Here is a 56401-nt window from a genome sequence, read left to right as displayed (position 1 = left end):
GGGAGCGAGCCTGCTCGCGAAAGCGGTATTTCAGTCAACATTGAAAGTGACTGATGCACCGCTTTCGCGAGCAGGCTCGCTCCCACAGGGGTCTAGTTCTAGGGTTCGAGGCCAATGCGGAAGAACTCGCCTCCGCTCCACACGCCCAGCCAGCGCTGGCCATCGATTTCGCGGCTGACGGCCAGCTCCACCAACTCGTAGAACACGTTGCGGTGGATCAGCGCTTCAAGATTAGTGCGCACATGCACGTAGGGCGCCGGCTCCTGCGTCGTCGGATCGATCTCCACACGCAGCGGATGCTCCTGCCCGGCCTCGGTGGTTTCATCGACGTTGGTGGTGAAGCGCAGCACTTGCGCTTCGCCCTTGCCTTCCACCTCAACGGCGATCGCCACGAACGGCGCGTCGTCGACCTTGATGCCGACCTTCTCGACCGGGGTGATCAGGAAATAATCATCGCCGTCGCGGCGGATGATCGTCGAGAACAGCTTGACCATCGGCTTGCGCCCGATCGGCGTGCCCAGGTAATACCAGGTGCCGTCGCGGGCGATGCGCATGTCGATGTCGCCGCAGAAGTCCGGGTTCCACAAGTGCACCGGCGGCAGGCCTTTGGTTTTGGGGATCTGTCCCAACAGGTCATTGGCTTTTTGCGGGCCACTCATGGCGTCCTCCTTCGGTTATTGGTTGCCGATCCCCAGCAAGCTGCGCGCGTATTGCGCCAGTGGCGGGCCGATCAGGTCTTCAGGCTTGTTGTCGTGGAACGTCAGTAAACCGCCACGACTTTTGATCCGTGCAGTATCAATCAAATACTGGGTGCTGGTCTCGATCAACATGATCTGAATCACCCCGCCGTCGATACCGAGGCGGTCGACCGCTTCCTGATCGAGCCACTCATCGGAGTTGCCGATGCGGTCATCAGCCTTGGCGAAACGCGTGTACAGCAAGTAATGCGCACCGGCATCGCGAGCCTCGCCCATGGCCTGGTCGAGGCCTTCGGGAGCCCGGGCGCGGCGGACCATCGGGAAGTATTCGACAAAACCCTTGAAGGCTTCTTCGGCGACTACGTTCGGTCGCGGGTAGGACCCGCCCGGCGGCGCAAAAGCGCCCTGAGCGATGTAGATGAACGAGTCCGGCTGAATGCGGAAATTGTTCACCCGACGGCTGTCGCTGTGGTCCAGCAAACCGGCATCACTCATCTGGTAGCGAGTGCCTTCGGCCATATCGCTGACAGTCATACAGCCGCCAAGCGCCAAAACGGCCAGCAGCAAAACCAGGCTACGCATCCTATTCCTCCAGAAGCCGGTGACGGAAAACCGGCGAATGGCCGTTGAATGCAGCTTTTGCGCCAGCTCTGGAAATTCAGCGCCAGAGGCCTTCGCGAGCAGGCTCGCTCCCACCCTGGAATGCATTCCACGGTGGGAGCGAGCCTGCTCGCGAAGGCGGTTCTTTAGCCGCCGATAATCTTCATGACTGTCGCACCACCGGAAAACGCCACCTCCTGCTTGTCTCCCAGCGCCTTGATCAGCAAACGCTGCAACGCCGGCAGTGCCTCATGGCGCGGCTTGTCGAGAAGATCACCGACATAGTGGCGGTTGCTCGACGACAGGCAGCCATGCAGCCAACCGGTCGAAGACAGGCGCAGGCGCGAGCAGGTCCGGCAGAACGGTACGCTTTCATTGGCAATCACGCCGAAGTTACCCAGGCCGGGAATCGCATAACGAACCGCCGTGGCATCGATCGGCGCGTCGGTCTGCGCATATTCGTAGCGCTCGCCGATCAGGCTGAGCAGTTGCTCGAGACTGACGAACTGCTGCAGGAACGCATTGGAATCCTTGGCCAGATGGCCCATGCGCATCAGCTCGATGAAGCGCAGTTCGAACCCACGTTCGAGGCAGTAATCGAGCAGTGGCATCACCTGATCGAGGTTCTGTCCGCGCAACGGCACCATGTTGACCTTGATCTTCATGCCCGCCGCGGCGGCCTGCTGCATGCCGTCGAGTACGCTGGCCAGATCACCGCCACGGGCGATGGTGCGGAACGCCGCCGGATCAAGGGTATCGAGGGAGACGTTGATGCGGCGCAGGCCGGCATCGACGAGCAAGGGGAGTTTTTTCGTCAGGAGCTGGCCGTTGGTGGTCAGACTGATATCGTCCAGGCCCATCTTGCCGACGGCGCTCATGAACGATTCGAGTTTGGGGCTGACCAGCGGCTCGCCGCCGGTGATGCGCAAGCGCTCGATGCCGGCCGCTTCGATCAGATACGCCACGCCGCGGGCCATGGCTTCGGCCGACAGCTCATCCTGCGCCGCCACCAGCCGCTTGCCGTTGGGCACGCAGTAGGTACAGGCGTAATTGCAGGCGGAAGTCAGGCTGATGCGCAAATTGCGAAAACGCCTGCCTTGACGGTCAACGATCATGATCACTCCGGCGATGGAAAATCGAGCGGCTAAAACTTGACTCAGAATTCAAGTTTTAGCAAGCCCTATGCCTGAGTATATTCCTGCGGTATTGCGACCTGTAGCGAAATCACGGCGCGATAAGCCGGCTGAATGGCTCAGCTGCTTGGCGTTTCCGGGTCACGCTTGCGCTTGTTGCCCATGCGCACGCCAATGTCCATCAGGAACTGGAAGAAGCCTTCCTGATCTTCCAGCACATTGCTCCAGAACGGCGAGTGGTACAGCGCGACTGCGCCGTGCACCAGCGCCCAGGCGGCGCAGTAATGGAAGTACGGCGGCACGTCTTCAAGCTTGCCTTCGCTGATGCGGCCCTTGATCAGCAGGGTCAGGCGTTCGAAGTTCGAGGCACGGATCTTGTGCAGCTCCTCGACCATTTCCGGGACCTGATTGCCTTTGACGACCTTCTCCTCGAGGCGGTCGAACAGGCGATAGCGCTGCGGGTCACGCATGCGGAATTCGAAGTAGGCGCGCGACAGCGCTTCCTTGTCCTTGTCGACGTCAGCCGAATGCAGCAGCTCGTTCAAATCGCGCTCGTAATCGAGCATCAGGCGCAGATAGATCTCGGCCTTGGATTTGAAGTGCTTGTAGATCGTGCCTTTGCCGATACCCACGGCATCCGCAATCATCTCGACGGTGACACTGTCTTCACCCTGGTCGAGGAACAGCTTGAGCGCGGTATCGAGAATTTCCTGCTCGCGGCGACGAAACTCACGGACCTTACGAGGTTCTTTGTGCATAAGAAAAGGTCTGAAGGGTCAAAATACGAAGCCGCGTATTATGCCTAACTTGCGCAAGAATGCACGGATCATCGACCATATCTGTGTTTGCCGTTCATTTTGAGAACGTTTCAGGGGCAATGAGAACTCAACTGAAGCAAACGTATTCCAAATTTGTTTAAAAACCCTGACCGGCTCACTGGACTGCGCGCCAGACTGATCAATACTTGAACTGTCGGGCGACATCTCCCCCAAGTGTCGCGCCGGTAAAGGTACCAAGGGACCGCGTGCCTTTGTTTTACTCCTAATGGTCTTAACCCGGATTCACCCCCCAGAACCCGGGTTTTTTTTGCCTGCGATTTGGCCAGCCGCTAAAGGGCAGATCTGACACTCGCCAAGGGGAACAGGCGCTTGAAGTTCTCGGTGGTCTGCTCGGCAAAGCGCTCGTAGTTCTCGCCGCGCAGCATTGCCAGAAACTCCGCCACCTCGCGCACATACTGCGGCAGGTTGGGCTTGCCGCGATAAGGGATCGGCGCCAGATACGGCGAATCGGTTTCCACCAATAGCCGATCAGCCGGCACTTTGCTGGCGACATCGCGCAACGCATCGGCATTGCGAAAGGTGACGATGCCGGAGAGGGAAATGTAATAGCCCATGTCCAGCGCGGCTTTGGCCATTTCCCAGTCTTCGGTGAAACAGTGCAGCACACCGGCCTGGGGCAATGCGGCTTCACGCAGCAGCTCGAGCGTGTCGGCACGGGCGCCGCGGGTGTGGATGATCACCGGTTTGCCGGTCTGTTGCGCGGCCTGCAAGTGCAGGCGGAAGGACGCCTGCTGCAGCTCGGCGGCTTCCGGTTCGTAGTGGTAGTCGAGACCGGTTTCGCCGATTGCCACCACTTTCGGGTGATCGAGCTCGTGCAGCAGCCAGTCGAGCGCTGGCGCCGCGCCGGGCTGGACGTCGAGCGGGTGCACGCCGACCGAGCAATCGACATCGCTGTAGCGCTCGGCGAGGGCTTTGACGTCGGCGGCGTTGTCGGCGCTGACGCCAATGCACAGAAAATGCCCGACGCCGCGCCCGCGAGCCGCATTCAACGCAGCATCCAGCGAGCCATCATGGGCGGCGAGGTCAAGGCGATCGAGGTGACAATGGGAATCTACGAGCATAAAAACGGCAACTTACATCGTGTGGGTGGGACGGTCGGACTTCAACGCTCCGGCCAGATGGGTTTCGATGCGACTGCGCGCAGTGTTGTCGCCATCGTTGAACTGCACGCCGACACCGGCGGCACGATTGCCCTGCGCCCCTTTGGGAGTGATCCAGGCGACCTTGCCGGCAACCGGGATCTTCTCCGCCTCGTCCATCAGATTGAGCAGCATGAACACCTCATCGCCCAACCGGTAGCTCTTGTTGGTCGGGATGAACAAGCCACCGTTCTTGATGAATGGCATATAGGCGGCATACAGCACGGATTTGTCCTTGATCGTCAGGGACAGGATGCCGTTGCGCGGGCCGGGGCTGATCGGTTCAAGCATGTTCACCTCCACTGCTGATGTTCAGAGTCTAGGTACACATTTCTATCTTTGACCAGGCAATCCCGCCCATTGCACCAATAAAGCTTCGAGCAGCAACGCAGGATTGAGGTTGGCCTTGCTCAACACCTTCTGCCGCTGGGCGAGAATCCAGTCCTGAATATCGAGAACTTTGCCTTGTGCACTTTTCTGCGCCAGGTACTGCACGACCTTGCGCATGTCAGGCAGACCGAGGCCAGCCTCGTCCTGAGTCAGCTGATAGCGCAGGATCAGGCTCGACCAGTCGCAGAACCAGTCGAACAGGCGCAGCATCGGAATGTTTTTCCATTCTTCAGCCAATTGCGTCGGCGATTGCTGGCCCTTGAGCAGCTTTTTCACGCCTTCAACTACCTGCGCACGCTGCTCGCGTACGCCTTGAGCTTGCAGGCTGACCGCCATCAACGGCGAACCGGCCGCCAACGTCAGCAGTTCGACACGCTCGTCTTCGGAACACTCCGGCAAAGCTTGCGCCAGCCATTGCAGACTCATCGCCTCTCCCGGCAGCGGACAGGCCTGCTGCACGCAACGGCTCTTGATCGTCGGCAGCAAACGGCTGGTCTGGTGGCTGACCAGCAGCAACACGGTATCGCCGGACGGCTCTTCAAGGCTTTTCAGCAAGGCGTTGGCGGCGTTGATGTTCATCGACTCGACCGGCTCAATCAGCACCACTTTGCGCCCGCCTAGTTGCGCGGTCTGGACGACGAAACTGACCAGATCGCGCACCTGATCGACCTTGATGGCCTTGTCGGCTTCTTCCGGTTCGAGAATGTAATTGTCCGGGTGGCTGCCGGCCTTGAGCAGCAGGCAGGATTTGCACTCGCCGCAGGCATCCGGGGTCGGACGCTGACACAGCAGGCTGGCCATCAGGCGCTCGGCCAAGGCGCGCTTGCCGATACCGGCCGGGCCGTGCAGCAGATACGCGTGGGCGTGCTGGCTTCGCCCGGCCAGTTGCTGCCAGAGGCTGTCTTGCCACGGATAGGCCTCAGCCACGGCTCAGCTCCACCAGATTAGGTATCAGGGTATCCAGCGATTGTTGCACCTTGGCCAACGGCTGACCGGCGTCGATCCGCACATAGCGCGCAGGATCGGCTTCGGCACGCTTGAGGAATGCACTGCGCACCGCTTCGAAAAAGGCCCGCCCTTCGAGCTCGAAACGATCCAGCCGGCCGCGCGCGCTGGCGCGCGCCAGACCGATTTCCACCGGCAGATCGAAAATCAGCGTCAGGTCCGGACGCAAATCGCCCTGCACGAAGCTTTCCAGCGTGGCGATGCGTTCCAGCGACAGACCGCGACCACCGCCCTGATAGGCGTAGGTGGAGTCGGTGAAACGGTCGCACAGGACCACGGCGCCACGGGCCAACGCCGGACGGATCACCTCGGCCAGATGCTGAGCACGCGCAGCAAAAACCAGCAACAGCTCGGTATCGGGGTTCATGACTTCGTCGGCCGGGGCCAGCAGCACATCGCGAATCCGCTCGGCCAGTGGCGTGCCACCCGGCTCACGGGTCAGCACAACTTCGATACCGGCGGCGCGCAAGCGCTCGGCGAGGTATTCGCGGTTGGTGCTTTTGCCGGCGCCTTCCGGGCCTTCGAGGGTAATAAACAAGCCAGTCACAGGCAGTCCTTAATCAAAGTCATTGCGCGTTTTCGGGGGCAGCGGCGTCTGGTGCCGGCGCAGGCTCCTGCGGCGCAACCTGTGGCAGTGTTTCCGGCGCGGGATTGGGCGAGGCTGGCGGTATCGCGTCCTCGGCTGCCGGGGTTTCCGGCGCTGTCGCCGGTGCGGGGCTGGAGCGGTAATCGGCACGGCGCTTGAGCTGATACTCGCGCACCGCATTGTTGTGCGCATCCAGATCATCGGAGAACACGTGGCTGCCGTCACCACGGGCGACGAAATACAGGCTGGTGCCCTCCACCGGATTCAGCGCAGCGTGAATCGCTTCACGCCCGACCATCGCGATCGGCGTTGGCGGCAGGCCAGGAATCACATAGGTGTTGTACGGCGTCGGTTCTTTCAGGTGCGCGCGGGTCAGCTTACCGGTGTAACGATCGCCCAGGCCGTAAATCACCGTCGGGTCGGTCTGCAGTTGCATGCCCAGCGCCAGGCGTCGCACGAAGACCCCGGCAATCTGCCCGCGCTCCTGCGGTACGCCGGTTTCCTTTTCGACCAGCGAAGCCATGATCAGCGCCTGATACGGCTCTTTGTAAGGCACATCGGCCGAGCGCTTTTCCCACTCCTTCGCCAGCACTTCGTCGAGGCGATCAAAGGCCTTTTTCAGCAGCTCGGCATCGGACATGCCGCGCACAAAGCGGTAAGTGTCGGGGAAGAAGCGCCCTTCCGGGAACAAGCCTTTATGACCGATCTTCGCCATGACGTCGCTGTCGCTCAAACCGTTCAGGGTCTGCTCGAGCTTTTCATCCTTGGCCAGCGCAGCGCGCACTTGATGGAAGTTCCAGCCCTCGACCAGCGTCAGGCTGTATTGCACCACATCGCCGCGCTTCCACGAGTCGATCAGACCGTTGACGGTCATGCCCGGCTGCATGCGGTATTCGCCGCTGTGGATGGGTGTGCCGGCGAGGTTGAAGCGCCAATACACGCGAAGCCAGAACGCGTCCTTGATGACGCCATCGGTTTCGAGGGAAAGGAAAGTCCGGGTCGGCGTCGAGCCTTTCGGCACATCCAGCAGTTCTTCCTGGGTGATGTTCAGAGGCTGTTCCAGCGCGCTGTGAATCTTCCAGGCGCTGGCGCCCAACAGCAGCCCTGCCAGAACCAGTCCGGTTTCCAGCAGCAGCAAAAGTTTACGTCTCACAAATCAGGCATCCAATAGGGCGCGGGCAAGGGTTTGCAGTTTACGGGTGAGCGGGCCAACCGGCCAGCTCAGTGCAGCGTAGGCGCGTACCGGCCACACGCCATACACGCTGTTGCAGACAAACACTTCATCGGCCCATTGCAGCTGCTCCAGGCGGATATCAGTGATTTGGCTGGGGATGGCCAAAGACTCGGCCTGAAACAAAATTTCTGCACGCATCACACCGGCGACGCCGCAGCGTTGCAAATCCGGAGTCATCAACACGCCGTCGCGCACGATGAACAGATTGCTGAACACACCTTCAATGACGCGTCCGGTCCGGTCGAGCATCAAGCCTTCGGCGTGCTCGCCGTCCTGCCATTCGGCGCGAGCGAGTACCTGTTCGAGTCGATTGAGGTGTTTGAGCCCGGCCAGCAACGGCTGCCTGGACAAACGCGTGGTGCACGGAAACAGCCGTATGCCTTGCTCGGCGTGGGCAGCGGGATAAGCGGCAGGAGGATTGCCTTGCAGAATGCGTCGGCCTGGTGCCGTCGGATCCGGCGCATAACCACGCTGACCGTCGCCACGCGTGAGGATGAGTTTGAGCACGCCCTCACCCATTGCTGCCGCATAGCGCAGCAGCTCGTCGCCGATCAGTTCGATATCAGCGACGATGGCAAGACGCGTACAGCCCTCGGCCAGACGCGCCAGGTGCCGATCCAGCAGGATCGGCTGGCCACCACGCACGGCGATGGTTTCGAACAGACCATCGCCGTAAGCCAGGCCGCGATCTTTCAGCGACAGACTGTCAGCCGGTTGACCGTCGACCCAGCAGTCCATCAGCCTGCGAACCGGCGGAACGCCAGAGTGCCGTTGGTGCCGCCAAAACCGAAGGAGTTCGACAGCACCACATCGATGTCCATGTTGCGCGCCGTGTGCGGCACGAAATCAAGGTCGCAGCCTTCGTCCGGCTCATCGAGGTTGATGGTCGGCGGTGCCACCTGGCTGTTGATTGCCAGTACGCTGAAGATCGCCTCGACCGCGCCCGCTGCGCCCAACAGGTGACCGGTCATCGACTTGGTAGAGCTGACCGCCAGCTTGTAGGCGTGATCACCGAACACCGACTTGATCGCATTGGCTTCGGCAAGGTCGCCGGCCGGGGTCGAGGTGCCGTGGGCGTTGATGTATTGCACCTGATCGACATTGATCTTCGCGTCGCGCAGCGCATTGGTGATGCAGCGCGCAGCACCCGCGCCATCGGCCGGTGGCGACGTCATGTGGAAGGCATCGCCGCTGGTGCCGAAACCGATCAGCTCGGCGTAGATGGTCGCGCCACGCGCCTTGGCGTGCTCCAGCTCTTCGAGCACCAGCGCACCGGCACCGTCGGACAGCACGAAACCATCACGGCCCTTGTCCCACGGACGGCTGGCACGGGTCGGTTCGTCGTTGCGGGTCGACAGCGCACGGGACGCGCCGAAGCCGCCCATGCCCAGACCACATGCGGCCATTTCGGCACCGCCGGCAATCATCACGTCGGCTTCGTCGTACATGATGTTGCGCGCCGCCATGCCGATGCAGTGCGTACCGGTGGTGCATGCAGTGGCGATGGCGTAATTAGGTCCCTGTGCGCCCAGATGGATGGACAGGAAACCGGAAATCATATTGATGATCGAGCCTGGCACGAAGAACGGCGAAATCCGTCGTGGGCCGGTCTCATGCAGGGTACGGCTGGTTTCTTCGATGTTGGTCAGACCGCCGATCCCCGAACCCATGGCAACGCCGATGCGCTCACGGTTGGCGTCAGTGACTTCAAGCCCGGCGTTGCGCACGGCTTGAAAGCCTGCGGCGAGGCCGTACTGAATGAACAGGTCGAGCTTGCGCGCTTCCTTGACCGACAGGTATTCCTCGACATTGAAGCCTTTGACCGAGCCGCCGAAACGGGTGGAATAGGCAGAAAGGTCGGTGTGTTCGATCAGACCAATGCCACTGCGGCCAGCCAGAATGCCCTGCCAACTGCTCGGCACATCCGTGCCCAGTGGCGACAACATACCCATACCGGTGACTACGACGCGTCTACGCGACACAGCACTCTCCTTTTTCGAATGACGACTTTGCATCAGGCCTAAAGAAAAAACCGCACGCCGTAATGGCAGTGCGGTTTTTCCATGACAGCTAGCGACGACTAAAAACGATTACGCCTGGTGGGCGGTAACGTAGTCGATTGCAGCTTGTACAGTAGTGATCTTTTCAGCTTCTTCGTCAGGGATTTCGGTCTCGAATTCCTCTTCCAGAGCCATCACCAGCTCAACGGTGTCAAGGGAGTCGGCACCCAGGTCTTCAACGAAGGAAGCGGTGTTTACTACTTCTTCCGATTTGACACCCAGTTGCTCGGCAACGATTTTCTTGACGCGCTCTTCGATGGTGCTCATACCTTGTTTTCACTCCTAATGGACAAATTCAGGCAGCTGGCCAGTGGGTAAGTGTATAGAAAGACTTTTCAGTTTTTCAACTGAAAGCTTCACTCCTCAAACCCTGCGACCCTCTGCCTATAAATAGATTGCAGCTTTATAACGGATTTTAGACAGCTCGTATGACATTTTTTTGAAGCAATCCGTCACATTTTACTTACATGTACATCCCACCGTTCACCGGGATTGTAGCCCCGGTAACGTATGCCGCACCGTCGGATGCAAGAAAAGCGACCACGGACGCGATCTCTTGAGCTTGCCCCAGACGACCCAGCGGAATCTGCGTCTGCAAGGCTTCACGCTGTGCTTCAGGCAGCTCGCGGGTCATATCGGTGTCGATGAACCCTGGGGTTACCGAATTGACCGTAATCGAACGCGAACCGACTTCACGCGCCATCGCCCGGCTGAAACCTTCCAGACCGGCCTTGGCGGCTGCATAGTTTACTTGGCCGGCGTTGCCCATGGCACCCACCACCGAGCCAATACTGATAATTCGACCCCAACGCGCCTTGGTCATGCCACGCAAAACGCCCTTGGACAGGCGATACAGACTGTTCAGGTTGGTATCGATCACGTCGTACCATTCATCGTCTTTCATGCGCATCATCAGGTTATCGCGGGTGATGCCGGCATTATTGACCAGAATCGCCACCGGTGCACCGAACTGCTCCTGAATGCCCGCCAGTACCGCGCTGACCGATTCGTCGCTGGTGACGTTGAGTTCGAAACCCGTGCCCTGGATACCGTGCTCCTTCAGGGTTGCGGCGATGCGCTCGGCGCCCGACGCGGAGGTCGCGGTGCCGACAACGATAGCGCCCTGCCGACCCAGTTCCAGCGCGATGGCCTGACCGATACCGCGGCTTGCACCGGTGACCAGTGCAACTTTACCTTGCAGACTCATGCAAGTTTCTCCTGATTCAGGCCTGCGCTGCGCGTGCGGCAGCGAAGGCATCTGGGGTATTGAGGTTGGAAGTCGCCACGCCTTCGGCGCAGCGCTTGTTCAGGCCGGCCAGGACTTTGCCCGGACCGCATTCGACCAGATTGGTTGCGCCCTTGGCGGCCAGCGTCTGCACCGACTCGACCCAGCGCACTGGCTTGTAGAGCTGTTCGAGCAGATCACGCTTGAGGGTTTCCAGGTCGGCCGGCACTTGCGCACTGACGTTCTGCACGACCGGGATCTGTGGCGCCTGCCAGTCGATGGCGGCGACGGCTTCGGCAAAGCGCTCGGCAGCCGGACGCATCAGTTCGCAGTGCGACGGCACGCTCACCGGTAGCGGCATCGCGCGCTTGGCGCCACGGGCCTTGCAGCCTTCGATGGCACGTTCGACGGCAGCCTTGGCACCGGCAATCACGACCTGGCCCGGCGAGTTGAAGTTGACTGCGCTGACTACCTCGCCTTGCGCCGCTTCGGCGCAGGCGGCCAGCACGTCAGCATCTTCCAGACCGAGGATGGCAGCCATGCCGCCCTGCCCGGCCGGAACCGCTTCCTGCATCAACTGACCGCGGCGCTCAACGAGCTTGACCGCATCAGCCAGAGTCAGGCTGCCGGCAGCGACCAGCGCGCTGTATTCACCCAGGCTGTGGCCGGCAACGAATGCCGGACGTGCGCCACCTTCCGCCAGCCACAGGCGCCACAAGGCGATCGAGGTGGTCAGAATGGCCGGTTGGGTCTTGTCAGTTTGATTGAGCAGCTCTTCCGGGCCCTGCTGGGTCAACGCCCACAGGTCATAGCCCAGCGCAGCAGAGGCTTCTTGAAAGGTTTCGAGGATCAGCGGATGTTGCGCGCCCAGCTCGGCCAGCATGCCGAGGGACTGCGAACCCTGTCCTGGAAAGACGAATGCGAGGGAAGCAGACATGTAACAAGCCCCTAATGATCTTGTCGTCGGAAAATAACGCCCCGCTCGGGACGCCAGAAACTGACAGTTTGGATGGCCCTTTGAACCGGGCGGTCACATTTAAGCATTGTCCGACGAAAACGCCTAAGACAACAGGTCCTCCAGACGACCGTGGAGACGCTCCGGCAAGTTCTCCTGGATCTCGATCAGCGCGCGGGAAATCGCGCTCTGAAAGCCCTGAACGCCGGCCGATCCGTGACTCTTTACCACAATGCCCTGCAAGCCGAGAAAGCTTGCGCCGTTATGTCGCGCCGGCGCCAGATCGGCCTGCAAGCGCCTCATCAGCGGCAGCGCCAGCGCTCCCACCGCCCGCGAGGCAAGATTCTTTTTGAACAACGCTTCGATGCGCGCGGCGATCATTGTCGCCAGGCCTTCGCTGGATTTGAGCAGAATGTTGCCGACGAAACCGTCGCACACCACCACATCCGCCTCGCCACGGTACAAGCCGTCACCTTCGATGAAGCCGATGTAGTTGATGCCACGCGCCGCCTGTAACAGCGTCGCGGCCAACTTGACCTGCTGATTGCCCTTGATATCTTCGGTACCGATGTTCAGCAAGGCCACGCGCGGACGATGAATACCCAGCGTCTGCGCCGCCACCGAGCCCATGACGGCGAACTGCAACAGATGTTCGGCGCTGCAATCGACATTGGCACCCAGATCGAGCAACTGACAATAGCCAGTTTGCGTCGGGATCGCGGCCACCATCGCCGGGCGGTCGATGCCCGGCAAGGTCTTCAGCACGAACCGCGACAACGCCATCAACGCACCGGTATTGCCGGCGCTGACACAGGCCTGAACCTTGCCATCACGCAACAACTCCAGCGCGACACGCATCGACGAGTCCGGCTTGCCACGCAGGGCCTGGGTCGGTTTTTCGTCCATGGTGATGACTTCGCTGGCCGGGACAATCGTCAGGCGCGCGCGATCGACAGCCGATTGGCCGTTGATCAGTTCTTCAAGAAGGGAGGGTTGACCGACGAGGGTCAGGTGCAGCGAGGGCGTAGCAGACAGGCAAGCAAGGCTGGCCTGAACAATGCTGCGGGGACCGAAGTCCCCGCCCATTGCGTCAATCGCGATGACTTGAGCGGACAAGTGATTACTCGTCAGCGCCCTTGTCGATCACTTTACGGCCACGGTATACGCCTTCTGGCGATACGTGGTGACGCAGGTGAACTTCACCAGTGGTTTTTTCTACAGACAGGGTGCTAGCCTCGAGAGCGTCGTGCGAACGGCGCATGTCACGGGCAGAGCGGGATTTTTTGTTCTGCTGAACAGCCATAATTGATTAACTCCTAAACGTTTGGGTCACGCTTTAACTGCGCCAATACACTGAACGGGTTGGACCGCGTTACCTCGTCCTCGCTCGGTTCGGGCTCATCTGCTCCCGCCGGCTGCTGGCATTCTTCCGGATGATGAGCAGGCACAATGGGCAAGGCGAGCAGAAGCTCCTCCTCGATCAGTGACTGCAGATCCAATGGATCTTCGCCCAGTTCCAGCACGTCATAACCTTTCGGCAACGACTGGGTATTCGCACCCTCCTTCACCACGGCGTAACTGCATTCGCTGTGGATCGGCAGGGTGACCAGCTCAAGACAACGCTGGCAAACCATTTTGACTTCGGTGTCGATAAAGCTGTGGATCACCACAGATTTACGTTCATCTCGTTCAAAAACGAATTTGGCCTGCACCGTACCGACATCGTCGGAAAGCGGGTCGCAGAGTCTCTTCAAATCGGCCAGCAGCAGTTCACCTTGAAGGGTGGTGCCACGGTCAGCCAATTTGCGCGGGTCAACGTGAGGTGGAATCGGGTCATTCAACATAGGCGCAGCATTATAGGGATGCCCCCACCCATGTCAAAGGAAATTGTGCCCTGTCCGTCACTTGCGTGCCTCCGCTAGAATCCGCAAATGCCTGAGGAGACGCCCATGCTGCCTTTATTACTTGCTTCAAGCTCGCCCTATCGACGCGAATTGCTCGCTCGCCTGCACCTGCCGTTCGTCTGCAGCTCGCCCGATATCGACGAAAGCCACCGCCCGGGCGAGCCGGCCATCGAGCTGGTCAAACGCCTCGCCGAAGAAAAGGCTCGAGCCTTGGCGGACAGACACCCCGCTCATCTGATCATCGGCTCGGATCAGGTCGCCGTCCTGAGTGAACAGATCATCGGCAAGCCGCATACCTTCGAAAAGGCCCGCGAGCAATTGCTCGCCGCCAGCGGCAACCGCGTGACCTTCCTGACTGGCGTGGCCCTGCTCAACAGCCAGACCGGCCACTGCCAGGTCGACTGCGTGCCATTTACCGTACACATGCGCCAACTCGACCCGGCGCGCATCGAGCGCTACCTGCGCATCGAACAGCCTTACGACTGTGCCGGCAGCTTCAAGGCTGAAGGTCTCGGCGTCAGCTTGCTCCAGTCCACCGAAGGCCCGGACGCCACCAGCCTGATCGGCCTGCCGCTGATTCGCCTGATCGACATGCTGCTGGCCGAAGGCGTACAGATTCCCTGATCCAGAAAAAAAACCGGCCACTGAAAGGCCGGTTTTTTTATACAGCGAAGGCTTATCGCAACGACGGCCCGTGGAAACCCATCCACATCGCCAACTGCTCGGCCACACTGGCGCCAAGCTTTTTCGAAAAGCGATCAAACGGCGATTCCTGGACCGTGAAGTCCACCAACTCCTTCTCGCCAATCACGTCTCGCGCCACCGAACTGGCACTCCCCAGACCGTCGATCAGGCCCAGCGGCAGCGCTTGCTCGCCTGACCAGACCAGCCCGGAGAACAACTCGGGATGCTCTTTGTCTTTCAGGCGATCGCCACGGCCCTGTTTGACGCTGTTGATGAACTGCTTGTGCGTGGTGTCCAGCACACTCTGCCAGAACGCTGTTTCTTCAGGTTTCTGCGGCTGGAACGGATCAAGAAACGCCTTGTGCTCGCCAGACGTATAGGTGCGACGCTCGACGCCAAGCTTTTCCATGGTGCCGACAAAGCCGTAACCGGCTGCCGTCACACCAATCGAACCGACCAGACTGGCCTTATCGGCGTAGATCTGATCGGCCGCGCTGGCGATGTAGTAGGCACCGGACGCACCGAGATCGGAAATCACCGCATACAACTTGATCTCCGGGTGCAGACCACGCAACCGTTTGATTTCGTCATAGACATAACCCGACTGCACCGGACTGCCGCCCGGGCTGTTGATGCGCAGAATCACGCCCTTGACCTTTTTGTCTTCAAACGCTGCGCGCAGGCTGCCGACGATGTTGTCAGCACTCGCCGGTTCTTTATCCGCGATCACGCCGTCAATTTCGATCAGCGCCGTGTAGTTCGGGCCGCGCGTCGCGCTCTTTTCCATGTCCATCAGCGGCGTGAACAGCAGCAACGCAACAAACAGATAAACAAACGTCAGCAGCTTGAAAAAGATCCCCCATCGCCGCGAGCGGCGCTGCTCTTGCACGCCGGCGAGCAAAGTCTTTTCCAGCAGCTTCCAGCTTTTCGCGTCACCGTCGTCGGCACTTGCCTTGGCCGGTGCTTTCCATTCGTCGGTCATGCCATCACCCCAAAAACATATTAAGCCTGCTGCCCCAGCCAGGCATGCAATTCAGAAAACCGGTCGATCGATAGCCGCGGCTCGAACTGTTGCAGCGATTCGATCGACTGCGCGCCATAACTGACCGCTACCGAGCCCATCCCCGCGTTGCGCGCCATCAGCAGATCGAAGGACGAATCCCCCACCATCAGCGCCTGCTCAGCCCGCACACCGCAATGAGCAAGGATCTGCTCCAACATCAGAGGGTGCGGTTTGCTGGCGGTTTCATCGGCGGCGCGGGTGATGTCGAAATAATCTTCCCAGCCATTGGCCTTGAGCACCCGATCGAGCCCGCGGCGGTTCTTGCCGGTCGCCACCGCGAGGTGATAGCCCTGCTCGCGAAACGAGGCCATCGATTCGATGACACCCTCAAACAGCGGCGAAGGCACGGCTTCGGCTGCGATGTAGTGATCGGCGTAGTACTCGCGAAACGCGGTCATTTCGGCATCGCTGATTTCCGGGTACAAGGTGCGAATCGCCTCTGGCAAGCCCAGACCGATAATGCCCTTGACCGCGAAATCATCGCGCAGCTCGAAGCCGGAACGCCCGGATGCCGAGTGCATGGCCTCGACAATCCGGTGGATGGAATCGGCCAGCGTGCCGTCCCAGTCGAAAATCAACAGTTTGTAATCAGGGTGCTGCACTCAGGCGCTCCACAGTCTTGGCCCACATTTCATCGACCGGGGCCTGCAAGGTCAGCTTGCCGCCATCGGGCAGCGGCACGGTCAGCATGTAGGCGTGCAGGAACAGGCGCTTGCCGCCCAGATCGCGAATTTCCTTGGTGAAGTCGTCGTCGCCGTACTTGCTGTCGCCGGCAATGCAATGCCCGGCGTGCAAGGTATGCACGCGAATCTGGTGCGTACGACCGGTGACCGGCTTGGCCTCGACCATGGTTGCGAAATCACCGAAGCGGCGCAGCACCTTGAACACGGTCAGGGCTTCTTTGCCTTCGTCGTTGACTTCGACCATGCGCTCGCCGGAACGCAGATTGCTCTTGAGCAACGGCGCGCTGACCTGCTTGATCGAAGTAGCCCAGTTACCGCGAACCAGCGCCATGTAGCGCTTGTCGACGCCGTCGCCGCGCAGCTTTTCGTGCAGGTGACGCAGCATGCTGCGCTTCTTGGCAATCATCAGCAGGCCGGACGTGTCGCGGTCGAGACGGTGAACCAGCTCCAGCTCTTTCGCGTCGGGACGCAACTGACGAAAGGCTTCGATCACGCCGAAATTCAAGCCGCTGCCACCGTGAACGGCAATGCCTGCGGGCTTGTTGATCACGATCAGCGCCTTATCTTCAAAGACGATCGATGCCTCGAGACGCTGCAGCAGACCCTGAGCCAGCGGCACCGGCTCGTCGCGCTCAGGCACGCGAACCGGCGGCACCCGCACGATATCGCCGGCCTGCAGCTTGTATTCGGGCTTGATCCGGCCCTTGTTCACACGCACTTCGCCTTTGCGCAAAATGCGGTAAATCAAGGTCTTGGGCACGCCTTTGAGCCGGGCGAGGAGAAAATTGTCGATTCGTTGGCCGGCATACTCCGGCGAGACTTCAAGCAGTTGAACGCCAGGAGTCGAAGGGGCAGTAGTTGTCATGCCGCGGATGATAACAATTTTTATGGAATTGAAGCACTTAATCATTGCTGCTATAGTCGCGAACGCCGCCAAAAGCGGCCTGGACAGCGGAACCACGGTCAAAGACCGGCCCTGACCAACGCAATTCACCAGGGCGCGAGGCCGTCCTACGGGGCTTTCGCTACGTAACGGTGGAGTTTGCGGTTGTAACGAGCGCAGGTGACATGAGGCCTGAATTACACCACCGAGCAGAGTTTTGACTCGCCCGGCAGGCGACATTCGAGGCCAGTTCACAAAGTGCAGTCAGCTGCGAATGACCCCGAGCGATTGTCCCGGAAACATCGCCTGAATTAGCCATGATGCGTGACCTCCCCTTTCGGAGCTCACGGTAAATGCCAACCCGCTGCGGATTCTGCGCGCGGCAGCACCCGAATTATCAGGGATACGTGTAGGGTGGAGATGCACAACCGCCGGACTGTGTAGCAACAAGCTTTTACAAGACGCTTCATCTCGTCCACAGCCGCTGGTTGATTCCTCCTCCTGACTGAGTGCTTAAGTAGCCACAGCAAGCAGGACGCGTACGTCGCGGTATCGGCCCAATTGGCCTGACATCGCTGGACACGGGAATGGCCAACCACTCCCGACGCACCTGACACCGACCGTGAGAAGTCGTGTGTGCCGAACGCCGTTTCCGGCAGCCCGGAAACCGACGGTACTACATGAAAAGAATGCTGATTAACGCAACTCAACCCGAAGAGTTGCGTGTTGCACTGGTAGATGGCCAGCGCCTCTACGACCTGGACATCGAATCCGGTGCACGCGAGCAGAAGAAGGCCAACATCTATAAAGGCCGTATCACTCGCATCGAACCAAGCCTAGAGGCTGCCTTTGTCGATTTCGGCTCCGAGCGCCACGGCTTCCTGCCCCTCAAAGAAATCTCCCGCGAATACTTCAAGAAAGCCCCTGAAGGCCGCGTCAACATCAAGGACGTCCTGAGCGAAGGCCAGGAAGTCATCGTTCAGGTCGAAAAAGAAGAACGTGGCAACAAGGGCGCAGCCCTGACCACCTTCATCAGCCTGGCCGGTCGTTACCTCGTACTGATGCCGAACAACCCGCGTGCCGGCGGTATCTCCCGTCGCATCGAAGGCGAAGAGCGCAACGAACTGCGTGAAGCGCTGAACGGCCTGGTTGCGCCGGCCGACATGGGTCTGATCGTGCGCACTGCAGGCCTGGGCCGCAGCAGCGAAGAAATGCAGTGGGACCTCGATTACCTGCTGCAACTGTGGACCGCCATCAAAGAAGCCTCGCTGGATCGCTCCGCGCCGTTCCTGATCTATCAGGAAAGCAACGTGATCATCCGCGCGATCCGCGACTATCTGCGCCAGGACATCGGCGAAGTGCTGATCGACAGCGTTGAAGCCCAGGACGAAGCCCTGACCTTCATCCGCCAGGTGATGCCGCAGTACGCCAGCAAGATCAAGCTGTACGAAGACAGCGTGCCGCTGTTCAACCGTTTCCAGATCGAAAGCCAGATCGAGACCGCCTTCCAGCGCGTCGTCGAACTGCCTTCCGGCGGCTCCATCGTCATCGATCCGACCGAAGCCCTGGTGTCCATCGACATCAACTCGGCGCGCGCCACCAAAGGCAGCGACATCGAAGAAACCGCCCTGCAGACCAACCTTGAAGCCGCCGAAGAAATCGCCCGTCAGTTGCGCCTGCGCGACATCGGCGGCCTGATAGTCATCGACTTCATCGACATGACCCCGGCCAAGAACCAGCGCGCCGTGGAAGAAAAAGTCCGCGAGTGCCTGGAAGCCGACCGTGCCCGCGTGCAGATCGGCCGCATCTCGCGCTTCGGCCTGCTGGAAATGTCCCGTCAGCGCCTGCGTCCATCGCTGGGCGAAAGCAGCGGCATCGTCTGCCCGCGTTGCAACGGCACCGGCATCATCCGTGACGTTGAATCGCTGTCGCTGGCGATCCTGCGCCTGATCGAAGAAGAAGCCCTGAAAGACCGCACCGCCGAAGTCCGCGCTCAGGTGCCGATCCCGGTTGCTGCGTTCCTGCTCAACGAAAAACGCAACTCGATCACCAAGATCGAACTGCGCACCCGTGCCCGTATCGTCATTCTGCCGAACGATCACCTGGAAACGCCGCACTTCGAAGTCCAGCGTCTGCGTGACGACAGCCCGGAAGCCGCGACCAACCAGTCCAGCTATGAAATCGCTGCCGCCGCTGCCGAAGTCGAAGAAGTCCAGCCAGCCGCTGCGACCCGCACCCTGGTTCGCCAGGAAGCCGCGGTGAAGACTGCACCGGCCCGCGCCAATGCGCCGGTGCCGACCGAAGTCGCTCCAGCTGCCCCTGCTCCGGCACCGGTTGCCGCGCCAGAGCCAAGCCTGTTCAAGGGCCTGGTAAAATCGCTGGTCAGCCTGTTCGCCACCAAGGAAGAGCCTGCCGCTCCGGTTGCCGTGGAAAAACCGGCCGCCGAACGTCCGGCGCGCAACGAAGAGCGTCGCAACGGTCGTCAACAGAGCCGTAACCGTAACGGTCGCCGCGATGAAGAACGCAAGCCGCGCGAAGAACGTGCACCGCGTGAAGAACGCACCCCACGCGAGCCGCGTGAAGAGCGTCAGCCGCGTGAAGCCCGCGAAGTGCGTGAGCCTCGCGAAGCTCGCAGCGAAGCGCCGGCCGCCCGTGAAGAACGCGCGCCACGTGCACCGCGTGAAGAACGTGCTCCACGTGCGCCGCGTGAAGACCGCAAGCCTCGCGGCGAGCGTGAAGAACGCGTACGTGAACTGCGTGAGCCACTGGACGCCGCTCCAGCGGTAGCCGCTGCTGCCGCCGCCGTCACCACTGAAGAGCGTCCGGCCCGCCAGCCACGCGAAGAACGCGCCCCGCGTCCGCCGCGTGAAGAGCGTCAGCCACGTGCCGAACAGGCCGCTGCTGCCGTCGCCGAAGAAGAAGTCATCAGCAACGAAGAGCAACTGCCGGAAGACGGTCAGGACGGCGCTGAAGGCGATCGTCCACGTCGTCGCTCGCGCGGTCAGCGTCGTCGCAGCAACCGTCGTGAGCGTCAGCGTGATGCCAACGGCAACGTGATCGAAGGTTCGGAAGAATCCGAATCCACCGAAAACGCTGGTGAGCCAAGCACTGCCGATCTGGCCGCTGGCCTGGCCGTCACCGCCGCCGTTGCGAGCAGCACCATCAGCGCTCCAGCTGAAGCACAGGCGCACGAGCAAGCCGAACGCGCCACCGCCGCCACACTGGAAACTGCTCCAGTCGAAGCGCCGGTTGTCGAAGCCAACACCCCGGTGGAAGTGACTGCCACTCCGGAAGTTGAAGTGGCACCGGTCCGCGAAGCTCTGCCTCAGGTTGAAGCGGCCGCTGAACCAGAAGCCGTTGTTGAAGCGCCAGTTGCAATCAGTGAACCAGCAACTGAAACCGTCGCTGAATCCGTAACCGACACCGTGCGAGAGGTTCGCGAAGAGCAGACTGCCTTCAACTGGACTGCCGAGCCTGCGAAGACCGAAGCGCCAGCGCCAGTCGCTGAAGCAGAAGTTGCAGAGGCTATGGTTTCCGAGCCAGTGGTCGCGGCCGCCGAGCCGGCCCCGGCGCCAGTGGTTGAAGCGCCGGTTGTCGAGGCTCCTGCTGTAGTCGAAGCGCCAGCCCCGGTGGTTGAAGCTCCGGCTCCGGTCAGCGCCCTGACGCCAAACGGTCGCGCGCCCAACGATCCACGTGAAGTACGTCGTCGCAAGCGTGAAGCCGAGCGTCTGCAGAAGGAAGCCGAACTGGCTGCCGCTGTGGCGCCAGTGGTTGTCGAACCCGCCGCTGCTGCCGAAGTGATCGAGGCAGCACCTGCCCCGGTTGCCGAAGAAGCATCGGTTGAAGCGGTAATCGCCGAGGCACCACGCTCCGTTCAGGACGCGGTCGAGCAACGCGAAGAGGCCGAGGAAAAGGAGCACGAGCCTAAACCTCTCGTGTAATTCCCCAAGCCGTTAAAAAGCCCCGCCCGGTGTAAGCCTGGCGGGGCTTTTTTATGCCTTTGATTTATGCCTGAACACCATCCCTTGTAGGAGTAAGCCTGCTCGCGATAGCGGAGTGTCAGGCGACAAATATTTAGCTGAACCACCGCTATCGCGAGCAGGCTCACTCCTACAGGGAATCGATGCAGGATTCAGGAAGGCGTGAAGACCAGCGCCTCAGGCACGTCGACATCCCAAAGCACGCCAGGATCATCCACCACCACCTCAACCACCCTGCCCAGCCCAAACAGCGGCTTGGCACCCCGATCACCGGACAATCCAGACAACGCCGGGCCAAACGAACTCCCAAACCCCACCGGATGGCCAAACTCACCACCCAGCACCGGCACGCTCACCGCATCGTCAGCCATCGCCGCGACCACTCGCTCAATACTCGACGAGAGGATAAACGGCATGTCCCCCAGCACGATCAACCAGCCGTCCGCATCGGCACACGCAGCGACACCCGCGGCAATACTGTCGCCCATGCCGGTCGACTCGATCGAAACAACGTCACAGCCATAAGCCTGGGCCATGCGCATCGCCTGCGGCCGCGCCTCGGTCGCTACCAATACGCGCTTATCGAGTTCCGCTGGCAAGCTCACCAGCACCTGCTCGATCACCGAGCGCACCGCGCCATCGCGGCCGGTGCAGTCAGCGAGCAATTTGTCCTTGTCGGGGCCGGCGATCTGGCGAAAGCGACTGCCCTCGCCCGCTGCCAACACAATCACTGCAATGGATCGGCTCATGCACCCTCCAGCGGTTTTTTCTGCTTTAACTCCACGCCGTTCTTGATCGCGACGATCTCCGCGAGCAGCGACAAGGCAATCTCTGCCGGCGAGTGGCTACCGATGTGCAGACCGATCGGCCCGTGCAAGCGATCAATAGCCGCTTGCGACAAGCCTAGCTGAGCCAGATTCTCGCGGCGTTTCTGACTGTTGACCCGCGAGCCCAGCGCGCCGACGTAAAACGCCGGCGAATCCAGCGCCGTCAGCAGCGCCATGTCATCCAGACGCGGATCATGGGTCAGCGCAACAATCGCGGTGCGTTCATCGGTTTGAATGCTCAACACCGCGTCGTCCGGCATGCCAGACACAAACCGCCCGTGCTGCTCTTCCCAGCCATAGACAAACTCGGTGCGTGGATCGCAAATCAACACTTCGAAATCCAGCAGCCGCGCCATGTCCGCCACGTACCGCGACAACTGCCCGGCGCCAATCAGCAGCAGACGCCAGCGCGGGCCATAAATGGCGCGCAAGGTCTTGCCATCGAACACCAGCGAATCGCTTTTACTGGCGGGTGCCAGCACCACATCGCCGGTTTCGATGTCCAGTTCGCGGGCGACGATCTGGTGATCTTCACAACGGGCGAGCAGCTCTTCGACCCATGCCGGATCGCCAACGCGCTCTTCGGTCAGGCGCAAGGTACCGCCACACGGCAAACCGAAACGCGCCGCCTCCTCGCGCGTCACGCCGTAGGTAATCAACTGCACCGGCGGGCCATCGCTGGCGATGCGGCCGTCGTGCAAGCGGGCGATCAGGTCATCCTCGACGCAACCGCCCGACACCGAACCGATCACCACGCCATCCTCGCGCAAGGCGAGCATGGCACCGGGCGACCGCGGGGCGGTGCCCCAGGTCTGCACCACGCTGAACAGCACCACCCGCTGGCCGGCGCGGCGCCATTCAAGCACGCTGCGCAGGACATTCAGATCGACGCTGTCCATTACGCTTGCGCCTTCTGCCAGTCCTGCAACTGATAGCGCACGGGCAGGTTACGGATGCGTTTACCGGTGGCAGCGAAGATCGCGTTGCACAAGGCCGGCGCAATCGGCGGCACGCCTGGCTCGCCAACGCCGCCCAACGGCACATCGCCCGGCGGCGTAACCAGATGCACGGCGACTTCTTTCGGCGCCAGCGACATGCGCGCCACTTCGTACATATGGAAGTTGTCCTGCTGAACCTTGCCGTCCTTGAAGCTGATTTCACCCAGCACCGCGTTGCCCAGGCCCATCACGCAGGCGCCTTCGAACTGCGAGCGGATGCGCTCGGGGTTGATCTGCGGTCCGCAATCCACGGCAATGTCAGCCTTGTGCACGATCAGCGTGCCGTCGTACTTGACCTCGACTTCAATCACCGCCGCCACATAAGTGACGAAGCTGTAGTGCACCGCCAGGCCAAGGCCACGGCCCTTGGGCAATTTGCGTCCCCAACCGGCTGCCTTCGCCGCGATTTCCAGCACGGTGCGCATGCGCCCGGTGTCGATCGGATAGCGCTCGGGTGACTCGCCGTAGTTCCACTCTTCACTCAAGGTGCGTGGGTCAATCTGGCGATCGGCGCCGAGCAGTTTGATCTGATACGTCAGCGGGTCTTCGCCGGCCTTGTGCGCCAGCTCGTCGACGAAACTCTGGATCGCGAAACCATGGGGAATGTTCGACACCGAGCGATACCAGCCCACCCGCGTGTGCACCTTGGCTTCCGGGTTTTCCAGACGCACGTTGGGAATCGCGTAGGCCATGTTGGTGAAGCCCATGCCCAGCTCGAACGCCGCTTCATGGTTCATGTCCGGGGCGAACAATGCGGTGATGCTCGGCGCCACGGTGCGGTGCAACCAGCCAGAGGGCATGCCGTCCTTGCCGACGCCGGCCTTGAGGTATTCGGCCGACACGGTGTGGAAATACGAGTTGTGGATGTCGTCTTCGCGCGTCCACTGCACGCGCACGGCCTTGCCCGGAAACTCCTTGGCGAGGATCGCCGCTTCAACGACGAAGTCAGGTTTGGACTTGCGACCGAAACCGCCGCCGAGCAAGGTGACATTGAAGGTGACATTGTCGAACGGCACGCCAAGACGTTCAGCGATGCGCTCGCGGGTCACTTGCGGGGCCTGACTCGGCGCCCAGGCTTCGCAGATGCCCTTGTCGAAACGCGCAATGGCGACCATCGGTTCCATCGGTGCCTGCGCCAGATGCGGCAGGTAGTAAGACGCTTCCAGGGTGCTGGCCACGCCGCTCAACGCCTTGTCGATATCGCCGGTGTTGCGCACCACTTTGCCGGGTTTCAGCGAAGCCGCTTCCAGCTCCTTGCGGTAGGCGACCGAGTCATAACTGGCGTTCGGGCCGTCGTCCCACTCGATCTTCAGCGCTTCGCGGCCCTTGATCGCCGCCCAGGTATTGCTGGCGACGACTGCCACGCCACCCAGTGGCTGGAATTCCGATGGCAACGGACGAGGTTCGATCTGGATCACCTTGAGCACGCCCGGCACGTTCAGCGCGGCGCTGTCATCCAGTGACTTGACCTTGCCGCCGTACACCGCCGGGCGCGCAATGGTGGCGTACAGCATGCCGTCGAAATGCACGTCGGCACCGTAGACCGCACGCCCGTTGACGATGTCGTCACCGTCGATGGCCTTGTTGCCCTCCTTGCCGACGTAGCGAAATTCCGCCGGCTGCTTGAGGCGCAGACTGTCACGCGCCGGTACGGCCAAGGCACTGGCGGCCGCGGCAAGTTCGCCATAGCCCAGCTCACGGCCGGACGGCTTGTGGATGACTTTATGCAACTGCGCGTGGCATTCACCGACCGGCACTTTCCACTGCGCCGCCGCAGCCTGCTCAAGCATGGTTCGAGCGGCCGCGCCGCAACGGCGCATCGGCTCGTACCAGTGGCGCATGCTGCGTGAGCCGTCGGTGTCCTGGTTGCCGAAGCGCACTTCATCACCCGGCGCCTGCTGCACCTTGACCCGCGCCCAGTCAGCTTCCAGTTCATCGGCGACAACCATCGTCAGACTGGTGCGCACGCCCTGGCCCATTTCCGAACGGTTGCAGACCACGGTAACGGTGCCGTCGGCGGCAATGCTCACATAGACTTTCGGATCGTCGATCCAGCCATTGGGCATGCCGTCGGCGCCAAACTGCTTGGGCTTGTCTTCAGCCAGCGCGTCCTGCCATCCCCAACTCGCGGCCAGCACCAGCGCACCGGTGGCGCCGACACCTTTGAGAAAACCACGGCGACTGAGGTTGCTCAGGGCGAAATCGTTCGGCAGGCGGCTCATGCCTTGGCCTCCTTCAGGTGAGTGGAGGCCTGGCGGATCGCAGTCTTGATCCGGTTGTACGTGCCGCAGCGGCAAATATTGCCAACCATGGCTTCTTCGATTTGCGCATCGCTCGGGTTCGGGTTGGTCTTGAGCAATGCCGTTGCCGACATGATCTGCCCGCCCTGGCAGTAACCACATTGCGCCACCGCGCTGTCGAGCCAGGCTTGCTGGACGACTTTGCCGACCGGGTCGGCGTGCAGGTTATCGATGGTGGTGACGTTCTGTCCGACTACCGAACCGATCGGAGTGATGCAACTGCGCGCGGGGGCGCCGTCGATGTGAATGGTGCACGCGCCGCACAGGCCCATGCCGCAGCCGAACTTGGTGCCGTTGTAACCGGCGACATCGCGAATCGCCCAGAGCAGCGGCATGTCTTCGGTGACGTCGAGGGAATGGTCTTGACCGTTGAGTTTCAGGGTAATCATGGGCACGCCCGCATATTTTTCGTGGTTATCGGGTCGAGCAATCTGCCGCCGGAAAATCAGCGGTGGGTTCGCGCAGATCGACTCAGGCTAATCAGGCTCTCTTGTGCTGAGCAGAACGTCTGCACCGGGCCTTTGGTGGAGCAAATGGTTGGTATCGTTAGCTGACTAAGTTAACCCAGCATTAACAAAAAAGCCCTGCACTTTTTTACCGGTGCAGGGCTTTGGAGGGTGCTTCGACAAGCGTAGCCTCAATACCGATTGGGCTCCATTTCCAGCTCGACATTGAACCGCTCGGCAACGTCTTTCTGGATACGCTGCGCCAGACTCAGCAGTTGCAGACCGGTGGCTGTGCCGTAGTTGACCAGCACCAGCGCCTGCAATTTGTGCACGCCGGCATCACCGTCGCGAAAGCCTTTCCAGCCGGCGCGTTCGATCAGCCAGCCAGCGGCGAGCTTCATTTGCCCGTCTGCCTGCGCATAAGCCACGACGTCGGGATGCTCATGCTTGATCTGCGCGACTTGCGCCACGGATACCAGCGGATTCTTGAAGAAGCTGCCGGCATTGCCGAGTACCGCAGGGTCAGGCAGTTTTTCGCTGCGGATGCTGCAGATCGCCCGGCTGACATCGCTCGGCGTTGGCTGCTCGATGCCTTGCTCGGTCAGACGCTGGCGCACCGGGCCGTATTCCAGGTGCAGCTGCGCGCCGCGATCAAGCTTGAAGCGCACGCGCAGAATCAGCCAGCGTCCCGGCTGCTGCTTGAACAGGCTGTCGCGGTAAGCGAAGTTGCATTCTTCGAGGCTGAAATCGCGTAGCTCGCCGGTCTGCCGATTCAGCGCAGTGAGGCCGGCAAAAACGTCCTTGATCTCAACGCCGTACGCACCGATGTTTTGCATCGGCGCCGCGCCGACCGTGCCCGGAATCAGGCTGAGGTTTTCCAGACCGGAAAAACCCAGCGCCAGCGTATGCAGTACAAATGGATGCCACGGCTCGCCGGCCTCAGCCTCGATGACTACGCGGCTGCCGTCATCGCTGAGCACGCGGATGCCCCGCGTCGCCATGCGCAATACCAGCGCTGCAATATCGGCCGTCAGCAGCAGATTGCTGCCGCCGCCGATTACCAGCAACGGCACATCGTGCGCCTTGGCATAGGCCAGCGCCTCACGGACATCGTCGTCGCTGTGGGCTTCGGCGAACAGTTGCGCACGCACGTCGACGCCAAAACTGTTGAACGGTTTCAGGGAAACCTGCGTTTGCACCGGCAAACTCATAAGCGCCCCTTCACTTCGATCAGCAGTTGGTCACAGGCCGCTTCGATCAGATCCAGCACCTGTTCGAAACCCTGATCGCCGTCGTAATACGGATCGGGCACTTCATCGACCAGCCCGGCATAGCGGCGCAGGAACAGATCCAGCTCAGCTTTGCCAGCGGACGGCTGCAACGCCTTGAGGTTGCGCAGGTTGCTGTTGTCCATGGCCAGAATCAGGTCGTAACTGGCGAAGTCGGCGCGGCTGACCTGCTGCGCGCGTTGCAGCGACAAGTCGTAGCCGCGCACTTTGGCTGCAGCCTGGCTGCGCTTGTCTGGCGGGTTGCCAACGTGCCAGTCACCGGTGCCGGCCGAGGCCACTTCGACCTGATCCGCCAACCCCGCTGCGCGCAGCTTGTGACGCAAGACACCTTCAGCGGTGGGCGAACGGCAAATGTTGCCCAGGCACACGAACAGAACGCGCATCAGGCCCCCAGCAGGCGACGAACGCGTTCGAGGTCTTCGACGGTGTCGACACCGGTCGGCGGCGCGATCAACGCATCGGCGACGTGAATGCGCACGCCGTGCCACAGGGCACGCAGTTGCTCGAGGGATTCGGTGTTTTCCAGCCAGCACGGGCCCCAGTTGACGAAGTCCTGGAGGAACCCGGCGCGGTAGGCGTAGATACCGATGTGGCGACGGTACGGCACGCCTTCCGGCAGTTGCTCGCGGCTTTTGGCGAACGCATCGCGGGCCCACGGCAAAGTGGCGCGACTGAAGGTCAGCGCCAGGCCGTTGATGTCGCTGGCGACCTTGACCACATTCGGGTTGAACAGGGTTTCCACGTCTTCGATCGGCTCGGCCAGAGTGGCCATGCGCGCCTCGGTGTGGGCGGCAAGATTGGCCGCGACCTGATCGATCACGCTGGGCGGAATCAACGGCTCGTCGCCTTGCACGTTGACCACGATCGCATCGGGCTCGAGGCCCAGCTTCGCGGCGACTTCGGCCAGACGATCAGTGCCGGAATTGTGATCCTCACGAGTCAGCACCACTTCGGCGCCAAAGCCCTTGCAGGCCTCGACAATACGCGCATCGTCAGTCGCCACCACAACACGGGTGGCGCTGCTTTTGCTCGCCTGCTCCCAGACGTGCTGGATCATCGGCTTGCCGGCAATATCCAGCAGCGGTTTGCCCGGCAGGCGTGTCGAGGCATAACGCGAGGGAATCACAACGGTGAAGGCTGTGCTCATTTATCCAGACGCTCGTCGGTGGTCAGGGTGCGGGCTTCGCTTTCGAGCATCACCGGGATGCCGTCGCGGATCGGGTACGCGAGGCCAGCGCCCTTGCTGATCAGTTCGGTCTTGTCAGCACTGAGCTTGAGCGGACCTTTGCACACAGGGCAGGCGAGGATGTCGAGCAATTTGGTGTCCATGAGCATTCCCAGAATAATAGAGTCAAGGCAAAAGCCGACCGGGCAGCAGGCGCATCAGTTGCGTGTCGAACCAGGCCACGAAAGCCGGCGACGGCAGCGCATCGACCGCCAGATACCACCAGTCGGCAGCAGCAAAGGCGCGGCACTTCACCGCGTCCTTTTCGGTCATCACCAACGGCAATGACGGGGTGAAATTCAAGGCCTGCACGCTGTACTCGGCGTGGTCGGCAAACGCATGGGGTATTGCGCGCCAGTCTAGCGCTTCGAGCGTATTGAAGAAACGTTGCGGATTGCCGATCCCGGCCACCGCATGCACAGCCTGACCGGGTGCAAAATGCTCGAGCGGCTGGCGCTCGCCGCTGCGCAGATTGACCAGCGCGGTGGGTTGCAGTTGAAAGGCAAAACCGTCTTCGCGATCCTCGCTGGCGCCGTTGAACAGCACGCCATCGACGCTTTGCAGGCGCTCGACCGGCTCGCGCAACGGACCCGCCGGCAGGCAACGCTGATTGCCAAGGCCACGTGCCGCGTCAATCAGCACCAACTCCAGATCCCGACCCAAGCGGTAATGCTGCATGCCGTCGTCGGAGAGAATCAGGTCCAGCGGTTCGCTGGCGAGCAGGGCTTTGACGGCGGCGCTGCGATCGGGATCGATCATCATCGGCACGCCGGTGCGCTGAACGATCAGCAGCGGTTCATCGCCAGCAATATCCGCCGTTTGATCGGCCTCGACGCGCCACGGCAGTTGCGCCGGCCTGGCCCCGTAACCACGGCTAACCACGCCGACGCGCAAACCGCGCTGGCGACAGTGGTCGATCAGCCAGAGGATCATCGGCGTCTTGCCGGTCCCGCCCACGGTGATGTTGCCGACCACAATCAGCGGCACGGGCGGCTGGTAGATCTCGCCCTGGCCGTCAAGAAAGCGCTGGCGCTTGTTAGTCACCACCCGGCGGTAAAGCATTTCCAGCGGCCGCAACAGCGTCAGGGCCGGGTGCCCCGCATACCACGCAGCGAGCAAGCGATCGGACAGGCTCATCAGGATTTGGGCGCCGCCTCGACCGTGGTCATGCGCAGATGGCTGAAACCGAGCTTGCCGGCCGCGTCCATGGCGGTGATCACGGATTGGTGCTGGGCCTTGCCGTCAGCACTGATCGACAACGGCATGCTGGTGTCGCCGTTGGCTTCTTTCTGCATGGCGTCCATCAGGGTCGCCAGATCGTTTTTCGGCAGGACCTTGTTGTTCACCGAAAAAACACCTTCGGCGCTGATCGCGATGTCCAGTTGCTTGACCTGCTGATCCTCGGCCGGCGAACCGCTGACCGCTTCCGGCAGATCGACGCGCAGCTGGGTTTCGCGGGTGAACGTGGTTGTCACCACGAAAAACAGCAGGAGGATGAACACCACGTCGATCAGCGACGCGAGGTTGATGTCCACGGTTTCCCGGGGCTTGCGACGGAATTTCACGCTTTGCCCTCGGCCAGATCGACGTCACGGTCGCCCTGCACCACTTCCACCAGTTTGATCGCTTCCTGTTCCATGCCGACCACCAGCTCATCGATGCGGCGCTGCAGGAAACGGTGGAAGAACACCGCCGGAATTCCGACCATCAGGCCCGCTGCCGTGGTGATCAGCGCTTTGGAAATACCGCCGGCGAGGACCGAGGCATTGGTGGTCATGCCGGTTCCGGTGAAGGCGCTGAAAATGTCGATCATGCCCAGCACGGTGCCGAGCAGACCAAGCAGCGGCGCCATCGCGGCGATGGTCCCGAGCGCATTGATGTAGCGCTCCAGCTCATGAATGACACGGGCGGCGGCCTCTTCGATGCATTCTTTCATGATCTCGCGACCATGCTTGGAATTGGCCAGGCCAGCAGCAAGGATTTCACCCAGTGGCGAGTTGGCGCGCAACTCCTTGAGTTTTTCCTTGTTCAGCTGTTTGTCCTTGATCCAGACCCAGACCTGGCCCAGCAGATGCTCGGGGGTGACGCGGCTGGCGCGCAGGGTCCACAGGCGCTCGGCGACAATCGCCATGGCCGCGATGGAACTCAGAATGATCGGCAACATCATCCAGCCGCCGGATTTGACCAATTCCCACACAGTGACAGTCCCCTCGAAAAAGTGCGCCACTTTACCATACCGATTGCCGATTAAGACCCGCCGCCCCGACGACCGTAATGCCACAGTCGCCCACGTGCCGATCAGCGGCCCAGTGCCGGCGGATCACGCCAGAACCGCCGTTGGTGACGCATGGTTTGCGCGGGCTGGAAGGTGCCCAATTGCAAATGGATGGCGCCGTGTTCGGCGCTGTCGTAAATGCGCAGGCGCTGTTTGCGGTAGCGCGCCATTACGGTCGGATGCGGATGACCGAAGGAATTGCCGTGACCGCGAGAAATCAGTACCGAGTGCGGCTGCAATGCCTTGAGCAGCGCCATCGACGATGAGCTGCGGCTGCCGTGATGCGGCGCTTGCAGTCATTGCGTCGGCACCGCCAGCGGCCCGTCGAGCAGGACCCGTTCGGCGTGACTGTCGATATCACCGGTCAATAACAGACGCTCACCGTTGGCCTCGATCTGCAACACGCAAGAGCGTTGATTGCTGTCGTGGGCGTCTGCCCATTGCCAGAGCTGAAAACTGACCCCATCCCACTGCCATTGCTGTCCGGATTCACAGGCAGCGGCGCTCAACTGTTGAGGTAGTCCCTCCGGGTCACCACTGATCACTCGATCGATCGGCAGACCACGGGAGACGGCCAGCGCTCCACCGGCATGATCGGCGTCGGCGTGGCTGAGCAGCATCAGGTCGAGTTTTTCCACGCGTAATTTGCGCAACGCGGGCAAGACCACGCGTTCGCCGATATCGAACTCACCAAAGCGCGGCCCGGCGTCGTACAGCAACGTGTGGTGCCGGGTGCGGATCAGGATCGCCAGACCTTGGCCGACGTCCAGTTGCCAGACGTCGGCAAGTCCTTCTGCCAGTCGCTCACGTGGCGGCAGCGCCAGCAATAACAACAATGGCCAGCCCAGCGGACGCAGCGGCACCCCGCGCGGCAACAACAGCAGAACCGCGCCGAGGCTGCCAAGCAGCCAGAACCCGCCGGGTAGCGAGCCGGGAATCCACGCGGGCCAATGTCCGGCAATCACCGCGAGACCGCGAAACAGCCAATCGATCAAGCCACCCGCCAGCCACAGCAAGCCTTCGCCGACATACGGCACCGGCAACAGTAGCGTCCCCAGCAACGCTGGCGGCAACACCACCAGACTGACCCAAGGGACCGCGAGCAGATTGGCCAGCGGCCCGCTCACACTGATCGGCAGACTCAACGCCAGCAGTACCGGGCACAGGCCGATCGCGATCAGCCATTGCGCCCGCGTCCAGGTCTGCCACCAGCGCCAGGCGCCGAGACGACCGCCGAAGGTAAAGATCAACACCGCCACCGCCGCGAACGACAGCCAGAAGCCCGGACGCAGACTGGCCAGCGGGTCGAGCAACAACACGCCATCGAACGCCAGCAACAGCGGCCACCACGCCCCGAGATGGCGAAAACGCAGACGCCATAACAACACCAGCCCGACCATCACGCAGGCCCGCTGCACCGGCACATCGAACCCGGCGAGCAAGCCATAACCCAGCGCGGCCGCGAAGGCCAGACCGCAGGCCCACGGCAGCCACGGCCAGCGCAGCGGCCACAGCCCGTACCGCGCCAGCCCGGCGACCAACAGGTACATGACCGCCGCGAGCAGACCGATGTGCTGGCCGGAAATCACCAGCAAGTGCACGGTGCCGGTGTCCTGGAGAATCTGCCAGTCTTCGTGACTCAGCCCGGATCCATCGCCCAGCACCAGCGCCGCCAACGCACCGTTGCGGCCTTGCGCATCCACCGCCAGCAAACGCTGACGAATGCTGTCACGCCAGGCCCAGCGCGCCTCGCTCAGGCGCTGGCCATCCTTGATCGTGCCAGTCGCGCCGATGCGTTGCGCCAACAACCAGGCTTCGAAATCCAAGGCATCAGGATTGCGCAAGCCGCCCGGACGTTTCAGTTTCACTGCCAGACGCCAACGCTCGCCACTATTGACCGCAGGCCCGGCATACCAGGCCAGACGCATCCGCGTCGGCAGTTTTTCGTGCCGCGACCGCGCCTCAGCCAGCTCGAAGCGCACCACGCCCTCGCTGCTTTGCGGCAGACCGACCACGCGCCCCTCGAGCCAGCGGGTTTCGCCATCAAGCTTCAGCGCCAGACGATCATCCAGCGCCCACTGCGCCGCGATGCTGCTCCAGGCGAACCCGAACAGCACGAACGCCAATGGATAACTGCGAAACGGCAGCAGCATCAGCGCAACTATTGGCGCCAACAGCATCAACCAGACCGGCGGTAACGCCGGCATAAAAACCGGGGCCAGCAGACCGACTGCCAGCGCCATCATCCCTGTGCGCATAAGCCCGTCCTTGAGAGTCCCGTACTTAGGCATAGCGGGTGTCGGGCACCGGCGTCGTCAATAATTGTCACAAAGTCTGAATGGGCGGCTCGTAGAATCCAGACATACTTGCCGCCTTAACCGACCGAGAAGCCTTATGCCCCGGCGCTTATTCAAACGTTACATGCCCGACCCGACGAGCATCAGGGAACACAAATCCTTACGCTTTCTCGGCAAGTTGCTGCATGACCCGAACCTCTGGCACCTCAACCGCCACTCGGTGGCCCGAGCGATGGCGGTTGGCCTGTTCGCCGCATTCCTGCCCATTCCGGCGCAGATGCTGGTCGCCGCCGCACTGGCAATCAGCGTGCGCGGCAACATGCCGATCGCCGTCAGCCTGGTCTGGCTGACCAACCCGATCACCATGCCCGCGGTGTTCTTCTGCACCTATCAGGCCGGCGCATGGTTGATGGACGTACCCGCGCGACACCTGCCGGACGAGCTGTCCTGGGAATGGATCAGCGGCGAACTGTCGACGCTGTGGCAACCGTTTCTGCTCGGATCAGTGGTAGTCGGACTGGTGCTCGGCGCCCTCGCCTACTGCGTTGTGATGATGTACTGGCGCTGGTGGGTGGCCCGACAATGGGCACGGCGCAAGAAAAGCCGGCAGAAATGAACGCAAAACGGCCTCCGCAGTGGGAGGCCGTTTTTTATTGCAATGTTTGGGGTGGTGCCATCGCTTGCAGGCAAGCTCCCACAAAAAACCGCGGCCACCCTCAGGTCGAGTATCAGCTCGCGTGCTGTTGATTTTGATGCACCGGCGACGTTGAAGCCTGAGGCTTGAAATCAGCTGAAAATCAAAAGCCCCTCACCCTAGCCCTCTCCCGGAGGGAGAGGGAACTGACCGTGGGGGATGCGAGAGCTGCTCCGACCTGAAATACCGAGTCGTACGCAAATTTCGAAGTCAACGCGGATCGGCTCCCTCTCCAGGGGGAGAGGGCTGGGGTGAGGGGCGAATCCACCACCAATCCCAAGCCAACCACCCGCTTCTAACCACTCATTACAATGAGCGCCAGCTCGAGTGCTTGATCTTGCGTCACCAGCGACATCGGAAGGCTGAGTGAAGGGATTGATCCGGGCGTGGGAGCGCAGCGACCGTCTGGCGCAGCCAGACACAGCGCAAGGAGGTGCAGCGAAGCAAACCGTAGCCGCTGCGCCCGGATCAGTCCCGGAGCGAAGGGACCCGAGCTTGCGAGGGCCGAACGCAGGAGCAAGCCTTTTGGGTTACCTTTTTGGCGTTTGAAAAAGGTGACCCGCCGTAAGGGCGGAACCCTAAGCCGCCGTTACCGCAGCAACGGATATGTACCCCAAACTCACCGCCTGAAAGCCAGCCATCACCCGCCAGATCAGGTACGCATCCCTCGCCCACTCACCAGCAACCGCGCGCAACCGAGATACAGCACCACCGTTGCCACCAGCATAAAGGTGATCGCAATACCGATCCGGATATCCGAGACCCCCAGAATCCCGTAGCGGAAGGCGTTAACCATGTGCAGCACCGGATTAGCCAGCGACACCGTCTGCCAGAACGGCGGCAACAGCGTGATCGAATAAAACACTCCACCCAGGTAAGTCAGCGGCGTCAGCACGAACGTCGGAATAATCGAAATATCATCGAAGTTGCGCGCAAACACCGCATTGATGAAGCCCAAAAGCGAGAAAATCGTCGCCGTCAGCACCACCACCAAAATGGTCACGCCCAAGTGATGCACCTGCAGATCAGTGAAGAACAGCGAAAGAATCGTCACGATCAAACCCACCGCCAGGCCGCGCAACACGCCACCAATGGTGAAGCCGATCAAAATGGTGTGCGGGGAAACCGGCGAGACCATCAGTTCTTCAATGGAGCGCTGGAACTTGCTGCCGAAAAAACTCGAAACCACGTTGCCGTAGGAGTTGGTGATCACCGACATCATGATCAGCCCGGGCACGATGTACTCCATGTACGTGAAGCCACCCATGTCGCCGATCTGCCGGCCGATCAGGTTACCGAAGATCACAAAGTACAGAACCATGGTGATTGCCGGTGGCAGCAACGTCTGCGGCCAGATCCGCATGAAGCGTTTGACCTCGCGGTAAACGATGGTCTGCAGGGCGACGAGGTTGGGACCGAACTCAGAACTCATACCGCCACCTTCGACAGATTTTTCTCCACCAGGGACACGAACAGCTCCTCGAGGCGATTGGTTTTGTTACGCAGGCTCAGCACTTCGATGTTCTGCAAGGCCAATTGGCCGAACAGCGCAGTAATGCCCATCGACTTGTCGACCTGCACTTCCAGCGTGTGCGCATCGATCAGTCGCGACGGGTAGCCGACCAGTTGCGGCGCGGCCGCCAGATCGCCCTTCAGATCGAGCAGGAAGGTTTCCACATGCAACTGACCGAGCAGTTGACGCATGCTGGTGTTCTCGACAATCGTGCCGTGATCGATGATGCCGATGTTGCGGCACAACTGCTCAGCCTCCTCCAGATAATGCGTGGTGAGGATGATCGTGATGCCTTTCTGGTTCAGTTCGGTGAGGAAGGTCCACATCGACCGACGCAGTTCGATGTCGACGCCCGCAGTCGGCTCGTCGAGGATCAGCAGGCGCGGCTCATGCACCAGTGCGCGAGCGATCATCAAGCGCCGCTTCATGCCGCCGGACAGCGAACGCGACGGCACATCGCGCTTGTCCCACAAGCCCAGTTGCGTCAGGTACTGCTCGGCGCGTTCCTTGGCGATCTTCGCCGGGATGCCGTAGTAACCGGCCTGGGTCACGACGATGTCGAAGGTCTTTTCGAACTGGTTGAAGTTGAATTCCTGGGGCACCACGCCGATCGAGCGCTTGAGCGCGGCCGGATTTTTGTCCAGGTCGTGGCCAAAGATATTCACCGTGCCGCTGGTCTTGTTGACCAGGGTCGAGAGAATGCCGATGGTCGTGGATTTGCCGGCGCCGTTGGGGCCAAGCAAGGCGAAGAAGTCACCTTCGGCAACGTCCAGATCGATACCACTCAAGGCCTGGAACCCGTTGCCGTAGGTTTTGGTTAGCTGCCGGATGGACAGAGCGGAACTCATATCGGATTTACGCACCATGCAGGGAAGAAAGGACTAAATAAGGGCGAGCGGCGAGGGAAACAACCGCGGCGCAAGTTCGCAATGGTGCTTGCCGCCGCCGCACAAGTACAGTCAAGTGTGTCGATAGTAATTATCAAGTCAACGCGGTCATGACCGCTTTCTGATAGGCCGGGCGCTGTTTCAGGCGCTCGTACCAGGCTTGCAGATGGGGCTGTGGCGCGCGCTCGATGGGCATTTCAAACCAGGCATAAATGAAGCTGCCGAGCGGGATATCGCCCATGCCGATTTCATTGCCGGAGAGGTAAGGCTGGCTGATCAGGGCATGGTCCGCCATGTTCAGCAATTCATCGCACTCTTTGATCGCGGCATTGATCGCTGTCCAGTCCTGCTTCTCGGCAGGCGTGCGCAACACGCCCCAGAACACCGTGCGAAACGGCCCGGCGAAACTCGAGCTGGTCCAGTCCATCCACTTGTCAGCGGTGGCGCGGGCGCGCGGATCGGCTGGATACCAAGCGCTATCCGGCGCGTGTCTGGCCAGCAGATAACGGACGATGGCGTTGGATTCCCACAACACCAGACCTTCGTCTTCGATCACCGGAACCCGGCCATTCGGGTTCATTGCGCGGTATTCGGGCGTGTCGACCACACCGAACGCACCACCGGCATCGATCGCCTCGTAAGCCAGCCCCAGCTCCTCGGCTGCCCACAACGCTTTCCTGACATTCGATGAGTTTTTCCGTCCCCAGATCTTCAGCATGACCGCCTCTTTGCAAGTGAGTGGACGGCCAGCATACGCCGGATCAGCGAGCGCTCACATCACTGAGCATGTCACCCAGCAACGCCGGTTGCTGATCGGTGAACAGGTGCGGATAGCACTTTTGCAGATGCGCGAAGAAGAACGCTTCCGGCACATCGCTGAACTGGCCGTGGTCGACCAGGTACTCCATCAGCAGCGCGCCGTCACGGTTGTACGGGTGGAAAACGCTGTCGCTGATGCCATCGAAATCCAGTGGCGCGACGTTGAACAGTTCACACAGTTGCTGATTGAACGCCGGTGTGGCCTTGACCCAGTGCCCATCAAGAAAGAACTCGGTGTAGCCGTGCATGGCGAACCGGTCGCTTCGCAGCAACTCAAGCAGGCGCGGGGTCGACAGGTGATTGCGCACATCGGCCAGACCGATGCGCGCGGGGATACCGCAGTGTCTCGCGCAGCCGGCGAGCAAGGTGGCTTTGGGCACACAATAACTTTCGCCGGTTGCCAATGCATGGCTGCCGCGCAAAGTCTGCGGATCGCGGCTGAACGTATACGGGTTGTAGCGCACCGCTTCGCGCACGGCGTAATAGAGATTGATTGCCTGCTCGCGCGGATCATGGCTGGGGCCGCGATGCTGCTCGGCGAACTCCACCACCGCCGGGTGGTCACTATCGATGAAGCGGCCGGGGCTCAGATACTCGTGCATGACGGCAATCTCCTGGTTGAGTCACGAGTCTAGCGACAGCTTGAGCACAGAGATAACGACGTTTCGGCCAAACCTGGAAGCAAAGCCGCGGGATCGGCGAACGATTTCCCACACGCGTTGCCCACCGAACCTACGAAAACCATCCGGGGTTTCCCACGATTTCAATCACCTTGGTCTGACCACCCGCTTTTACAGATGCCGTCTAAGCTCTGGAGGGTCGATTTGCCTTGGTTCACGGAGGACTGAATATGCTGTTGTTGTGGATACTGGTTTTGATCGTCGGTGTGGCGTATCTCGCTCACCGGCGCATCGCCCCTCTGCCTGCCTTGGGCATCGTTGCCGTGTACCTGGTAGCGATGGGCATTTTCAGTCACGCGCCGGGCTGGTTGCTGGCCTTGTTCTGGGTAGTGCTGGCGCTGATCGCCGCACCCTTGCTGCTGCCTGACCTGCGCCGCCAGCATTTCACCGCGCCGCTGTTCAACTGGTTCCAGAAAACCCTGCCGCCGATGTCGCAGACCGAACGCGATGCCATTGATGCCGGCACTGTGTGGTGGGATGGCGAACTGTTCAGCGGGCGTCCGGACTGGGAAAAACTGCTGGCCTACCCCAAGGCGCAATTGAGCGAAGAAGAGCAGGCTTTCATCGATGGCCCGACCGAAGAACTCTGTGCAATGGTCACTGACTGGCAGATCGGCCAGTCGATGGATCTGCCGCCTGAAGCCTGGGCACATATCAAGGAACATGGTTTTTTTGCCTTGATCATTCCAAAGGAATTCGGCGGCAAAGGCTTCTCCGCTTATGCCCATTCACAAGTGGCGATGAAATTGGCCACCCGCAGCGGCGACCTCGCCTCCACAGTAATGGTGCCCAACTCCCTCGGCCCGGCCGAACTCTTGCTGCATTACGGCACCGACGAACAACGCAATCACTACCTGCCACGACTGGCCCGCGGCGATGACATTCCGTGCTTCGCCCTCACCGGCCCGCTCGCCGGCTCCGACGCCGGCGCCATGCCTGACACCGGCATCATCTGCAAAGGCCAGTGGCAAGGCGAGGAAGTCATCGGTCTGCGCCTGAACTGGGAAAAACGCTACATCACCCTCGGCCCCGTCGCGACACTTCTCGGCCTGGCCTTCAAAGCCTATGACCCCGAGCATCTGCTCGGCGAGAAGGAAGACCTTGGCATCAGTCTGGCGCTGATCCCGACCGACACCCCCGGTGTCGAAATCGGTCGTCGTCACCTGCCGCTGGGCGCCGCATTCATGAATGGGCCGAACGCCGGCAAAGATGTGTTCATCCCGCTCGACTACCTCATCGGCGGTCAGGAAATGCTCGGCAAAGGCTGGATGATGCTGATGAACTGCCTGTCGGTCGGTCGTTCGATATCGCTGCCCGCGGTCGGCACCGGTGCAGCCAAGTTCACCAGCCTGGTCACCGGGCAATACGCGCAGATTCGTGAACAGTTCAACGTGCCGCTGTCGGCCTTCGAAGGTATTCAGGAAGCCATGGCGCGCATCGGCGGCAACGCTTGGATGATGGACGCTGCGCGCATGCTCACCGCCAACGCGGTGGATCTGGGCGAGAAACCCTCGGTGCTGTCGGCGATCCTCAAGTATCACCTCACCGAACGCGGCCGCGAGTGCATCAGCCACGCCATGGATGTGCATGGCGGCAAAGCGATCATCATGGGCCCGAACAACTACCTCGGGCGCAGCTGGAACGGCGCGCCAATTTTCATCACCGTCGAAGGCGCGAATATTCTTTCGCGTAATCTGATGATCTTCGGTCAGGGCGCCATCCGCTGCCACCCGTTCGTGCTCAAGGAAATGGCCCTGGCCGGCCGCGAAGACAAGGACCAGGCGCTGAAAGAGTTCGACGGCCTGCTGCTCAAACACATCGGTTTCGCCGTCAGCAATGCCGCCAGCACCCTGGTGCTCAACCTCGGCTTCGGTCACTTCGAACACGCGCCGGGCGACAAGCTCAGTCAGGGCTACTTCCGCGCGCTCAACCGACAGGCCGCGGCGTTCGCCATGCTTGCGGACTTCAGCATGATGCTGCTGGGCGGCGAGCTGAAACGCCGCGAACGTCTGTCCGCGCGCCTTGGCGATGTGCTGAGTAACCTGTACCTGGCCTCCGCCGCGCTCAAGCGTTACCACGACCTTGACTCACCGGCCTACATGGAACCGCTGCTGCGCTGGGCCATGGAAGAAAGCCTTGGCCAGTCGGAACGAGCGCTGGATGAACTGCTGCGCAACTTCCCCAACAAGGTGTTCGGCTGTCTGCTGCGGGTCATCGTCTTCCCGTTCGGTCGCCGCCACAAAGGCCCGTCGGACAAGCTCGGCGCCGAAGTGGCGGGCGTCATCGGTCGCGCCAAGGGCGATCCGGCGCTGGAACAACTCCTTGCCGGCTGCTACCGCCCGCAATCGCCAGACGACGCGGTTGGCGCACTGCAACACGCCAGCGACCTGCTGCATGCCGCGCAGCCACTGCACAAAAAGCTGCACACCGCGCTGAAAAGCGCTCAGGTCAAACCGGTCGCCGGCGAACACGCCATCGACGCGGCACTGGAGGCCGGCGTGCTGCAACCGGTCGAAGCGCAAAACCTGCGCGACGCCGAAGCCGCACGACGCAAAGTGATCAATGTCGATGATTTCGACAAAGAAGAACTGGCGCTGGCCGAGGGCAAAGTCCGCTGATCTCTGCTGCCGTACAGCGTTTAACCTGTGAAAAACGGGCGCGGGGGCTTTATAATCCCGCGCCCGTTTTGCTCTTGAGGACTTATCTCGTGTCCAACGTCGTTGCCGATCATCTTGTATTGCTCGACCACCTTCGCAGTATCCTGGTCGCCGTAGGTGAGGCCGAACAGGTGCCCGAAGAAAGCCATGCGCTGTTCCTCGAGCGCTTCGACGAACTGCTGGCGTCCTTGCCGATCGACCCTATCGAAAGTCAATACCTTGGCCAGGACATCCTGACCCAGGTCATTACCCGCTACCCGCAAATCGCCCACCTCATCCCGCGCGACCTGCTGTGGTACTTCGCCGGCGACTGCCTGCACTATCTGTCCGACGAAGAAATCGACTTGTACCAGGCACTCGAAGAACGTCGCTACGAAGCCGAACAGAACGACGAACCGTTCGACTGGAACCAGGAAAAGCAACTGATGGCGATGTCCGCGCAGGACAGCAAGCACTGAGATTGCACTGGTCATGAAAATGCCCGCAATGGTGATGCCATGCGGGCATTTTTTTTGGTGGTTTAACAGGTGAACATAACGCTGGCTTTCGGCAAATGCGGATTCATCGATAAAAATCAAAAGCCCCTCACCCTAACCCTCTCCCGAAGGGAGAGGGGACTGACCGAGGTGGATGCGAGAGCTAAACCGACCTTCGATATCGAGTCGAACACAAAATTTGAAAAGCCCAAAGATCGGCTCCCTCTCCCTCGGGAGAGGGCTGGGGTGAGGGGCGAATCCACCGCAAACCCCCAAGCCAACCACCCGCCTCTAATCACTCAACAATGAGCGCAAGCTCGAGTGCCCTTGATCTTGCCTAACCGGCGACATCGGAAGGCTGAGTGGAGGGATCGATCCGGGCGTGGGAGCGCAGCGACCGTCTGGCGCAGCCAGACACAGCGGAAGGAGGTGCAGCGCAGCAAACCGTAGCCGCTGCGCCCGGATCGATCCCGCAGCGAAGGGACCCGAGCCTGCGAGGGCCGGACGCAGGAGCAAAGCCTTTTGGTTCCTTTTTGGCGTCTGAAAAAGGGACTCGCCGTAAGGGCGAAACCGCCAGCCGCAGCACCCGAAGCAACGGATATTCACCCAAAAACCCCAACAGTCTGGTCGGCCCAAAGGCCGCCAAGGCCAAAACAAAACCAGACAGAAAAATCAGAGCAATCCCTCCCCCTCCGGCAACTCATAAGCCATCGCCACATTCCCCCCAGCCCCCGACCTGCCCGGCCGCCCCAAGGTCGGCTCCTTCTGCAGACATTCCACCAGATAATCGATAAACACCCGCAGCTTGGGCGGCAAATACCGCGTCGGCGAATGCAACAACCACAACCCACCGTGGTACGACGCAAGAAAAGTCCACTGCGGCAACACCTGCACCACCAGCCCCTGCTCCAACGCATAACGCGCCGTGAAGTACGGCAGACTGCCAATACCAATGTGCTGCAACACTGCCTCCAGCCGCACACCCGTATGGTTGGCGGCATAGCGTCCGCGCACCCCGACCGTCACCGCTTTGCTGCCTTTCTTGAATTTCCAGCGGGCATCACTCGGGGTCTCGCCCAGATAAATACAACTGTGGTTGAGCAAATCATGCGGATGCGTCGGCGCGCCATGTTCGGCCAGATACTGCGGCGTCGCACAGAGCAAATGATCGATGGTCAGCAACTGTCGTCCGACCAGCCCCGCCGGCGGCCGATCGGTGATGCGAATCGCCAGATCGACATGATCATCGATCAGATCCACCTGTCGATCCTCCAGTAACAACTCGACATCGACCTTGGGATAACGCCGCAAGAACTCCGGCATGTGCGGGTGAATCACGAAGCGGCCCACGGCTTTCGGCACACTGACGCGTACCAGACCCTCGGCTTCATGAGTGAACTGGCCGCTGATTTCCATCACCGAGCGCGCGGCGCTGACCATTTCCTGACAGCGCTTGAAGACTTCTTCGCCACCGTCACTCAAGCGCAGCTTGCGCGTGGTGCGCTGCAACAAGCGCGTGGCCAGTGCCTTTTCCAGGCGGGAAATGCTGCGGCTCACCGCTGAGGGTGACGAACCCAGTTGCCGAGCGGCTTCAGAGAAGCTGCCGGTCTCCACGACCCTGACGAAAATCGCCATTTCTCCAAGTAAAGGTAGCGGCAAATTTATGCTCACAGCGCACAAGTCCTTTGATGTTTGAACGGATTATCACGCTATTACCCGATTCATATAATAAAAAAAGAAACTTTAATAAGGGCATGGAATATGACGCTTCGCCTCTTTTTCCATAGTGATGACCTCAAGGCCAATGTGGAAGTCCTCGACTGCACGCCCCAGGAAAATGAATTCGCCGTGGTCTTGCGCGCCACCCTGTTTCATCCGCAGGGCGGCGGTCAGCCCAGCGATACCGGTTGGATCGGCGAAAGCCAGGTATCACGCGTGGTGCAGGAGCCGGAGCGGATCATCCATTTTGTCGACCGGCCGGTACCGCTCGGCATGACCGTCATCCGCATCGACGAGCAATCTCGCCGCTTCAACACACGCATGCATTCGGCCGGCCACCTCATTGGGCATTTCATTCAGGCGCACGGCTGGACGCCGATCAAGGCTCACCACTGGCCGGACGAAGGTCGTGTGCAATTCAAACCCGGCGACGCCGCCCAGGAACTTGACGTAGCGGCCGTACAACAAGCGCTCGATCTATGGATCGCCGACGATCTGCCACGCCTGACCTCACTGCGCGAAGGTGCGCGGGAAATCAGTTTCGGTGACCTGCCCGCTTATGGCTGCGGCGGCACCCATGTACGCAGCCTGAAGGAACTGGGCAAAGTCACGATCACGTCCCTTTCGCAGAAGAAAGGCACGTTGTCCGTCCACTACAGCGTGGATTGAGGATTTCGAACGCTGCCGCACGCAGCGTTCGACGCCGGGGGACCGCATTCGCCGGTTCCGTTGACTATCGATAGATGGACCTAAGACATGATGCTAGACGTCGAGCGTCTCGATGAGACGTGCATAAAAAAACTGGCCAACGAAGAAGTCCTCGCCATCCGCGTCAAAAGCTTTCTGGCCGAGCCGCTGGCGATCGAGATTGGCAACAAGATCCTCGCACCCGGCTTTGAGGGTTACATCAACGCGCCGAGTATTGGCCGCATCGGCATGGCGTTTTACGAGGCGGAAAATCAGCCGCTGCTGATCGAGGATTACTTCGAGCGGGCGGCCAGCAACATCGCTGAATTACGCAATCGATGTGCGCCCTACTCTTCACCGATCGACACCTTGCGCTGCATGCTCGACGAATCCTGGCCGGCCGGTGCGCACCTGGAAAACCTCTACGGCCGCAAAATGTATGTCGGACTGTCACGGGTAGTGAAGCCGGGCGTGTGCTTCCTCGCCCATCACGACATCTTCGCCAAGGACGCCCCGGACAGTTTTCAGGCGCGCAGTCTGGAGGCGCAGTTCGCCTGCAACGTCTACCTGAACATGCCGACCGAAGGCGGCGCGTTGCAGATGTGGGACGACCGCATCACCCCTGACCAATTCGATGAGATGCGTGGCGACAGTTACGGCATCGACCCCGCCCTGCTCGGCCCTCCTGCTCTGGAGGTCCGGCCGCAACCGGGCGATTTCATCATGTTCAATTCGCGGCGCATGCACTCGGTGACCCCGGGCGTGGCTGATCCGCGTTTGAGCTTGTCGTTCTTTGTCGGCTATCGCGGCAATGCATCACCCCTGACTTACTGGAGCTGAAATGTATTCGAATTATCTGGGCGAATTTCTCGCGCTGGCGACCATTCACTTTCTGGCCGTGGTAGCTCCCGGCCCGGACTTCGCAGTGACCATTCGCCAGAGCGTGCGCTTCGGCCGGTTGGTCGGTATCTGCACAGCACTGGGCATCGGCGCAGGGATTTCCGTGCATGTGCTGTATACCCTGCTCGGCGTCGGAGCCTTGATGCACACCACGCCGTGGTTGCTCACCGTGGCCAAAGTGATCGGCGGTGCTTACATCCTGTACCTCGGTGTCAGCCTGCTGCGCAGCAAACCGAAATCGAGCGTTGAGGGTGAAAAGTCCACCGACGAGCCGCTGGTCGAACAAACGTTGTTCAAGGCCTTCAGCACCGGCTTTCTGACCAATGCCACCAACCCTAAAGCCACGCTGTTTTTCCTGGCGATCTTCACCACGATCATCAGTGCCAGCACACCGCTGCAAATCCAGGCGTTCTATGGATTGTGGATGTGTTTTGTCAACGCATCGTGGTTCGTGCTGGTTGCGCTGTTTTTCTCAAGCAACCGGGTCAGATTGCTGTTCATGCGCATGGGGCACTGGTTCGAACGCACCATGGGCGTGGTACTGATTCTGTTTGCCGGGCGATTGATGTTGTCCTGGTAAAGGGATACATCGCAAAAAAGGCCCGCCGAAATCGCTTCAGCGGGCCTTTTTGAGGATTTACATCGACGGCTCGCACGAATGCCGCGCAAACAAAAACGCCGATCATCACTGATCGGCGTTTTTGTGAATATGGAGCGGGAAACGAGACTCGAACTCGCGACCCCGACCTTGGCAAGGTCGTGCTCTACCAACTGAGCTATTCCCGCAATGGCGTCCCCTAGGGGACTCGAACCCCTGTTACCGCCGTGAAAGGGCGGTGTCCTAGGCCACTAGACGAAGGGGACACAGGCTACAACTTTCACTAATAAAAACGCCGCTCACTGAGCGGCGTTTCTAGAATTTGGAGCGGGAAACGAGACTCGAACTCGCGACCCCGACCTTGGCAAGGTCGTGCTCTACCAACTGAGCTATTCCCGCAAATGGCGTCCCCTAGGGGACTCGAACCCCTGTTACCGCCGTGAAAGGGCGGTGTCCTAGGCCACTAGACGAAGGGGACACGCTACCCGGAACACATGGTGTGTGTTTCGGTGTCCAGATCCGCATCAAAAGACTTGGTTCTGGTTTCACTCAGCACCGCCCGAAAGCACTGCCGTTTAAAACTGGAGCGGGAAACGAGACTCGAACTCGCGACCCCGACCTTGGCAAGGTCGTGCTCTACCAACTGAGCTATTCCCGCAAATGGCGTCCCCTAGGGGACTCGAACCCCTGTTACCGCCGTGAAAGGGCGGTGTCCTAGGCCACTAGACGAAGGGGACACACTACAACATTCACTCCCTGCTGCGCTTCGCTGTGTGCTTTACGCTGCAAGTGGCGCGCATTCTATGGATGGATTGAGGGGTCGTCAACCCCCAGATATAAATTTATTGAAATCAATAACTTCGCCCTGCTTTAGAGCGGCAGACGGGCTTTTCCGTCGTCCGATGTTTGACGCCTATATTCTGCCACGGGCCAAGGCGTTATAGTCCGCACAGTGATGGCAATCTGTACAGCAAACGCCAGCATTCATATAAACAGCGTGCGGCCGATACAGATTGAACTGCCGAACCGAATCGTCGAGTGGCGCTAGGCGGCCCTATGCCCAGCCACTACACTCGCATGCGAACCCTATAAAGAGGTCTTACCGGTGACACCACTCATGATCACCCTGCTTGTCATAGCCGGGATCGCAATTCTGATCGCCATTGGCTACATGAACCATGTGGTGGAAAACAACAAACTGGAGAAGGCCCGCACCAAAGTCGAACTCAACGACCGGCTGCGTCGCTGCGGCGAACTGACCGAGACCTTTCCCGGCCAGTTCATGACTCCGGCACTCAAGCTGCTGCTGACCCGTCTGGAACTGAACGTCTGCCAGCGCCTGCTGAACCTGGAAAAAACCAGCGCCACCACCAAAGCGCGCATTACCGAACTCAGCGCCTTGGTTGCCCAAGGCGAATCGATCCCGATCAACAACCCTCCGGCACCGATCATCACCGAAGCCAAGGCCAAAGACGTACGCTTCCTCCTCGAAGCCCTCCACGGCCAGATCACCCGCGCCGCCCACGACGGCTTCCTGCCACCGAACGAAGCCAAACACTGGGTTCGCGAAGTGCGCCACATCCTCGTCCTGCTGCACATTGAATTCTTCAACAACCTCGGCCAGCAATCCCTGCAACAAAACCAGCCCGGCCAGGCCCGCCTCGCCTTCGAACGCGGCGTGCAATACCTGCGCAAACAACAAGACCCGCAGATCTACGCCGAACAACTGCAATACCTGGAAAAACTCCTGGCCCGCGCCAACGCCCAAGTGATGGACAAGATCGCACCGGTCGAAGGCGAAGAAAACCAACTGACTACTGGCCTCAAAGACGTCGAGGCTGATGCGGACTGGAAGAAGAAAGTTATTTACGACTGATTGCAGAGATTGAAGAGAAGCCACCGCGAGGTGGCTTTTTTGTGCGATCGAGGGACGGAACCTGATAAAGAATTGCTCAACATGAGACCGCTTTCGCGAGCAGGCTCACCCAAACGCGTCGCTCCTCACCACTCCTACGATGAGCGGTAGCTCGAGTGCTTTTTATCTTGCCTTAATGCTGGAAATCAGTCTGAAAGATCAAAAGCCCCTCACCCTAGCCCTCTCCCAGAGGGAGAGGGGACTGACCGAGGTGTTTGGGCGAGGTACGCCACCTGAGATACCGAGTCGAATGCGAATTTTGAACGGCACGCAGATTGGCTCCCTCTCCCTAGGGAGAGGGCTGGGGTGAGGGGCGAATCCACCACAAATCCCAAGCCATGCGACGCTTCACACCACTCAACAATGAGCGTTAGCTCGAGTGCTGTTGATCTTGCGTCACCGGCGACATCGGAAGGCTGAGCGGAGGGATCGATCGGGGCGTGGGAGCGCAGCGACCGTCTGGCGCAGCCAGACACAGCGGAAGGAGGTGCAGCGAAGCAAACCGTAGCCGCTGCGCCCGGATCGATCCCGCAGCGAAGGAACCCGAGCCTGCGAGGGCCGAACGCAGGAGCAAAGCCTTTTGGTTCCTTTTTGGCGTCTGAAAAAGGGACTCGCCGTAAGGGCGAAACCGCCACCCGCCACACCCGAAGCAACGGATATTCACCCAAAACACTCAAAACACCCAAAGCATGGTCGGCCCAGAGGCCGCCAACGCTCAATCAAAGCCGAAAATGCCCAACCATGGACCGCAACTCCCCCCCCAACTGCGCCAGCTCAACACTCGAAGCCGCATTCCCGCGCATCGCGATGGACGACTGATCGGCACTCGCACGAATACTCGTGACACTGCGATTGATCTCCTCCGCCACCGAACTCTGCTCCTCTGCCGCCGCCGCGATCTGCTGATTCATCTGCTGAATCAACGACACCGCCACCGCAATGCTGCCCAGCGCGCTCTCGGTCTGCAACGCATCACTGACCGCCAGCTTCACCAGCTCGCCGCTGCTCTGAATCTGTTGCACCGACGCCTGCGCCGCCGAGCGCAACGCACTGACCAGCCTCTCAATCTCCTCAGTCGATTGCTGCGTACGCCGCGCCAACGCCCTTACTTCATCGGCAACCACCGCAAAACCCCGGCCCTGCTCCCCGGCCCGCGCCGCCTCGATCGCGGCATTCAATGCCAATAGATTGGTCTGCTCGGCGACGCTCTTGATCACCTCCAGCACCGTGCCGATATTCTGGATTTCGGCACTGAGGCTTTCGATACTCGAACTGGCCGAAGTGGCCGAGTCGGCCAACTGCTCGATCCGCGCCATGCTTTGACGTACCACCTGCTGGCCGCTCTCGACCTTGTCATCCGCGGTTTGCGCCGCCAGCGCCGCCTCCTCGGCATTGCGTGCCACGTCGTGCACCGTGGCGGTCATCTGGTTCATCGCCGTGGCGACCTGCTCGGTCTCTTCCTTCTGGCTACTCACTTCCAGATTGGTCTGCTCGGTGACCGCCGACAACGATTGTGCCGAACTGGCCAGTTGCTCGATTCCCGCCTGCAAACCGCTGACGATCTTGCTCAGCCCCGCGCCCATTTGCTGCATCGCGAGCATCAACTGGCCGATCTCGTCGCGTCGGTTCACGTGCACGCTGGCACTCAAGTCACCGGCAGCAATTCGCTGCGCCACTTGGATCACGCTGCGCAACGGCGCGACGATCAGCCGGGTGATGAACCATGCAGCAAGCACCCCGACCAGCAGCGCCAGGACCGAGGAGCCAATGATCAACAGCGAGTTTTTCTTCAGCTCAGCCTGCATCGCGGCGTCCTCGGCGAGGTAGGCCTGATTCACCCGCTCCACCACCTGATCAGCACGCTGATGCAATTGTGCGTAGACCGTTTTTTCCTGATCGAGCAAACCGGTGTATTCAGCGAGTTTGTCGTTGAAACCGGCGATATGCCCGGACACTTCGTTAAGCACGGTTAGATAGCCCTCGTCCTTGACCGTGGTTTTCAGTTCCTCGGCCTGCGTCTGCGCTTGTGCCGCCTGTTCGATGTTGCCCTTGCCGACGCTGTCGGCGTCGCCCTTGCGACTTTGATCGAGACGAACCCGGGCCTCATTCATTGCCTGCAACATCAGACGCGATACCTGGCTGACCTGATTGGCCTGCTCCATGAACTGCGCACCGTCCTTGCCCTCGGTATCCTTCAAGGTATAAGCACCGTCGTCGGCCAACCCGGCCTGCAGCACGTCAAGGTTATTGGCCACGCTGGATACCGACCAACTGGCCATTTCCAGTGCCAGATCCTTGGCCTGAGACAGCGAGACGAACTCATCGAACGCCTTACGATAGGCACCCAGCGACTGCTCGACATCGTTCATCACCGACACATTGGCCGGCGTGCCCGCCTTGAGCTCGTTAGCCAGGGCAACCAGACCGTCCACGCCTTCACGCAGGGCATCGGCCGTCTTCGGGTTGCCGTGCAAGGCGTATTCCTGTTCGAGCAGGCGCACCTTGAGCAAACCGCTATTGAGTGAGGACATCTGCTTCAGACCGTCGAAGCGCAGGCTGATGGTCTGCAGGGACCAGACGCCAATCGCCGCTACGAGCGCGGTCAGCAGCAGGACCAGCACAAACCCGACCCCCAGTTTCTTCGCCATACCGAGGTTGGCGAAACGTGCTTGCATGGCCGAATTCATTGCGCGTATCCCCTGCCATTGTCAGTAAAACGAAGAGTCGCAATGGCCACGAACCAGCACAAGTCTCTACCGTCGTAATAATGGCAAAAAGCTACAGTTGCGTCGTTTTCAGAACACTGGAGGTCGATCCGAACCGGTATTGCGAAAAAACTGTCGCGCCCGTGGATCACAGGCATAGGCCACATTGATCCGGTGCCAATCAGCGGACTCGCCACTGGGGCTGAATGCATCCGCATCCGCCAGCAGCACGCCACAACGCTCGGCCTGGCCGCGAACCGAGCGCTGATCGGTCATCCGCGCACGCGCCCAGATGAACAACCCGCCCGCCGGCCTGCCGAACACTTCCCAGTCGGCATCTTCCAGCGCCTGCAACGCAGCGGCGCGATCGGCATTCAAGCGCTGCCGCTGGCGCTGCACCAGCTTGCGGTAAGCACCACTGACCAACAGCGTCGCCAGCACCGCCTCGGAAAACCGCGACACCCCCAAACCGCTGACCATCTTGACCTGCGCCAGACGCCTGACCAGCTCACTGTCAGCGACCACAAACCCGACCCGCAACGAACTGCTCAGCGTCTTGGAAAAACTGCCCACGTAGACGACCCGACCGTCCTCGTCCAGTGCAGCCAGACGAGTACCGTTGCCGGTGTGCAAATCCGCGTAGACATCATCCTCGATCAAGCGCAAATCGTGAATCCTGCTCAATTGCAGAATACGGTGCGCCACGGCCGGCGACAGGCAACTGCCGGTCGGATTGTGATGATGACTGTTGATGAACAACGCCGCCGGCCGGAACTGCTGCAGCAACGCTTCGAGCGCTTCGACATCCGGCCCGTTCTGCGTGCGGCGGACCTCGAGCATGCATACACCATGCAGGCGCAGCAGATCGAACAGCGGCGCATACCCCGGCGTTTCAACTACCACACAGTCACCCGCCTTGAACAACGTGCGCACGATCAGATCCAGCGCATGACTGGCGCCGCCGGTGCTTAATAATTGTGAACTGCCAGCGTCGATATCCAGCAACTTCAAGCGCCGGACAATCTGCTCGCGCAGCGCCGGCAGCCCCAATGGCGTGCTGTAATTGAACAGACTGGCCATATCCGTGCGCGCCACCTCACGCAACGCATAACTTAGATCGTCCGGCTCGCGCCAGCTCTGCGGTAATCCACCGGAACCAAGCCTCAAGCCACCGCCAACATCGCAAAACGCATCGCACCCGCCATAGCGCCCGCCGAACGATTCCGGCTCAAACTCGGCGCCACGCGTCAACGGCGAGGCCGCGACTACAAAACCGGTGCCCTGGCATGTGCTCAGCACCCCCTGCGATACCAACCGCTCACACGCTTCGACCACACACGAATGACTGAGCAGATTACCCCGGGCAATCTGCCGGGCTGAGGGCAAACGAGTGGCGGGCGGCACGCCACTTTGCACAATCCATTCCGTCAGCCCATCAACGATCTGCTGCACGACCGGCACCATTGCCTGTCGATCAATTCTCAATTCCATGAGCAAGCAAACTCCCGTCCGTTTTTGCTGGTCGCAGTAAATCACAGCCACGCCGGACAGCCTGTGCGACAACGCCGCCAAAAGCGACCGATCTAACGACTTGATACACATTGTTTAAAGGGATACACGGAATTGGGCGAGCATCAACGCAAAGCCTTAAATCAAAAGCCCCTCACCCTAGCCCTCTCCCGGAGGGAGAGGGGACTGACCGAGGTGGATGTGACAGATAACGCCAACCTGCGATACCGAGTCGAACGCAAGTTTCAAACCAACCAAAATCGCCCCTTCTTCCTCGGGAGAGGGCTGGAGTGAGGCAGCCACACCATAAATCCAAAGCCAACCACCCGCTTCTAACCACTCAACAATGAGCGTTAGCTCGCGTGCTCTTGATCTTGATCTTGCCTAACCAGCGACATCGGAAGGCTGAGTGGAGGGATCGATCCGGGCGTGGGAGCGCAGCGACCGTCTGGCGCAGCCAGACACAGCGGACGTAGGTGCAGCGAAGCAAACCGTAGCCGCTGCGCCCGGATCGATCCCGGAGCGAAGGGACCCGAGCCTGCGAGGGCCGTACGTAGGAGCAAGCGTTTTTTGCTTACTTTTTTAGGCGCTTGTAAAAAAGTAAGTCGCCGTAAGGGCGAAACCGCCAGCCGCACCACCCGAAGCAACGGATATTCCCCCAAAACAAACCCCAAGAGCATGGTCGGCCCACAGGCCGCCACGCCCACAAAAAAAATCAGAACGCCGTAACCCCCCCATCTACCGCCAACGAATGTCCAGTAGTAAACGCCGCCCCATCACTGCACAAATACAGCACAGCACTGGCAATCTCCCCGACCGTACCAATGCGCCCCACCGGATGCATGGCATTGGCAAACTCACCCTTTTTCGGATCAGCCTCATAAGCACGACGAAACATATCGGTATCGATCACCGCCGGACACACTGCATTGACGCGAATTTTCTTTTTCGCATACTCGATCGCCGCCGACTTGGTCAGCCCGATCACCGCATGCTTGGACGCCGCATAAATACTCATCTTCGGCGCCGCCCCCAACCCCGCCACCGACGCCGTATTGACGATCGCCCCGCCGCCCTGCGCCAGCAGCAATGGCAACTGATACTTCATGCACAGCCAGACGCCTTTGACGTTGACGCCCATGATCGCATCGAACTCATCCATCGAACCGTCGGCCAGTTTGCCCTTCTCGATCTCGATTCCGGCATTGTTGAAGGCGTAGTCGAGACGACCGTAGGTATTGACGACCTCGTCCATCAGATTTTTCACATCGCTCTCGACGGTCACGTCGCAACGCACGAAGGACGCTTCGCCACCGGCAGTACGAATCAGCGCCACCGTGCCCTCGCCGCCCGCCGCGTCGAAGTCGGCAACCACCACTTTAAGGCCTTCGGCGGCGAACGCCTGAGCGGTCGCGCGGCCGATGCCGTTGGCCGCTCCGGTAACGACAACGACTTGACCGGAAAACGTCATGCTCATGCGGATGTCCTCGAACAGTTGGGAATGCTGGTATTGGCTGGAGCGCAGCATAGCCATGGCGCTCGATCGCGCGTCAGCACTATCCACACAGCGGTTATGCCCCCATGAACTGCAGTGATTAACCTATGCGGGCCACTATCATCGTAGTCGATTGAAGTGCATTCGCCGCATCAGCCAATCTTGCACCATGGCCGCCGAGCGTCTATCAACAAAGCTCCATTCCGTTCGAGTGCCAGTCATGACCAACCAGACCAATCGCCAGTTCCTGCTCGCCAAACGCCCGGTGGGTGCGGCCAGCCGTGAGACCTTTACCTATCAGGAAGTACCGGTCGGCGAACCGGCGGCGGGGCAGATTCTGGTGAAGAACGAATACCTGTCCCTGGACCCGGCCATGCGCGGCTGGATGAACGAGGGCAAGTCCTACATCCCGCCGGTCGGTATCGGTGAAGTCATGCGCGCGCTGGGCGTGGGAAAAGTCATTGCCTCGAACAATCCCGGCTTTGCCGTTGGTGACTACGTCAACGGCGCCATCGGCGTGCAGGATTATTTCCTCGGCGAGCCCAGAGGTTTCTACAAGGTCGATCCGAAACTGGCCCCGCTGCCGGTGTATCTGTCTGCGCTGGGCATGACCGGCATGACCGCCTACTTTGCTCTGCTCGATGTCGGCGCGCCAAAGGCCGGCGACACCGTGGTGCTGTCCGGTGCGGCTGGCGCGGTGGGCAGCGTCGCCGGGCAGATTGCCAAGCTCAAGGGCTGCCGCGTGGTCGGCATTGCCGGCGGTGCCGACAAGTGCAAGTTCCTCGTCGACGAACTGGGCTTTGACGGCGCCATCGATTACAAGAGCGAAGACGTGATCGCCGGGCTCAAGCGTGAATGCCCGAAAGGCGTCGACGTGTATTTCGACAACGTCGGCGGCGACATCCTCGACGCAGTGCTGAGCCGCTTGAACATGAAAGCGCGCGTGGTGATCTGCGGCGCAATCAGCCAGTACAACAACAAAGAAGCCGTCAAAGGCCCGGCCAATTACCTGTCGCTGCTGGTCAATCGCGCGCGGATGGAAGGCTTCGTGGTGATGGACTACGCCGCGCAATATGCGAGCGCCGCGCAGGAAATGGCCGGATGGATGGCCAAGGGGCAACTGAAGAGCAAGGAAGATATCGTCGAAGGCCTGGAGACGTTCCCCGAGACCTTGATGAAATTGTTCAACGGCGGGAATTTCGGCAAGTTGGTGCTGAAAGTCTAAACTCATCACAAAACCAATGTGGGAGCGAGCCTGCTCGCGAAGAGAGAGTGTCAGTCGACATCTGCATCGACTGACTCACCGCTTCCGCGAGCAGGCCCGCTCCCACATTCTGATCTTCAGTGAGGCTTAGGCGATCTCAGCCACAACCGAAGCCAGCGCCTGGGCCGGATCAGCCGCCTGGCTGATCGGACGGCCAATCACCAGATAATCGGAACCGGCATCCAGCGCCTGACGCGGGGTCAGAATGCGACGCTGGTCGTCCTGCGCACTGCCGGCCGGACGGATCCCCGGGGTCACCAGTTGCAACGACGGGTGCGCGGTTTTCAGCGCGGTGGCTTCCAGTGCCGAGCAAACCAGACCGTCCATCCCGGCTTTGTCGGCCAGTGCCGCCAGACGCAGCACCTGCTCCTGCGGCTCGATGTCCAGACCGATGCCAGCCAGGTCCTCACGCTCCATGCTGGTCAGCACGGTCACGCCGATCAGCAACGGTTGCGGGCCGCTGCGCTTGTCCAACTCTTCACGACAGGCCGCCATCATGCGCAGGCCACCGGAACAATGCACGTTGACCATCCACACACCCATCTCGGCGGCAGCTTTCACGGCCATCGCGGTGGTGTTGGGAATGTCGTGAAATTTCAAATCGAGGAACACTTCGAAACCCTTGTCTCGCAGGGTGCCGACGATTTCCGCGGCGCAACTGGTGAACAGTTCCTTGCCCACTTTGACCCGGCACAGTTTCGGGTCCAACTGGTCGGCCAGCTTCAGTGCGGCGTCACGGGTGGGGAAATCCAGGGCGACGATGATAGGAGTCTGGCAGGCGGACATGAATGGGCTCTCAGGCAGGTCGAAATCGGCGCGCATTGTAGCGGAACCGGCGGCGGCGCGGCACCCGATGATCGGTAAATCGTCGCCCCGGCGCTGATCAGCATAGCGCTCGCTGCTATTGTGTCGACTTCGATACACAGCCGACATGTCGCCAACATGCACCCGCATTAGCCTCGCCAGCCGCAACACGTTCTTACAACAGCACTTCCCGCCTCAAGGCCGGACGCCTATGCTGAAAACCACCACCTCGCAGCCCATCTTTTGTGGTTGGCGGCCAACTGGCAGACGAACAGCCCCATGCACAACACCCAAACGCCCCTGATGGATGAGCCCAAAGATGACAAGCGCTGGAGCATTCGTGCCCTGATCGTTGACGATGACGTGCCGATTCGCGAGTTGATGATCGATTACCTCGCCCGCTTCAACATCCACGCCAGCGGTGTCACCGACGGTGCGGCCATGCGCCAGGCGATGCAGGCCGAACATTTCGACGTCGTGGTGCTGGACCTGATGCTGCCCGGCGAAGACGGTTTGTCGCTGTGCCGCTGGCTGCGCGCCGAATCGGACATTCCGATCCTGATGCTCACTGCCCGCTGCGAACCCACTGACCGCATCATCGGCCTCGAACTCGGCGCCGACGACTACATGGCCAAGCCGTTCGAGCCGCGCGAACTGGTGGCCCGCATCCAGACGATTCTGCGCCGCGTGCGCGACGACCGCAGCGAACAGCGAGCCAATATCCGTTTCGATAACTGGCGCCTGAACAGCGTCATGCGCCAGTTGATTGCCGACAATGGCCTGGTGGTGCCGCTGTCCAACGCTGAATTCCGCCTGCTCTGGGTATTTATCGAACGTCCGCGCCGGGTGCTCAGCCGCGAACAATTGCTCGACGCCGCCCGCGGCCGCTCGATCGAAGCATTCGACCGCAGCATCGATTTGCTGGTGTCGCGCCTGCGGCAGAAACTCGGCGATGACCCGAAAGCGCCACATCTGATCAAAACCGTGCGCGGCGAGGGTTATCTGTTCGACGCACGGGACATCGGCTGATGCGGGCGCGCTTCGACACACTGTTCGGGCGCCTGTTCGGCGTGCTGTTCGCGGCGATCGTCCTCGCGCATCTGCTGGCGTTCACCTGGTTCCGTCTTTACGGCCCGCCTCCACCGCCACCAGAATTTACTCACGGTACCGAGAGGCAACAGCCGCCACCCGATCCGCGTTACCCGCCCCGCCCACCGCGTCCATGGTTCGGTGGCCCGGTGGTGCCGCTAACGTTCCAGTTCATTACCTTGATGATCGCCGCGTGGTACGGCGCCAAACTGCTCAGCCGGCCGATCCAGCGCCTGAGCGACGCCGCCGAACGCCTCAGCGAAGATCTCGACAGCCCGCCCCTCGACGAATCCGGCCCACGCGAAGCGCGACAAGCAGCATCTACCTTCAACCTGATGCAACGGCGTATCCGTGAACAGGTCCAGCAACGCGCGCGCATGCTCGGCGCCGTCTCCCACGACCTGCGCACACCGCTGTCACGACTGAAACTGCGCCTGGAAAACATCAGCGACGAAAAACTCCAGGGCCAGATGCGTCAGGATCTGGATGACATGATCGGCATGCTCGACGCCACCCTCACCTACCTCCACGAACAGCGCACCAGCGAAGCCCTGCAACTGATGGACGTGCAGGCGCTGGTCGAATCGCTGTGCGAAAACGCCCAGGACCAGGGTGCCGACGTACAGGTCAGCGGCCATTGCGCCCCGCTGCCAGTACAGCCGATGGCACTGCGTTCATGCCTCAACAACCTGCTCGACAACGCCCTGCGTTACGCCGGCCAGGCGCGCATCGAACTGCACGATCAACGCGAACAACTACTGATCCACGTAATCGACCATGGCCCCGGGATTGCCGAAGGCCAACGCGAAGCCGTGTTCGAGCCCTTTTACCGACTGGAAGGCTCACGCAATCGCAACTCCGGCGGCGTCGGCCTGGGCATGACCATTGCTCGCGAAGCGGCACAGCGTTTGGGTGGACAGTTGAATCTGCAAGAAACCTCAGGCGGTGGATTGACCGCCGTGATTCGCCTGCCGCGGACCTGAAAACACAATGGTCCCCGGTAGAAAGTAGAAGTATCTGGATGTGGCGGCTTGAGTTGAGCTGGCTGTTGCGGTCAGCCAATGAAAAGCCCCTCACCCTAGCCCTCTCCCAGAGGGAGAGGGGACTGACCGTGGGGGATTAGGGAGATACGCTGACCCGGGATATCGAGTTGAATCCAGCACTTGAAAGCACACCGATCGGCTCCCTCTCCCTCGGGAGAGGGCTGGGGTGAGGGGCGAATCCACCCCAAATCCCAAGCCAACCACCCGCTTCTAACCACTCAACAATGAG

52 protein-coding genes, 6 tRNA genes and 2 pseudogenes are annotated in these 56401 nt (G+C 60.7%); 12 read left to right on the top strand and 48 right to left on the bottom strand.

The genetic code is table 11. The features are described from left to right. Nucleotides 1-98: 98 nt before the first annotated feature. The 17 genes from ACGSLL_RS26460 to ACGSLL_RS26380 form a co-directional block, all read right to left on the bottom strand. A complete protein-coding gene (locus ACGSLL_RS26460) occupies nucleotides 99-659 on the bottom strand; it encodes a DUF1285 domain-containing protein (RefSeq protein WP_394508474.1) in 561 nt (186 codons plus the stop codon). A gap of 15 nt (nucleotides 660-674) precedes the next feature. After that, nucleotides 675-1280, bottom strand: coding sequence for a DUF4823 domain-containing protein (locus ACGSLL_RS26455; protein ID WP_090285180.1), 606 nt, complete (start codon nucleotides 1278-1280; stop codon nucleotides 675-677). A gap of 164 nt (nucleotides 1281-1444) precedes the next feature. Further along, on the bottom strand, nucleotides 1445-2413 hold the full coding sequence (locus tag ACGSLL_RS26450) for a GTP 3',8-cyclase MoaA (protein ID WP_394508473.1): 969 nt from the start codon (nucleotides 2411-2413) through the stop codon (nucleotides 1445-1447). 137 nt (nucleotides 2414-2550) lie between these two features. Beyond that, entirely contained in the window at nucleotides 2551-3189 is a 639-nt protein-coding gene (locus ACGSLL_RS26445; RefSeq protein WP_016986022.1) for a TetR/AcrR family transcriptional regulator, read from the bottom strand. A gap of 350 nt (nucleotides 3190-3539) precedes the next feature. After that, a complete protein-coding gene (locus tag ACGSLL_RS26440) occupies nucleotides 3540-4331 on the bottom strand; it encodes a TatD family hydrolase (protein ID WP_394508472.1) in 792 nt (263 codons plus the stop codon). 12 nt (nucleotides 4332-4343) lie between these two features. Beyond that, complete coding sequence (locus ACGSLL_RS26435; protein WP_206415902.1) at nucleotides 4344-4700, bottom strand: PilZ domain-containing protein; 357 nt, start codon at nucleotides 4698-4700, stop codon at nucleotides 4344-4346. A gap of 42 nt (nucleotides 4701-4742) precedes the next feature. Then, complete coding sequence (locus ACGSLL_RS26430) at nucleotides 4743-5726, bottom strand: DNA polymerase III subunit delta' (RefSeq protein WP_394508471.1); 984 nt, start codon at nucleotides 5724-5726, stop codon at nucleotides 4743-4745. Next, nucleotides 5719-6351, bottom strand: a complete 633-nt coding sequence (gene tmk / locus ACGSLL_RS26425; protein WP_208940207.1) for a dTMP kinase — start codon at nucleotides 6349-6351, stop codon at nucleotides 5719-5721. The genes ACGSLL_RS26430 and tmk overlap by 8 nt, the downstream gene beginning before the upstream one ends. 19 nt (nucleotides 6352-6370) lie before the next feature. Further along, on the bottom strand, nucleotides 6371-7543 hold the full coding sequence (mltG, locus tag ACGSLL_RS26420; RefSeq protein WP_394508470.1) for an endolytic transglycosylase MltG: 1173 nt from the start codon (nucleotides 7541-7543) through the stop codon (nucleotides 6371-6373). A gap of 3 nt (nucleotides 7544-7546) precedes the next feature. Further along, entirely contained in the window at nucleotides 7547-8362 is an 816-nt protein-coding gene (gene pabC / locus ACGSLL_RS26415; protein ID WP_394508469.1) for an aminodeoxychorismate lyase, read from the bottom strand. Then, entirely contained in the window at nucleotides 8362-9606 is a 1245-nt protein-coding gene (gene fabF / locus ACGSLL_RS26410) for a beta-ketoacyl-ACP synthase II (protein ID WP_007908259.1), read from the bottom strand. The genes pabC and fabF overlap by 1 nt, the downstream gene beginning before the upstream one ends. Before the next feature lie 108 nt (nucleotides 9607-9714). Then, nucleotides 9715-9951 (bottom strand): acyl carrier protein, encoded by a 237-nt coding sequence (gene acpP, locus ACGSLL_RS26405; protein ID WP_087265500.1) that lies wholly within the window; start codon nucleotides 9949-9951, stop codon nucleotides 9715-9717. 196 nt (nucleotides 9952-10147) lie between these two features. Further along, nucleotides 10148-10891 (bottom strand): 3-oxoacyl-ACP reductase FabG, encoded by a 744-nt coding sequence (gene fabG, locus ACGSLL_RS26400; protein WP_332767308.1) that lies wholly within the window; start codon nucleotides 10889-10891, stop codon nucleotides 10148-10150. 16 nt (nucleotides 10892-10907) lie between these two features. Continuing rightward, nucleotides 10908-11846 carry an ACP S-malonyltransferase gene (gene fabD, locus ACGSLL_RS26395; RefSeq protein WP_394508468.1) on the bottom strand — a complete coding sequence of 313 codons (939 nt, stop codon included), beginning with the start codon at nucleotides 11844-11846 and terminating at the stop codon, nucleotides 10908-10910. 123 nt (nucleotides 11847-11969) lie between these two features. Further along, nucleotides 11970-12980, bottom strand: a complete 1011-nt coding sequence (gene plsX, locus ACGSLL_RS26390) for a phosphate acyltransferase PlsX (RefSeq protein WP_394508467.1) — start codon at nucleotides 12978-12980, stop codon at nucleotides 11970-11972. Nucleotides 12981-12984: 4 nt separating this feature from the next. Continuing rightward, nucleotides 12985-13167 (bottom strand): 50S ribosomal protein L32, encoded by a 183-nt coding sequence (rpmF, locus tag ACGSLL_RS26385; protein ID WP_003179396.1) that lies wholly within the window; start codon nucleotides 13165-13167, stop codon nucleotides 12985-12987. Between the two features lie 13 nt (nucleotides 13168-13180). Then, nucleotides 13181-13708 carry a YceD family protein gene (locus ACGSLL_RS26380; protein WP_003204262.1) on the bottom strand — a complete coding sequence of 176 codons (528 nt, stop codon included), beginning with the start codon at nucleotides 13706-13708 and terminating at the stop codon, nucleotides 13181-13183. 105 nt (nucleotides 13709-13813) lie between these two features. On the opposite strand from ACGSLL_RS26380, the gene ACGSLL_RS26375 reads away from it, so the two are divergent. Next, nucleotides 13814-14392: a Maf family protein gene (locus tag ACGSLL_RS26375; RefSeq protein WP_394508466.1), complete on the top strand. Its 579-nt coding sequence runs from the start codon at nucleotides 13814-13816 to the stop codon at nucleotides 14390-14392. 52 nt (nucleotides 14393-14444) lie between these two features. Here ACGSLL_RS26375 and sppA read toward each other — a convergent pair whose 3' ends face one another. The 3 genes from sppA to rluC are packed head-to-tail and all read right to left on the bottom strand — an operon-like array spanning nucleotide 14445 to nucleotide 17063. Beyond that, nucleotides 14445-15434, bottom strand: a complete 990-nt coding sequence (gene sppA / locus ACGSLL_RS26370; RefSeq protein WP_093099410.1) for a signal peptide peptidase SppA — start codon at nucleotides 15432-15434, stop codon at nucleotides 14445-14447. Nucleotides 15435-15454: 20 nt separating this feature from the next. Continuing rightward, nucleotides 15455-16117 (bottom strand): HAD-IA family hydrolase, encoded by a 663-nt coding sequence (locus tag ACGSLL_RS26365; RefSeq protein ID WP_394508465.1) that lies wholly within the window; start codon nucleotides 16115-16117, stop codon nucleotides 15455-15457. Further along, nucleotides 16104-17063 (bottom strand): 23S rRNA pseudouridine(955/2504/2580) synthase RluC, encoded by a 960-nt coding sequence (rluC, locus tag ACGSLL_RS26360; protein ID WP_394508464.1) that lies wholly within the window; start codon nucleotides 17061-17063, stop codon nucleotides 16104-16106. Before rluC ends, ACGSLL_RS26365 begins: the two co-directional genes overlap by 14 nt. A 698-nt stretch (nucleotides 17064-17761) precedes the next feature. Here rluC and rne point away from each other — a divergent pair. Continuing rightward, a complete protein-coding gene (gene rne / locus ACGSLL_RS26355) occupies nucleotides 17762-21022 on the top strand; it encodes a ribonuclease E (protein ID WP_394508463.1) in 3261 nt (1086 codons plus the stop codon). Nucleotides 21023-21213: 191 nt separating this feature from the next. Here the strand turns inward: rne and ACGSLL_RS26350 are convergent, their stop codons facing one another. The 12 genes and pseudogenes from ACGSLL_RS26350 to ACGSLL_RS26295 all read right to left on the bottom strand — a co-directional run bounded on the left by ACGSLL_RS26350 (nucleotide 21214) and on the right by ACGSLL_RS26295 (nucleotide 32679). Beyond that, nucleotides 21214-21810: a nucleotidyltransferase family protein gene (locus ACGSLL_RS26350; protein ID WP_394508462.1), complete on the bottom strand. Its 597-nt coding sequence runs from the start codon at nucleotides 21808-21810 to the stop codon at nucleotides 21214-21216. Next, nucleotides 21807-22787: an XdhC family protein gene (locus tag ACGSLL_RS26345; protein ID WP_394508461.1), complete on the bottom strand. Its 981-nt coding sequence runs from the start codon at nucleotides 22785-22787 to the stop codon at nucleotides 21807-21809. The genes ACGSLL_RS26350 and ACGSLL_RS26345 overlap by 4 nt, the downstream gene beginning before the upstream one ends. After that, a complete protein-coding gene (locus ACGSLL_RS26340; RefSeq protein ID WP_394508460.1) occupies nucleotides 22787-25108 on the bottom strand; it encodes a xanthine dehydrogenase family protein molybdopterin-binding subunit in 2322 nt (773 codons plus the stop codon). Before ACGSLL_RS26340 ends, ACGSLL_RS26345 begins: the two co-directional genes overlap by 1 nt. Beyond that, nucleotides 25105-25575 (bottom strand): (2Fe-2S)-binding protein, encoded by a 471-nt coding sequence (locus ACGSLL_RS26335; protein WP_394508459.1) that lies wholly within the window; start codon nucleotides 25573-25575, stop codon nucleotides 25105-25107. The genes ACGSLL_RS26340 and ACGSLL_RS26335 overlap by 4 nt, the downstream gene beginning before the upstream one ends. A 248-nt stretch (nucleotides 25576-25823) precedes the next feature. Then, a complete protein-coding gene (gene murB / locus ACGSLL_RS26330) occupies nucleotides 25824-26843 on the bottom strand; it encodes a UDP-N-acetylmuramate dehydrogenase (protein WP_394508458.1) in 1020 nt (339 codons plus the stop codon). After that, entirely contained in the window at nucleotides 26840-27304 is a 465-nt protein-coding gene (locus ACGSLL_RS26325; RefSeq protein ID WP_394508457.1) for a low molecular weight protein-tyrosine-phosphatase, read from the bottom strand. The genes murB and ACGSLL_RS26325 overlap by 4 nt, the downstream gene beginning before the upstream one ends. After that, nucleotides 27304-28068, bottom strand: a complete 765-nt coding sequence (gene kdsB, locus ACGSLL_RS26320) for a 3-deoxy-manno-octulosonate cytidylyltransferase (protein WP_208940192.1) — start codon at nucleotides 28066-28068, stop codon at nucleotides 27304-27306. The genes ACGSLL_RS26325 and kdsB overlap by 1 nt, the downstream gene beginning before the upstream one ends. Continuing rightward, nucleotides 28065-28250, bottom strand: a complete 186-nt coding sequence (locus tag ACGSLL_RS26315) for a Trm112 family protein (protein WP_003179363.1) — start codon at nucleotides 28248-28250, stop codon at nucleotides 28065-28067. Before ACGSLL_RS26315 ends, kdsB begins: the two co-directional genes overlap by 4 nt. A gap of 22 nt (nucleotides 28251-28272) precedes the next feature. Further along, nucleotides 28273-29283 (bottom strand): tetraacyldisaccharide 4'-kinase, encoded by a 1011-nt coding sequence (lpxK, locus tag ACGSLL_RS26310; RefSeq protein ID WP_394508456.1) that lies wholly within the window; start codon nucleotides 29281-29283, stop codon nucleotides 28273-28275. Further along, nucleotides 29283-29711 (bottom strand): ExbD/TolR family protein, encoded by a 429-nt coding sequence (locus ACGSLL_RS26305; RefSeq protein ID WP_090285229.1) that lies wholly within the window; start codon nucleotides 29709-29711, stop codon nucleotides 29283-29285. Before ACGSLL_RS26305 ends, lpxK begins: the two co-directional genes overlap by 1 nt. Next, nucleotides 29708-30343, bottom strand: a complete 636-nt coding sequence (locus ACGSLL_RS26300; RefSeq protein WP_167359904.1) for a MotA/TolQ/ExbB proton channel family protein — start codon at nucleotides 30341-30343, stop codon at nucleotides 29708-29710. The genes ACGSLL_RS26305 and ACGSLL_RS26300 overlap by 4 nt, the downstream gene beginning before the upstream one ends. 101 nt (nucleotides 30344-30444) lie before the next feature. Then, nucleotides 30445-32679, bottom strand: a pseudogene (locus ACGSLL_RS26295) (DNA internalization-related competence protein ComEC/Rec2). Nucleotides 32680-32815: 136 nt separating this feature from the next. Between ACGSLL_RS26295 and ACGSLL_RS26290 the strand changes: the two are divergent. Beyond that, a complete protein-coding gene (locus tag ACGSLL_RS26290) occupies nucleotides 32816-33334 on the top strand; it encodes a DUF2062 domain-containing protein (protein WP_394508455.1) in 519 nt (172 codons plus the stop codon). Nucleotides 33335-34064: 730 nt separating this feature from the next. Here ACGSLL_RS26290 and ACGSLL_RS26285 read toward each other — a convergent pair. The 4 genes from ACGSLL_RS26285 to ACGSLL_RS26270 all read right to left on the bottom strand — a co-directional run bounded on the left by ACGSLL_RS26285 (nucleotide 34065) and on the right by ACGSLL_RS26270 (nucleotide 37233). Beyond that, nucleotides 34065-34844, bottom strand: a complete 780-nt coding sequence (locus ACGSLL_RS26285) for an ABC transporter permease (RefSeq protein ID WP_039760202.1) — start codon at nucleotides 34842-34844, stop codon at nucleotides 34065-34067. Further along, nucleotides 34841-35773, bottom strand: coding sequence for an ABC transporter ATP-binding protein (locus ACGSLL_RS26280; protein WP_203419030.1), 933 nt, complete (start codon nucleotides 35771-35773; stop codon nucleotides 34841-34843). Before ACGSLL_RS26280 ends, ACGSLL_RS26285 begins: the two co-directional genes overlap by 4 nt. Before the next feature lie 133 nt (nucleotides 35774-35906). Beyond that, nucleotides 35907-36530 carry a glutathione S-transferase family protein gene (locus tag ACGSLL_RS26275; protein ID WP_394508454.1) on the bottom strand — a complete coding sequence of 208 codons (624 nt, stop codon included), beginning with the start codon at nucleotides 36528-36530 and terminating at the stop codon, nucleotides 35907-35909. Between the two features lie 43 nt (nucleotides 36531-36573). Then, entirely contained in the window at nucleotides 36574-37233 is a 660-nt protein-coding gene (locus ACGSLL_RS26270) for a transglutaminase-like domain-containing protein (protein WP_394508453.1), read from the bottom strand. A gap of 248 nt (nucleotides 37234-37481) precedes the next feature. Between ACGSLL_RS26270 and ACGSLL_RS26265 the strand changes: the two genes are divergently transcribed. After that, nucleotides 37482-39929 carry an acyl-CoA dehydrogenase gene (locus tag ACGSLL_RS26265; RefSeq protein WP_394508452.1) on the top strand — a complete coding sequence of 816 codons (2448 nt, stop codon included), beginning with the start codon at nucleotides 37482-37484 and terminating at the stop codon, nucleotides 39927-39929. Nucleotides 39930-40018: 89 nt separating this feature from the next. Continuing rightward, entirely contained in the window at nucleotides 40019-40426 is a 408-nt protein-coding gene (locus tag ACGSLL_RS26260; protein ID WP_258448364.1) for a PA2817 family protein, read from the top strand. 690 nt (nucleotides 40427-41116) lie between these two features. Here ACGSLL_RS26260 and ACGSLL_RS26255 read toward each other — a convergent pair. After that, complete coding sequence (locus ACGSLL_RS26255; RefSeq protein WP_394508451.1) at nucleotides 41117-42115, bottom strand: LysR family transcriptional regulator; 999 nt, start codon at nucleotides 42113-42115, stop codon at nucleotides 41117-41119. 90 nt (nucleotides 42116-42205) lie between these two features. Between ACGSLL_RS26255 and ACGSLL_RS26250 the strand changes: the two genes are divergently transcribed. From ACGSLL_RS26250 to ACGSLL_RS26240, 3 genes are all read left to right on the top strand, one after another. Then, complete coding sequence (locus ACGSLL_RS26250; RefSeq protein ID WP_394508450.1) at nucleotides 42206-42832, top strand: alanyl-tRNA editing protein; 627 nt, start codon at nucleotides 42206-42208, stop codon at nucleotides 42830-42832. Between the two features lie 87 nt (nucleotides 42833-42919). After that, entirely contained in the window at nucleotides 42920-43690 is a 771-nt protein-coding gene (locus ACGSLL_RS26245; RefSeq protein WP_336356333.1) for a 2OG-Fe(II) oxygenase, read from the top strand. Between the two features lies 1 nt (nucleotide 43691). Continuing rightward, complete coding sequence (locus ACGSLL_RS26240; RefSeq protein ID WP_394508449.1) at nucleotides 43692-44330, top strand: LysE family translocator; 639 nt, start codon at nucleotides 43692-43694, stop codon at nucleotides 44328-44330. 130 nt (nucleotides 44331-44460) lie between these two features. Here ACGSLL_RS26240 and ACGSLL_RS26235 read toward each other — a convergent pair. The 6 genes from ACGSLL_RS26235 to ACGSLL_RS26210 all read right to left on the bottom strand — a co-directional run bounded on the left by ACGSLL_RS26235 (nucleotide 44461) and on the right by ACGSLL_RS26210 (nucleotide 45085). Then, a tRNA-Gly gene (locus ACGSLL_RS26235) sits at nucleotides 44461-44536 on the bottom strand. 2 nt (nucleotides 44537-44538) lie between these two features. After that, a tRNA-Glu gene (locus tag ACGSLL_RS26230) sits at nucleotides 44539-44614 on the bottom strand. A 57-nt stretch (nucleotides 44615-44671) separates the two neighbouring features. Continuing rightward, a tRNA-Gly gene (locus ACGSLL_RS26225) sits at nucleotides 44672-44747 on the bottom strand. A gap of 3 nt (nucleotides 44748-44750) precedes the next feature. Beyond that, nucleotides 44751-44826: transfer RNA gene (locus ACGSLL_RS26220), tRNA-Glu, on the bottom strand. A gap of 104 nt (nucleotides 44827-44930) precedes the next feature. Continuing rightward, nucleotides 44931-45006: transfer RNA gene (locus ACGSLL_RS26215), tRNA-Gly, on the bottom strand. A 3-nt stretch (nucleotides 45007-45009) separates the two neighbouring features. Beyond that, nucleotides 45010-45085 (bottom strand) — tRNA-Glu (locus ACGSLL_RS26210). A 380-nt stretch (nucleotides 45086-45465) separates the two neighbouring features. On the opposite strand from ACGSLL_RS26210, the gene ACGSLL_RS26205 reads away from it, so the two are divergent. Continuing rightward, complete coding sequence (locus ACGSLL_RS26205) at nucleotides 45466-46224, top strand: hypothetical protein (protein ID WP_394508448.1); 759 nt, start codon at nucleotides 45466-45468, stop codon at nucleotides 46222-46224. 758 nt (nucleotides 46225-46982) lie between these two features. Here the strand turns inward: ACGSLL_RS26205 and ACGSLL_RS26200 are convergent. The 4 genes and pseudogenes from ACGSLL_RS26200 to ACGSLL_RS26185 form a co-directional block, all read right to left on the bottom strand. Then, a complete protein-coding gene (locus tag ACGSLL_RS26200) occupies nucleotides 46983-47846 on the bottom strand; it encodes a methyl-accepting chemotaxis protein (RefSeq protein ID WP_394508493.1) in 864 nt (287 codons plus the stop codon). Further along, nucleotides 47844-48068: pseudogene (locus ACGSLL_RS26195) on the bottom strand (HAMP domain-containing protein); the annotation flags it as partial. The pseudogene ACGSLL_RS26195 and the gene ACGSLL_RS26200, both read right to left, overlap by 3 nt. A 990-nt stretch (nucleotides 48069-49058) precedes the next feature. Further along, entirely contained in the window at nucleotides 49059-50459 is a 1401-nt protein-coding gene (locus ACGSLL_RS26190) for an aminotransferase-like domain-containing protein (protein WP_394508447.1), read from the bottom strand. A 733-nt stretch (nucleotides 50460-51192) separates the two neighbouring features. Continuing rightward, nucleotides 51193-51954, bottom strand: coding sequence for an SDR family oxidoreductase (locus ACGSLL_RS26185; protein WP_394507132.1), 762 nt, complete (start codon nucleotides 51952-51954; stop codon nucleotides 51193-51195). 238 nt (nucleotides 51955-52192) lie between these two features. Here ACGSLL_RS26185 and ACGSLL_RS26180 point away from each other — a divergent pair, with 238 nt between their 5' ends. Continuing rightward, nucleotides 52193-53197, top strand: a complete 1005-nt coding sequence (locus ACGSLL_RS26180; protein ID WP_394506933.1) for an NADP-dependent oxidoreductase — start codon at nucleotides 52193-52195, stop codon at nucleotides 53195-53197. 126 nt (nucleotides 53198-53323) lie between these two features. Here ACGSLL_RS26180 and pyrF read toward each other — a convergent pair whose 3' ends face one another. Then, a complete protein-coding gene (gene pyrF, locus ACGSLL_RS26175) occupies nucleotides 53324-54022 on the bottom strand; it encodes an orotidine-5'-phosphate decarboxylase (RefSeq protein WP_208940177.1) in 699 nt (232 codons plus the stop codon). Nucleotides 54023-54319: 297 nt separating this feature from the next. Between pyrF and ACGSLL_RS26170 the strand changes: the two genes are divergently transcribed. After that, complete coding sequence (locus ACGSLL_RS26170; protein WP_394506932.1) at nucleotides 54320-55069, top strand: response regulator; 750 nt, start codon at nucleotides 54320-54322, stop codon at nucleotides 55067-55069. Continuing rightward, nucleotides 55069-56112 (top strand): ATP-binding protein, encoded by a 1044-nt coding sequence (locus ACGSLL_RS26165; RefSeq protein WP_394506931.1) that lies wholly within the window; start codon nucleotides 55069-55071, stop codon nucleotides 56110-56112. Before ACGSLL_RS26170 ends, ACGSLL_RS26165 begins: the two co-directional genes overlap by 1 nt. Nucleotides 56113-56401: the final 289 nt, after the last annotated feature.

Source organism: Pseudomonas retamae (assembly GCF_043496865.1).
Classification (GTDB): Bacteria; Pseudomonadota; Gammaproteobacteria; order Pseudomonadales; family Pseudomonadaceae; genus Aquipseudomonas; species Aquipseudomonas retamae.
Note: the sequence above shows the minus strand (reverse complement) of the source record. Positions and strands in the feature narration are given on the sequence as shown.

What these genes read in the sequence shown, in the direction of transcription:
- kdsB (WP_208940192.1), bottom strand. Translation starts at nt 28,068, where the DNA reads ATGAGCACAGCCTTCACCGTTGTGATTCCCTCGCGTTATGCCTCGACA.
- ACGSLL_RS26185 (WP_394507132.1), bottom strand. Translation starts at nt 51,954, where the DNA reads ATGAGCATGACGTTTTCCGGTCAAGTCGTTGTCGTTACCGGAGCGGCC.
- ACGSLL_RS26270 (WP_394508453.1), bottom strand. Translation starts at nt 37,233, where the DNA reads ATGCACGAGTATCTGAGCCCCGGCCGCTTCATCGATAGTGACCACCCG.
- fabD (WP_394508468.1), bottom strand. Translation starts at nt 11,846, where the DNA reads ATGTCTGCTTCCCTCGCATTCGTCTTTCCAGGACAGGGTTCGCAGTCC.
- ACGSLL_RS26345 (WP_394508461.1), bottom strand. Translation starts at nt 22,787, where the DNA reads ATGGACAGCGTCGATCTGAATGTCCTGCGCAGCGTGCTTGAATGGCGC.
- fabG (WP_332767308.1), bottom strand. Translation starts at nt 10,891, where the DNA reads ATGAGTCTGCAAGGTAAAGTTGCACTGGTCACCGGTGCAAGCCGCGGT.
- ACGSLL_RS26245 (WP_336356333.1), top strand. Translation starts at nt 42,920, where the DNA reads ATGATGCTAGACGTCGAGCGTCTCGATGAGACGTGCATAAAAAAACTG.
- ACGSLL_RS26190 (WP_394508447.1), bottom strand. Translation starts at nt 50,459, where the DNA reads ATGGAATTGAGAATTGATCGACAGGCAATGGTGCCGGTCGTGCAGCAG.
- rluC (WP_394508464.1), bottom strand. Translation starts at nt 17,063, where the DNA reads ATGACAACTACTGCCCCTTCGACTCCTGGCGTTCAACTGCTTGAAGTC.
- ACGSLL_RS26280 (WP_203419030.1), bottom strand. Translation starts at nt 35,773, where the DNA reads ATGAGTTCCGCTCTGTCCATCCGGCAGCTAACCAAAACCTACGGCAAC.
- ACGSLL_RS26285 (WP_039760202.1), bottom strand. Translation starts at nt 34,844, where the DNA reads ATGAGTTCTGAGTTCGGTCCCAACCTCGTCGCCCTGCAGACCATCGTT.
- ACGSLL_RS26380 (WP_003204262.1), bottom strand. Translation starts at nt 13,708, where the DNA reads ATGTTGAATGACCCGATTCCACCTCACGTTGACCCGCGCAAATTGGCT.
- ACGSLL_RS26170 (WP_394506932.1), top strand. Translation starts at nt 54,320, where the DNA reads ATGCACAACACCCAAACGCCCCTGATGGATGAGCCCAAAGATGACAAG.
- ACGSLL_RS26375 (WP_394508466.1), top strand. Translation starts at nt 13,814, where the DNA reads ATGCTGCCTTTATTACTTGCTTCAAGCTCGCCCTATCGACGCGAATTG.
- ACGSLL_RS26445 (WP_016986022.1), bottom strand. Translation starts at nt 3,189, where the DNA reads ATGCACAAAGAACCTCGTAAGGTCCGTGAGTTTCGTCGCCGCGAGCAG.
- murB (WP_394508458.1), bottom strand. Translation starts at nt 26,843, where the DNA reads ATGAGTTTGCCGGTGCAAACGCAGGTTTCCCTGAAACCGTTCAACAGT.
- ACGSLL_RS26200 (WP_394508493.1), bottom strand. Translation starts at nt 47,846, where the DNA reads ATGGGCGCGGGGCTGAGCAAGATCGTCAGCGGTTTGCAGGCGGGAATC.
- ACGSLL_RS26455 (WP_090285180.1), bottom strand. Translation starts at nt 1,280, where the DNA reads ATGCGTAGCCTGGTTTTGCTGCTGGCCGTTTTGGCGCTTGGCGGCTGT.
- ACGSLL_RS26460 (WP_394508474.1), bottom strand. Translation starts at nt 659, where the DNA reads ATGAGTGGCCCGCAAAAAGCCAATGACCTGTTGGGACAGATCCCCAAA.
- rpmF (WP_003179396.1), bottom strand. Translation starts at nt 13,167, where the DNA reads ATGGCTGTTCAGCAGAACAAAAAATCCCGCTCTGCCCGTGACATGCGC.
- ACGSLL_RS26335 (WP_394508459.1), bottom strand. Translation starts at nt 25,575, where the DNA reads ATGATTACCCTGAAACTCAACGGTCAAGACCATTCCCTCGACGTCACC.
- ACGSLL_RS26325 (WP_394508457.1), bottom strand. Translation starts at nt 27,304, where the DNA reads ATGCGCGTTCTGTTCGTGTGCCTGGGCAACATTTGCCGTTCGCCCACC.
- lpxK (WP_394508456.1), bottom strand. Translation starts at nt 29,283, where the DNA reads ATGAGCCTGTCCGATCGCTTGCTCGCTGCGTGGTATGCGGGGCACCCG.
- ACGSLL_RS26240 (WP_394508449.1), top strand. Translation starts at nt 43,692, where the DNA reads ATGTATTCGAATTATCTGGGCGAATTTCTCGCGCTGGCGACCATTCAC.
- ACGSLL_RS26250 (WP_394508450.1), top strand. Translation starts at nt 42,206, where the DNA reads ATGACGCTTCGCCTCTTTTTCCATAGTGATGACCTCAAGGCCAATGTG.
- ACGSLL_RS26180 (WP_394506933.1), top strand. Translation starts at nt 52,193, where the DNA reads ATGACCAACCAGACCAATCGCCAGTTCCTGCTCGCCAAACGCCCGGTG.
- ACGSLL_RS26205 (WP_394508448.1), top strand. Translation starts at nt 45,466, where the DNA reads ATGATCACCCTGCTTGTCATAGCCGGGATCGCAATTCTGATCGCCATT.
- ACGSLL_RS26265 (WP_394508452.1), top strand. Translation starts at nt 37,482, where the DNA reads ATGCTGTTGTTGTGGATACTGGTTTTGATCGTCGGTGTGGCGTATCTC.
- pabC (WP_394508469.1), bottom strand. Translation starts at nt 8,362, where the DNA reads ATGGACTGCTGGGTCGACGGTCAACCGGCTGACAGTCTGTCGCTGAAA.
- rne (WP_394508463.1), top strand. Translation starts at nt 17,762, where the DNA reads ATGAAAAGAATGCTGATTAACGCAACTCAACCCGAAGAGTTGCGTGTT.
- ACGSLL_RS26350 (WP_394508462.1), bottom strand. Translation starts at nt 21,810, where the DNA reads ATGAGCCGATCCATTGCAGTGATTGTGTTGGCAGCGGGCGAGGGCAGT.
- ACGSLL_RS26435 (WP_206415902.1), bottom strand. Translation starts at nt 4,700, where the DNA reads ATGCTTGAACCGATCAGCCCCGGCCCGCGCAACGGCATCCTGTCCCTG.
- ACGSLL_RS26315 (WP_003179363.1), bottom strand. Translation starts at nt 28,250, where the DNA reads ATGGACACCAAATTGCTCGACATCCTCGCCTGCCCTGTGTGCAAAGGT.
- sppA (WP_093099410.1), bottom strand. Translation starts at nt 15,434, where the DNA reads ATGACCGACGAATGGAAAGCACCGGCCAAGGCAAGTGCCGACGACGGT.
- ACGSLL_RS26290 (WP_394508455.1), top strand. Translation starts at nt 32,816, where the DNA reads ATGCCCCGGCGCTTATTCAAACGTTACATGCCCGACCCGACGAGCATC.
- ACGSLL_RS26165 (WP_394506931.1), top strand. Translation starts at nt 55,069, where the DNA reads ATGCGGGCGCGCTTCGACACACTGTTCGGGCGCCTGTTCGGCGTGCTG.
- ACGSLL_RS26340 (WP_394508460.1), bottom strand. Translation starts at nt 25,108, where the DNA reads ATGAGCCGCCTGCCGAACGATTTCGCCCTGAGCAACCTCAGTCGCCGT.
- ACGSLL_RS26440 (WP_394508472.1), bottom strand. Translation starts at nt 4,331, where the DNA reads ATGCTCGTAGATTCCCATTGTCACCTCGATCGCCTTGACCTCGCCGCC.
- acpP (WP_087265500.1), bottom strand. Translation starts at nt 9,951, where the DNA reads ATGAGCACCATCGAAGAGCGCGTCAAGAAAATCGTTGCCGAGCAACTG.
- pyrF (WP_208940177.1), bottom strand. Translation starts at nt 54,022, where the DNA reads ATGTCCGCCTGCCAGACTCCTATCATCGTCGCCCTGGATTTCCCCACC.
- ACGSLL_RS26450 (WP_394508473.1), bottom strand. Translation starts at nt 2,413, where the DNA reads ATGATCGTTGACCGTCAAGGCAGGCGTTTTCGCAATTTGCGCATCAGC.
- ACGSLL_RS26275 (WP_394508454.1), bottom strand. Translation starts at nt 36,530, where the DNA reads ATGCTGAAGATCTGGGGACGGAAAAACTCATCGAATGTCAGGAAAGCG.